Source organism: Streptomyces sp. NPDC102514 (assembly GCF_055584525.1).
Map to the genome: position 1 here is coordinate 1 of NZ_JBVJLW010000010.1, position 57,671 is coordinate 57,671.

Below are 57,671 nucleotides of genomic sequence, written 5' to 3' on the forward strand. Positions count from 1 at the left end.
CCACCCTCACCGGCCTCCACGTCTACGCAACCGCGCACGGCATCGCTCTCACGACAGAGACAAAACCACCGTGTTGATTCTTTACGAGCCCTAAGGGGCGCGGGGAACTGCGCGACAAGCCCCCACCGGCCGTCAGGTCACAACGGACCTCAGCCACCCGCACCCGCCCCTACGGGGTCACCGCCACCCGCCAACACCTCCGGCCGCAGCACCGCCGCCAGGCGGTCCGCCGGGAGCAGGCCCTTTTCCAGGACCAGCTCCGCCACCCCCCGCCCCGTGGCGAGAGCCTCCCGCGCGATCTCGGTCGCCGCCGAGTACCCGATGTACGGATTGAGCGCGGTCACCAGCCCGATCGAGTTCTCGACCGCCGCCCGCAACACCTCCGTGTTCGCGGTGATCCCCACGACACACCGCTCGGCGAGCGTCAGACAGGCCGCCCGCAGATGCGTGATGCTCTCGGACAGCGAGTGCAGAATGATCGGCTCGAACGCGTTCAGCTGAAGCTGACCCGCCTCCGCCGCCATCGTGATGGTGACGTCGTTGCCGATCACCTCGAAGGCGACCTGGTTGACCACCTCGGGAATCACCGGATTCACCTTGCCGGGCATGATGCTCGAACCGGCCTGCACGGGCGGCAGGTTGATCTCGTTGAGCCCGGCCCGCGGCCCCGACGACAGCAGCCGCAGGTCGTTGCAGACCTTGGACAGTTTCACCGCGATCCGCTTCAGCACCCCGGACATCTGGACGAACGCCCCGCAGTCCTGGGTCGCCTCGACCAGATTCGCCGCGGTCACCAGCGGCAGCCCGGTGATGTCGGCGAGGTGCCGGCGCGCCGCCTCCGCGTAGCCGGGAGGCGCGTTGAGCCCGGTGCCGATCGCCGTCGCGCCCAGATTGATCTCGTGGACCAGTTCGACGGCCTCCGCGAGCCGGCTGCGGTCCTCGTCCAGCATCACCGCGTACGCGGAGAACTCCTGCCCGAGGGTCATCGGTACGGCGTCCTGCAGCTGCGTACGCCCCATCTTCAGCACATCGCGGAACTCGACGGCCTTGCCCGCGAAGGCGTCCTCCAGGACGGACATCGCGTCGAGGAGCCCCCGCACCGCGAACACCGTGGCGACCTTGACGGCCGTCGGGTAGACGTCGTTGGTCGACTGCCCGAGGTTGACGTGCTCGTTCGGGTGCAGGAACGCGTACTCGCCCTTGGCGTGGCCGAGCAGTTCGAGCGCGCGGTTGGCGACGACCTCGTTGGCGTTCATGTTCGTCGAGGTGCCGGCCCCGCCCTGGATGACGTCGACGACGAACTGGTCGTGCAGCTTCCCCTGCCGGATCTCCCGGCAGGCCCCGACGATCGCCGCCGCCTTCGCGGGCTCCAGCAGGCCGAGTTCCTCGTTGGCGAGGGCGGCGGCCTCCTTGACCGCGGCGAGCGCCTCGATCAGGTGCGGGTACGCGGAGATCGGCATGCCCGTGATGGGGAAGTTCTCCCTGGCGCGCAAGGAGTGGACTCCCCAGTACGCCTCGGCGGGTACGTCACGGTCGCCGAGCAGGTCGTGCTCACTGCGGACGTTCATGTCGGTGCGGTTCTTCTTTCCGGGAGTTTTTCCGTGAGTTCTGCCGGGAGTCGCGAGGTGCGGCGAGGGGGTCAGGCGGGCCGACTCGACAGCGCCGCCGACGGCGGCGGCTCCGTCAGCTGGTCGAGCGCGCGGGTCGGCCGGATGTGGCCCACCACAGCGCCGCCCCCGAGGAGCGGCGCACCGGCGAACTCGGTGAGTACGGCCGGGTCGACGCCGGCCCGGGCGAGGGCCGCCGCGGTGACGGGTACGCGTGCGCGGTCGGCGCCGTCGGCGATCTTCACGGCGACGGCCCGGCCGTCCGGCAGCGCCGCGACCTGCACGCCCTCGAAGCCGTCCTTGGAGAGCAGCCCCGGTACGGCACGCATCAGCGCGGCGACGTCCCGGCCGGAGCCGGACGCCATCTCGGCGTGCTCGCGCATCGCGTCGGCCACCCGCGCCTCGGGCGTACCGGGCGGGGCGGTCGTGATCCGGGCGGCGGCGCGGGCGAGGCCGTGCAGCGAGACGGCGAACAGCGGTGCGCCGCAGCCGTCGACGGTGACCTGGGCGACGGACTGCCCGGTCAGGTCCTCGACGATCTCCTCGATCGCCTGCTGGAGGGGGTGCGACGGGTCGAGGTAGTCGTCGAGCGACCAGCCGTTGAGCCGTGCCGTGTAGAGCATCGCGGCGTGCTTGCCCGAGCAGTTCTGGGCGAGCCTCGACGGGAGCCGTCCGTCGCGGATCCAGTCCTCCCGGACGACCGGGTCGAAGGGCAGGTCGGGGACGTTGCGCAGGTCGTCCTCGGTGAGTCCGGCGAGTTCCAGGATGCGCCGGGTGCCGGCGAGGTGGCGTTCCTCGCCGGAGTGGCTGGCCGCGGCCAGCGAGAGCAGGTCGCCGTCGAGCGGCAGCCCGGCCCGTACCATCGCCACCGCCTGGACGGGCTTGAGCGCCGAGCGCGGGTAGAAGGCCGCCTCGATGTCGCCGATCTGCAGGTCCACGGTCCCGTCGGCGGCCAGCACGACCACCGAGCCGTAGTGGATGCCCTCGATGACACCGCCGCGTACGAGATGGGCGACGGGCGCGTGCAGCGGTTCCCTGACGGAGGGTGCCGCGCCGAGCGAACTCCCGCACCCGGCAAGGGAGTCGGTGCTCATGCGTCCACCTGGCCGTTCCGCACGGCGGCGACCCGGGCGCGTACCCCGTACCAGCCCGCCACGAGCGCCGCCACGATCAGCGGGAGGCACAGGACCGTCGTGCGGCCCGCTCCCCCGTCGGCGTACATGAGGACCAGGACGGAGGCGAGGAAGAAGAGGGTGACGAGTTCGGTCCAGGGCGAGCCCGGGAGCCGGTAGCCGGGGCGGTCGACCTCGCCCTCCTGGGACTTCCGCCAGAACTGCAGATGACAGATCATGATCATGCCCCAGGTGGCGAGGATGCCGAGCGCGGCGAAGTTGAGCACGATCTCGAAGGCGTCGGCGGGGACGACGAAGTTGAGCCCGACGCCGAGCACGCAGATACCGCTGGTCAGCAGGATTCCGCCGTACGGGACCTGGCTGCGGCTCATCACCGAGGTGAACCTGGGCGCCGAGCCGGCCATCGACATGGAGCGCAGGATGCGGCCGGTCGAGTAGAGCCCGGAGTTGAGGCTGGACATGGCGGCGGTCATCACGACCAGGTTCATCACGCCGCCCGCGGCCGGGATGCCGATGTTGGAGAGCACGGTCACGAACGGGCTCTCCCCGGCGGTGTACTTGTTCCAGGGCAGCAGCATGGACAGCAGGAGCACCGAGCCCACGTAGAAGAGTCCGACGCGCCACATGATCGAGTTGATGGCCTTCGGGAGGATCTTCTCGGGGTTCTCCGTCTCGCCCGCCGCGACGCCGACCAGTTCGACGGAGGCGTACGCGAAGACGACACCCTGGATGATCAGCAGCATCGGCAGCAGACCGCTCGGGAAGAGGCCGCCGTTGTCGCTGATGAGGGAGGGGCCGGGGGTGGCTCCGTCGACGGGGTGCTGGGTGACCAGGACGAAGATCCCGATCAGCATGAAGGCGACGAGCGCGCCGACCTTGACGATGGCGAACCAGAACTCCATCTCGCCGAAGATCTTCACCGAGATGAGGTTCACGGTGAGCACGACGGCGAGCGCGATCAGGGCGATCACCCACTGCGGGATGTCGGAGAACATGCCCCAGTAGTGGGTGTAGGTGGCGACCGCGGTGATGTCGGCGACTCCGGTGGTCGCCCAGTTCAGGAAGTACATCCAGCCCGCGGTGTACGCGCCCTTCTCGCCCAGGAACTCCCGGGCGTACGACACGAAGGCGCCGGAGGACGGCCGGTACAGGACGAGTTCGCCGAGGGCGCGGACGACGAGGAAGGCGAAGACTCCGCAGACGGCGTACGCGATGAAGAGGGACGGGCCCGCCTCCGCGAGCCGGCCGCCGGCGCCGAGGAAGAGGCCGGTGCCGATGGCCCCGCCGATGGCGATCATGTTGACGTGCCGGGACTTCAGGGACTTGCTGTACCCCGCGTCACCGGCGTCGACATGAGTGCTCGCCCTCCTCTTCGTCTCCGCCGGCTGCGTCTGTTCTTCGTGCTCTTCGAGGGACTGCTCGCTCACGCCTTGGTTCCGCCTTCTGTGGGGGTGCCCGCGGGGTCGGTGCGCTCGGGGCGCACGATCGCGGTGAGGGTCGTCTCGACGCGGTCGAGGTGGTGCGCCATGGCGTCGGTCGCGTCGGCCGCGTTGCCGTCGACGAGGGCCTCGACGATGGCGCGGTGCTCCCGGTTGGACTGCTCGCGACGGCCGCCGAGCTTGTTGAGGAAGGCGGACTGGCGGGCCAGTGCGTCGCGGATCTCCTCGATGACGCGGCGGAAGACCGGGTTCTGGGCGGCCTGCGCCACGGCGAGGTGGAAGAGCGTGTCCATGGCGACCCACGCGGTGGTGTCCCGCTCGCGCTCCATCCGTTCGAGCAGATGGGCCAGGTGGTCGAGGTCCTCGGGGGTCCGGCGCACTGCCGCGTATCCGGCCACCGGGATCTCGACGTGCCGGCGGACCTCCATCAGGTCACTGGCCGTGTAGTCGCCGAAGGTGGGGTCCTCGACGGGGCCTGTGGACACGACGAACGTGCCCTTGCCGGTCCGTGACACGGTCAGGCCCATGGTCTGCAGGGCACGCAGGGCCTCCCGGAGCACGGGCCTGCTGACCTCCAGCCGCCGGCACAGCTCCGCCTCGGAGGGCAGCTTGTCCCCCACGGCGTACTCACCGCCCTCGATGGCACCACGAAGATGCCCGAGTACGGCTTCCATGGCGCTGACGCGCCGCGGCACGGAGCCGCCAGCTGTCTGGCTGTCTGACAGGTTCACGGGGGTGATCCTGCGGGGCACGGCGGGTGACTGTCAAGGTCGGTCACCCGGCGGCCCACCGGCGGCCCGGTCACCCTGCCCGGTGGCTACGCCCAGACGGCCTGGGCCAGCGCGACCCCTGCGGAAGCCGCCGCGAGTCCTGCGGCCACGCTCGCGATCGCGTTGACGGCGGCTCGGGAGCGGGCGCCGGTCTCGGCCAGCCGCAGTGTTTCGTACGAGAACGTCGAGTACGTGGTGAGTGCCCCGCACAGGCCCGTGCCGAGGAGCAGCTGCAGGTGGGAGGAGGCCGCTCCGGCCGTGGCCGCGCCGGTCAGGGCGCCCAGGACCAGGCAGCCGACGACGTTCACGGTGAAGGTGCCCCAGGGGAAGCCCGAGTCGTGCCGGGACTGCACCGCGCGGTCGGTGAGGTAGCGCAGGGGTGCGCCGACCATGCCTCCGACGATCACCAGGACCCAGTTCACGAGGGGACCTGCCCCGCGCTCCACCGGGCCGCCACCCGGCGCGTCAGCGCCACGGCGGCCCACACGGCCGCGAGGGCCGCGAAGAGGGTGGCCGCGAGGTAGGCGAAAGCGGTCAGGGGGTGGCCCTCGCCGATCAGTCTCCGGATGTCCACGGCGTAGGTCGAGAAGGTCGTGAAGCCGCCCAGCACGCCGGTGCCGAAGAAGGGGCGCACCAGCCGGTGGGGCGCCCACACCTCGGTGACCAGGACCATGAAGACGCCGATCACGAAGCAGCCGACGACGTTGACCCAGAACGTGGTCCACGGGAAGCCGCCCGTCCGCGCGGGCCAGAGCAGTGCGGCCCCGTAGCGCGCGGACGCGCCGGCCGCGCCGCCCACCGCGACCACCGCCACGGCCGGCCCCTGTCCCCGCCACACCGGCGCGCGCCGGGCCGGCGCGGCGGGTTCCGCCGGTTCGTCCACGGTCTCCGGACGGGGGCTGGTCATGCGCGGTGTCTCCTGATCTCGGGCAGGAGATCAGGCTAACCGCCGGTGCCGGTCAGGTGGCGGCCGACGCCTCCTTGTCGATGGCTTCGAAGCGGGCCGCCATCGCCGCCTGGAGTGCCTGGGCCGCCGACAGGGGGCGGACCATGACGGTGAGGTCGTCGATCCGGCCGTCCTCGCCGAAGTGGAGGATGTCGCAGCCCTGGAGGGCGCGGTCCCCCACGCGCGCCTCGAAGACGAGGACGAGGTCACGGCCGCCGGGGTCGGCGATCTCGCGGACGTAGTGGAAGTCCTCGAACACCTCGATGACGGCGCCCAGGATCGCGGAGGTGATCGCCTTCCCGGCGTACGGCTTGAAGACCACCGGGCTGGTGAACACGACGTCCTCGGAGAGCAGGTCGACGGCGGCCGCGTGGTCGCCGTCCTCGACCGCCTTGCGGAAGGGGTGCGTCATCATCCACCTCTCATCTCTCTTGCTCACTGATACTCAACATGTTGATTAGGTGTGTCGGACAGTACTCTTCGGGCGCGTCGGTCCGCAATGGGTCGCCAGGGATCCGCGACGGCTCCACGGGGTACGCGGGCGGTCCGGCGAGGTAGGAAGGAACCACCGAACCGGAGGTGCTGTCGTGTACTACCCGCTGACCGTCCGTGACTTCCTCGACCGCGCGGCCCATGTCTACCCGGACCGCGTCGCCGTCGTCGACGAACCGGTACAGCCGGGGCCAGGCCTCGGCGAGCTGACCTACCGGGAGCTGGCGAGGCTCGCCCGCGCGCAGGCGGCCAGACTGGACCGGCTGGACGTGCCGGTCGGCGGCCGGGTCGCGGTGATCTCACAGAACTCGGCGCGCATGCTGACCTCGTTCTTCGGCGTCTCCGGCTGGGGGCGGGTCCTCGTACCGGTGAACTTCCGGCTCACCCCGTCGGAGATCGACTACATCGTCCGGCACTCCGGCGCCTCGGTCGTCTACGCGGACCCCTCCTGCGCGGAGGTCCTCGACTCCCTCGACGTCAAGCACAAGTTCGTCCTGGGCGACGACGACGATCTCTTCCTCACCGGCACCGAACCGCGGGACTGGGCGGAGCCGGACGAGGGCGCGACGGCCAGCGTCAACTACACGTCCGGAACGACCGCCCGCCCCAAGGGAGTTCAGCTCACCCATCGCAATCTGTGGCTGAACGCGACCGTGTTCGGCCTGCACACCACGATCAGCGACCGTGACGTCTATCTGCACACGCTCCCGATGTTCCACGCCAACGGCTGGGGCATGCCGTACGGCGTCACGGGCGTCGGCGGACGGCACATCGTGATCCGGCAGATCGACGGGGCCGAGATCCTGCGCCGCGTCGAGCGGCACGGCGTCACCCTGATGTGCGCGGCGCCCGCCGTCCTGAACGCCGTGCTCGACGCCGCCGCCGGCTGGGAGGGCGCGATCCCGGGCCGCGACCGGGTCCGTATCGTCTGCGCGGGCGCGCCGCCGCCGACCCGCACGATCGAGCGCGTGACGGTCGAACTGGGCTGGGAGTTCATCCAGATCTACGGGCTCACCGAGACCTCGCCCCTCGTCACGGTCAACCGCGGCCGCGAGGAGTGGGACGACCTCGACCCCACCGAGCGGGCCCGCAGGCTCGGGCGGGCGGGCGCGCCCGCACTCGGCGTACGCGTGGACGTCGACGTGGACGGGGAGGTGCTGACCGCGTCCAACCACAACCTCGACGGCTACTGGGAGCAGCCCGAGGAGACGGCGAAGGCGCAGGAGGGCGGCTGGTTCCACACCGGGGACGGCGGATACCTCGACGACGAGGGGTACCTGGTCATCTCCGACCGCAAGAAGGACGTCATCATCTCCGGCGGCGAGAACGTCTCGTCGATCGAGGTGGAGGACGTGATCACCTCGCATCCCGCGGTGCGCGAGGTGGCGGTGATCGGCATCCCGGACGCCAAGTGGGGCGAGCTGGTGACCGCGCTCGTGGTGACCGACGGATCCGGTGTCACCGCCGAGGAGTTGATCGCCCACTGCCGTGAGCGGCTCGCCGGTTTCAAGACGCCCAAGCGGGTCGACTTCGTGGAGTCGCTGCCGCGCACGGCGACGGGGAAGCTCCAGAAGTTCAAGCTGCGGGAGCCGTTCTGGCGGGAGTGACGGGGCCCTCCGGGGAGGGCGGGCCGGTCCGGGAGGTGGGGTGAAAACGGGTAACCGTTTCCACCCCACCCCCGTTGCGCTTCCAGGCTCTCGCCCGGTTACGTTCGGGCGGTCACCGGTGGCTGAACCACGCCATCGCCGGCAGGGCCTTGTCGTCGTAGCCGAACAGGGCCTGGTTCTCCCAGCCGTTGCCGGACGAGGGGTCCGTCGGGTCCCAGCCGTTGCCGGTCACCGCGGTCCAGGTGGACTCCCAGTAGAAGATGCCGAGACCGCGGCCGTTCGGGACGGCCTCCACGATGCTCGCGACATCCTTCATCCACTGGGTCTGGCCCGCCGTCGAGGCGGCGTAGCCGGGGACGAGTTCGCTCGCGAGGTCGATGATGTTCTCGGTCGCGTCCTCGCTGTCCAGCCGGAAGGGATAGGCGGTCTCGGCGAGGTACACCGGCTTGCCGTAGCGGGACGCCGCGTCGTCCAGGGTCGTCTGGAAGTCGGCGAGCGTGCCGTGCCAGTAGCCGTAGTAGGACAGGCCGATGACGTCGAACTTCACACCGTTGGAGACGGCGCTGTCGAACCACCAGCGGGTGCCCGCCAGGTCGCCGCCCTTGGCGAGGTGGATCGCCACGGTCGTACCGGAGTTGACCGCCTTGACCGCGTCGTAGCCCGAGTTGAGCAGCCCGGCGAGCTGCGCCCAGTTCGAGGTGGAGCCCTCGTTCCAGAGCATGCCGCCGTTGATCTCGTTGCCGACCTGCACCATGTCGGCCGTGGTGCCCTGTGCCTTCAAGGCGTTCAGAACGTCGTACGTGTGGTTGTAGACGTCCGTCTTCAGCTGGCTGTAGGAGTGGCTGGACCAGGCCGCGGGCTTGGACTGGGCGCCCGGGTCGGCCCAGGTGTCCGAGTAGTGGAAGTCGACGAGGAGCTTCATGCCCTGCGCCTTGACGCGCTTGGCGACGGCGAGGACGTGCGCCTTGTCGTTGTAGCCGTCGGCGGGGTTCACCCACACCTTGAGCCGGGCGTAGTTCTGCCCGGCGGACTTGAGGATGGCGAGGGCGTCACCGGTGGTGCCGGAACTGTTCTTGTAGACACCGCCCTTGGCTTCGCTCTTGGCGAGTGACGACACGTCAGAGCCCTTGATGGACAGAGCTGTTGATCCGGACGTGAAGGTCAGGTCGTCGACATTGATCCAGTTGCCGGCCTTGGCGTCGGAGTTGACGCTGATCGTGCACTGGTTGTTCGTCACGGCTATGGAGGTGACGATCCGGAGCCAGCCGCTGGACGACACGGGGATGTCGGTGCGCTGCTCCGCGCTGCCGCAGTTCTTGAGCGCGAGGTACGCGGAGTTCTGGCCGCCGCCCGAACGCACCCAGGCGGTGAGCGTGTAGGTGCCGTTGGTGAGGCCGGAGAGGTACTGGTACGTCTCCACCTTGTACGCGGAGGCCGAGTAGTGCGTGAGCCGGTAGCTGCCGGTGTGGCCGCCCGCCTCGGTGTAGGAGGCCGCGGTCTGGCCTCCGGCCGAGTAGGCCGTCCAGCCGGTGGGGGTGGCGGTGCCGGTGCCGTTCGATTCGAAGCCGGGGTTGGTGAGGGTGGTGGCCGCGGAGGCGCTCTGCGCGGGTAGCAGGGTCAGGGCGAGGCCTGCTGCCAGGGGCAGGAGCAGGGCCTTGAGTGTGCGTCTGGGATGGAACATCGTCGTCGTTGTCCCTTCGACGTGATGTGGATGTGATCCCCGTGCGGTGACGGGGGGTTTGCCTCGCCCCCGCCGCCCCTACCCGTTCCCGTCCACGGCTCGGGGGCGCTGCCCCCGAACCCCCGCTCCTCAAACGCCGGAGAGGCTAACCACCAGCCCGTCCGGCGTTTGAGGACGAGCGCGCAGCGCGATACGGGAACGAGGGGCGCAGCCCCATGCAGTGACGGGAAGGGTAAGGGCGGCGGGGGCGAAATCTGCGGGTCGGATCAGTCGTCGAGCCGCACGACCCGTACGGCCCCCGCCGGCACCGCGAGCCGCCCAGCAGCCCGCTCCCCGGTCAGCAACTCAGTCCCGTGCGCATCGAGCGGCACCTTGACCTCCACACCGGTGTGGTTGACCACGAAGAGGAAAGCCCCCGACTCCCCCACCCGCCGCACCACTTCGACGTCACGCGGCAGATCACCGCGCGGAGCGATCCGCGCGTCATCCGCGGCCCACCCGATCAACGCGTCCAGCCCGGCGGCGCCGAGCCGCGTGGACACGTACCACGCGGACCCCGCCCCGAGCCGGTGCCGGGTGACCGCGGGATGCCCGGCGGCGAGCCCGTCGGCGTACGTCCACACGGTCTCGGCACCGCGCGGCACGACGAACTCGCTCCACACGTCACCGGCGAGTCCGGAGCCGTCGGGACCGGTGAGGCGCACCCGGTCGCCCGCGAGGAGCGGCGAGAACTCCTCGACGGTCAGGCCGAGTACGTCCCGCAGCGGGCCGGGGTACGCGCCGTCGTGCACGGCGTCTTGCTCGTCGACGATGCCGGAGAAGTACGAGACGACGAGCGTGCCGCCGTTCTCGACGTACTCCTTGAGGTTGAGTCCGGCGGCCTCGGTCATCAGGTAGAGCGCCGGGACCACGACCAGCGGATAGGCCGACAGGTCGGCCTCCGGGTGGGCGAAGTCGACGGTGAGGTGCCGGTCGTAGAGGGCTTCGTAGAAGGAGTCGGCGCGCTCGCGCGGGTCGTGGTCCTCGCTCGGCCGCCAGGCGAGGTTCTGCGCCCACCAGGAGTGCCAGTCCCACAGGACGGCCGCGTCGGCGACCGTGCGGCTGCCGCGTACGGTGCTCAACGAGTCGACGGCCGCGCCGAGTTCGACGACCTCGCGCCACACGCGCGAGTCGGTGCCCGCGTGCGGCAGCATCGAGGAGTGGAACTTCTCCGCACCCCGTCGTGACTGCCGCCACTGGAAGAACATCGCGCCCTCGGAGCCCCGGGCCACATGGGCGAGCGAGTTGCGGGCCATCTGGCCGGGCGCCTTCGCGGGGTTGCGGGTCTGCCAGTTGACGCCCGACGTGGAGTGTTCGAGGAGCAGCCAGGGGGCGCCGCCCGCCACGGAACGGGTCAGGTCGGCGGCCATCGCGAGGTTCACGTGCGTACGGCGGCCGTCGGTGATCAGGTAGTGGTCGTTGCTGACGAGGTCGACCTCGCGGCCCCAGGCCCAGTAGTCGACGGAGTCGCACTGGCTGAGGGCGGTCATGAAGTTCGTGGTGACCGGGATGCCGGGTGCCAGGCGGTGCAGGATGTCCCGCTCGGCGACGAAGTTCTCGCGCATGGTGGCGTCGGCGAACCGCTTGTAGTCGAGCGCCTGGCCCGGGTTGCCCACGGTCGGGGCCAGCCGGGGCGGGTTGATCTGGTCGAGGTCGGCGTACCGCTGGCCCCAGAAGGCCGTGCCCCAGGCCTCGTTGACCGCGTCGATCGCGTTCGCCGTGCCGTCCGGGCCGGCCGTGCCGTAGGTCTCCGTGAGCCAGCGGCGGAAGTGCGCGGCGCAGTTCTCGCAGTAGCAGGCCGAGACCGGGACCCCGTACTCGTTGTGGACGTGCCACAGGGCGAGTGCGGGATGTGCGGCGTACCGCTCCGCCAGCCGCTCGGTGATGTTCGCGGCGGCGGCTCGGTAGTGCGGGTTGCTGTGGCAGATGGCGCCGCGCGAGCCGAACTCGTAACGGGTCCCGTCGGCGGCCACCGGCAGCGCCTCGGGGTGCTCCCGGTAGAACCAGGCGGGCGGCGCGACGGTCGGGGTACCGAGGTCGACGCGTATCCCGTTCTCGTGCAGCAGGTCCAGTACCCGGTCGAGCCAGCCGAAGTCGTAGGTGCCCGGCGAGGGTTCGAGCAGCGCCCAGGAGAAGATCCCGACGCTGACCATCGTGACGCCGGCCTCGCGCATCAGCCGGGCGTCCTCCGGCCAGACGGACTCCGGCCACTGCTCGGGGTTGTAGTCCCCACCGAAGGCGAGCCGGTCAAGGCCCTTGGGGGTGGTCTCCGGCATGGAATGTCTCCCGGTCAATCGATCATTTGGGAACGTGCACACACTGTTCCAGCGGCGCGGGCCCAACATAACCGCACAGCAACAACCATTGACAAGTGTCCGGGATGTTTCTCTACTGTGAACGCTCACAGAAGCATGGCAGGCCTCCGCAGCAGGCGGAGACCACGGTCAGGGAGATACATCCATGCCACACACGAAGCTGCGCCGCCTCGTGACCATCTCGGTCGCCGTCTCGCTCGGCGCCACCGCACTCGCCGCCTGCGGGTCCTCGGACGACAACGACAGCGAGGCCGATTCGGGGCCCGTCTCGCTGACGTACTGGTCCTGGACGCCGGGCATGGACAAGGTCGCCGACCTGTGGAACGAGGGCCAGGGCAAGAAGGACCAGATCAAGGTCACGGTCAAGAAGCAGGCGTCCGGCGACACACTGGTCACCAAGATCCTCACCGCGCACAAGGCCAAGAAGGCCCCGGACCTGGTCCAGGCCGAGTACCAGGCGCTGCCGACGCTGGTCAGCAACGACGCGCTCGCCGACATAGCCGGTGACGTGGACGGGGTGAAGGACAAGTTCGCCGAGGGCGTCTGGCAGCAGACCACCCTGGGCTCGGACGCGGTGTACGCGATCCCGCAGGACTCCGGGCCGATGATGTTCTACTACCGCGAGGACCTGTTCAAGAAGTACGGCCTCCAGGTCCCCAAGACCTGGGAGGAGTTCGCCGAGACCGCCCGCGCGCTGAAGAAGAAGGCGCCGGAGACGGACCTGACCACGTTCTCCGCCAACGACTCCGGGCTGTTCGCCGGTCTCGCGCAGCAGGCCGGCGCCAAGTGGTGGACCACCGAGGGCGACAAGTGGAAGGTCGGCATCGACGACGCGGCCTCGCAGAAGGTCGCCGACTTCTGGGGCGGTCTCGTCAAGGAGGGCGCGATCGACAACCAGCCGATGTACACGCCCGCCTGGAACAAGGCGCTGAACACCGGCAAGCAGATCGCCTGGGTCAGCGCGGTCTGGGCGCCGGGCACCCTCACCACCGCCGCGCCCGACACCAAGGGCAAGTGGGCGATGGCCCCGCTGCCGCAGTGGTCCGCCGCCGAGAACGTCACGGGCAGCTGGGGCGGTTCGTCCACGGCCGTCACCACGGACTCCGCGCACAAGTCGGCCGCCGCGAAGTTCGCCACCTGGCTGAACACCGATCCCGAGGCGCTGACCGCGCTCGCGAAGGAGGGCGGCATCTACCCGGCCGCCACCACCGCGCAGACCAGTGGCGCCTTCACCGAGCCGCCGGCGTACTTCTCGAACCAGCCGGACTTCTACACCCAGGCCTCCGCCATCGCGAAGACCACCGCGCCCTCCGCCTGGGGCCCGAACGTGAACGTCGCCTACACCACGTTCAAGGACGCCTTCGGCGCGGCCGCCAAGAACAAGTCGGACTTCGGCGCGGCCCTGACGAAGATGCAGGACGACACCGTCGCCGACCTCGACAAGCAGGGCTTCGAGGTCGCGGAGTGACCAGCGCACACCGGAAGTCGTACGGGGTCAAGGGGGCCCCGTATGCCCTCCCGTCTCCCACCACCACCCTCAAACGAGCGCGAAGCGCCCCCTATCTTTTCCTCCTCCCCGCGACGATCCTGTTCGCCCTGTTCTTCGCGCTGCCCATCGGCTACGCGGTCTGGCTCAGTCTGCACAAGGTCCAGGTCAAGGGCCTGGGTCTCGGTTCGGGGGCCCGGAAGGAAGTCTGGGCGGGCCTGGAGAACTACACCGACTCCCTCACCGACTCCGAACTGCTCGCCGGAGCGCTGCGCGTCCTCGGGTACGGCGCCATCGTCGTCCCGGTCATGCTCGGGCTCGCGCTGCTCTTCGCGCTGATGCTCGACGCCGACCGGGTCCGTCTCGCCCCGGTCACCCGCCTCGCGATCTTCCTGCCGTACGCCATTCCCGGCGTCGTCGCCGCGATGCTCTGGGGCTTCCTCTACCTGCCGGACGTCAGCCCCTTCTACTTCGTCCTCGACCGGCTGGGCCTGCCGCAGCCGGATCTGCTGGACGGCGGGCCGCTGTACATCGCGCTGTCCAACATCGCGGTGTGGGGCGGCACCGGCTTCAACATGATCGTCATCTACACCGCGCTCCAGGCCATCCCCACCGAGGTGTACGAGGCGGCCAAGCTGGACGGCGCCACCCCGCTGCAGACCGCACTCCGGATCAAGATCCCGATGGTGGTGCCCTCGCTGGTGCTCACCTTCTTCTTCTCGATCATCGCGACGCTCCAGGTGTTCAGCGAGCCGACCACGCTCAAACCGCTCACCAACTCCGTGTCCACGACCTGGAGTCCGCTGATGAAGGTGTACCAGGACGCCTTCGGCAAGGGTGACATCTACTCCGCCGCGGCGACCGCGGTGATCATCGCGTTCGTCACGCTGGTCCTGTCCTTCGGCTTCCTGCGGGCCGCGAACTCCCGTAACAAGCAGGAGGCAGCACGATGAGTTCTCTTGCCGTCCGCAAGGCGGCCCCGGCCGCCGGGACGACGCCCGGCACCGCTCAGGGGCCGCCGCTGCGCCGCCGCATCGCCTTCGTCCCGACGGTGACCCTGCTGATCGGCGCGCTCTACTGCCTGCTGCCGGTGGCCTGGGTGGTGATCGCGGCGACCAAGTCGGGCAGCGAGCTGTTCTCGACGTTCACGTTCCTGCCGGGCACGGGCTTCACCCAGAACATCTCCGACCTCAACGCCTACCGCGACGGCGTGTACTGGAAGTGGATGGGCAACTCCGCCCTCTACGCGGGCCTCGGCGCCCTCCTGTCGACGGCCGTGTCGGCGTTCAGCGGCTACGCGCTGGCCATCTACCGCTTCCGCGGGCGCGAGACCGTCTTCAACATCCTGCTGGCCGGCGTGCTGATGCCGCCGGTGATCCTCGCGATCCCGCAGTACCTCCTCATGGCGAAGGCCGACCTCACGGATTCCTACGCGTCCGTGCTGCTGCCGCTGATCCTGTCCCCGTACGGCGTCTATCTCGCGCGGATCTACTCCGCCGCGGCCGTGCCCGCCGACGTCGTCGAGGCGGGACGGATGGACGGGGCGAGCGAGCTGCGGATCTTCACCCGGATCGCGCTGCCGATGATGGTGCCCGGCCTGGTGACGGTCTTCCTGTTCCAGTTCGTGGCGGTGTGGAACAACTTCCTGCTGCCGTACATCATGCTCAGCGACGACGAGAAGTTCCCGATCACCCTCGGTCTGTTCACGCTCCTCGAACAGGGCTCCAACACCCCGGCCCTCTACACGCTGGTGATCACCGGCGCGCTGCTCGCGGTGATCCCGCTCGTCGCGCTCTTCCTGGTCATCCAGCGGTTCTGGAGTCTCGATCTGCTGTCGGGAGCCGTAAAGTCGTGACCATGAGCCAATCGGGGGGCCGGCGCCGACCGCCGACGATTCACGACGTCGCGCGCGAGGCCGGAGTGTCCCGGGGGACGGTGTCACGCGTCCTGAACGGCGGGCACTATGTCAGCCCCGCCGCGCAGGAAGCGGTCAACGCCGCCATCCGCAGGACGGGTTACGTCGTGAACCGGCACGCCCGCTCGCTGATCACCGGACGCTCGGACTCGATCGGCTTCCTGCTCACCGAACCGCAGGAGAGGTTCTTCGAGGACCCCAACTTCAATGTCCTGCTGCGCGGTTGCACGCAGGCACTGGCGGCGCACGACATCCCGTTGCTGCTGATGCTGGCGGGCACCGAGGACGAGCGGCGCCGCATCACGCGGTACATCACCGCGGGCCATGTCGACGGGGTGCTGCTGGTCTCCAGCCACTCCGGCGACCCGGTGGCCGAGCAGCTGCGCGACGCCGGTGTACCGCTCGTCATGTGCGGCAAGCCCATCGGCGTCGGCTCCAAGATCAGTTACGTGGCCGCGGACGACCGGGACGGCGCCCGCGACATGGTGCGCCATCTGGTGTCGCTCGGCCGGCGCCGGGTGGGCATGGTGACAGGACCGCTGGACACCCCCGGCGGTGTCGAGCGCCTGGCGGGCTATCGCGAGGTGCTCACGGAGTCGGGCATCGACCTGGACGAACGCCTCGTCACGTCCGGCGACTACAGCCGGGCCAGCGGCGAGGCGGGCGCCGAACTCCTCCTGGAGCGGTCGCCGGACATGGACGCGGTCTTCGTGGCCTCCGACCTCATGGCACAGGGCGTGCTGACCGCGCTGCACCGGGCGGGCCGGAGCGTCCCCGGTGATGTGGCGGTGGGCGGGTTCGACGACTCCTCCGCGGCCGTCGCGGCGAGCCCCGAACTCACCACGATCCGCCAGCCCTACGACCGAATCAGCTCCGAGATGGTCCGGGTGCTGCTCGCCCAGATCGGCGGAGAGGATCCGGCGGCGGTGATCCTGCCGACGGAACTGGTCAAACGCCAGTCCACCTGAGGCGGAGGCTCACCGGTCACCGGCGGACAGCAGTGTCCGTACGCCCTCGGCGGTCAGCATCACGCTGTCCGGTGACCCGGCGTCGATGGTCAGGGAGGGGTTCCTCGCGGGCCAGTACGCCGGAAGCGTGCCGAGCGGGACGAGACAGTAGTGGCGGACGCCCGGCAGGGCGTGGGCCATGCGGGCTTCCGAGGTGAAGACCCGCACGGTCCGCCCCGTGACGGGCAGGATCAGCGTCGTCGGGTCCCCGCCGTCGTCCGGGCCGTAGGACGGGATCAGTACGTCGCTGCCGGCGAGCGTCGCCCGCGCGCGCCGGTCCCCTCCGTCGTGGGCCAGCACGCTCAGGGCCCGGAGGATCACCACGGCGGTGTCTTCGTCGGTCGCGTCGATCATGGTCATGGTGCCGCGTCCCGTCTTCCCCGCGCGGCCCCGGAGACCTGATTGCCCGGAGATGATCCATCCGCGCGGAATGCACCTCATATACCCACTCGTCCCGCCCTCATGCGACACGCAAACAGATGCCCTGTACACTGAGTGACTGCGAAGGGGAGTAGTCCCGCGAACCGGTCGTCGACACACTGGAACCCTCGGGTTCCCGGTGGCCGGGCCCATGTGACACACGGGTGGACGAGACCTTCGGCCAGGCATTGCCGTGCCCGCGACCCCGCGGGCACCCGACATGCCGGGCCGATCGGTTCTCCCGTCGCCCCGACCGAGGGCGCTTCGCGAAGATCCGGGGGCCCGGTCCCTACAGAAAGCCACCGGAATGCATCTCGACCCTCTGGCGATCCTCACCGCCTTCGGGCTGATCTTCCTCGCCGAGCTGCCGGACAAGACGATGTTCGCGTCTCTCGCCATGGGCACCCGTATGCGGCCCCTCTACGTGTGGTTCGGCACGTCCACCGCGTTCATCGTGCACGTCGCCATCGCGGTCGGCGCCGGAAGCCTCATCGGCCTGCTGCCCGACTGGACCGTCAAGTCCGTCTCGGCCGCCCTCTTCGCGTTCGGCGCCTTCATGCTGCTGCGCGGCGGCGACGACGAGGACGAGGAGGACGCCGGCGGCCGTACCGTCACCGGCTTCTGGCCCGTCTACACGACCGCCTTCATGGCCGTCTTCATCAGCGAGTGGGGCGATCTGACGCAGATCACGACCGCCAACCTCGCCGCCACGAACGGGGTCGCGTCCGTGGCCGTCGGTTCGGCGGCGGCCCTCATGTCGGTCTCCGCGCTGGCGCTGCTGGCCGGCCGCTTCATCGCCAAGCGCGTACCGCTGAAGACCGTGCAGCGGGTCGGCGGGATCTGCATGCTCGGCCTCGCCGTCTGGTCGGTGGTGGAGATCTTCGCGGGCTGACGGGCCGGGGGCCGCTCCGCCCCTGACTGGTCAGGATCGGAGAAGCGGCCCGGCACCACCCGGTCGTAGCGTGATGGCACCGGCGAGAAACCGCCGGGAGACCGGCGGACGAACGACCGCCGGTGCGATCACGACCGCGGAGGAGCCCGTCATGTCCGAAGGCCTCAAGACCATCAACTACCCCGTCAAGGACCTCGCCCGGGCCAAGGCCCTGTTCGGCGCGCTCCTCGGAGTGGAGCCGTACGTGGACGAGGCGTACTACGTGGGCTTCCGGGTGCCGGGGCAGCCCGAGGTGGGGCTCGACCCGCACGGGCACGCCAAGGGTCTGACCGGGCCCGTCCCCTACTGGTACGTCGACGACATCAAGGCGGGCCTCGCCGGTCTCGTCGGCGCCGGTGCCGAGGTGGTCCAGGACGTCCAGGACGTCGGCGGCGGCATGCTGATCGCCTCCGTGAAGGACGCGGACGGCAACGCCGTCGGTCTGGTCCAGGAGGCGTCCTGATCCTGCGGCCGGACAGCCTGATCCTGGAGCCGGACAACTGTATGCAACTGCACTAGTTGCATGCTCAACAAGCGGCCTCTTCTCTGTTACCGTGCGGACATGGCAGCAGAGAAGGCCGCTTCCCGGCTGGAGGACCAGTGGCGGGACATCCTGTCGGTGCACGCGCGCACCATGTGCGAGATCGACCGCGAACTCCATCCGCACGGACTGGGCGCCAGTGACTTCGAGGTGCTCGACATCCTCGTGTCCGGCGCCTCGGCCCCCGACGCGCCGGCGAAGGCAGGCCGGGCCCCCGCCGAGCAGTGCCGTGTGCAGAACATCGCCGACCGGATCCATCTGAGCCAGAGCGCCCTCTCCCGGCTGATCGGACGGCTGGAGAAAGAGGGCCTGGTGGAGCGGAGCATCTGCCAGGAGGACCGGCGCGGTGTCTGGGTGGCCCTCACCCAAAAGGGCCGTGACCTGCACGCTCAGGTCCTCCCCCTCCAACGCGCCGCCCTGGCGCGCATGTTGACCGACGCCTGAAGATCCTTACACCGGGCGCGACGCATCCCGTACCGTCACATATGTCGCCGTGCGCAGAACGGCACGGGCTGTGTCGGGGGGATCACCGTGGTCGAGGACGAAGAACGGCAGGCCGGGGTCAGCAGCTACGAGACGCGCTGCGTGGAGGAGTCGCACGACGTCATCGCGGAGCACTACTACGACCTCCGCCTCGAAGTACCGGGCCGGGCCGAGGACTTCCTCACCCGGCTCAGCGTGGCCGAACTCGGCGCGCTGACCGTCGGCGACGTCAGCTTCGGTACGGAGGTGACGATCGACTTCGCACAGCCGCGGGTCTACCACGTGACCGTGCCGCTCACCGGCCGCTTCCGCTGCAGACAGGGGTACGGGGCTCCGGCGTACACCGCTCCCGGGCGCGCGGTGTTCCTCCAGCCGGAACGCGGGATCCGGGTGGACGACTGGTCGGCCGACTGCCGTGCCCTCACGGTGAAGATCGACACGGCCGCCCTGCACGAGCGGCTGGAGGCCCTGCTCGGCGGGCCCGTTCGGCGTCCCCCGGACTTCGAGACGTACATCGACGTCGACCGGGGGGCCGGGCGCAGCTGGGCGGACCTCGCGCTGTGGTGCCTGCTGGAGAAGAACACCTCGAACGGGCTGCTGGGCCGGCCCCTGATCCGGTCCCGGATCGAACAGACCCTGCTGGAGGGACTGTTACTCGCGTGCGGCCACTCCTACCGTGGCGCGCTGGACGCGCCCGTGCCGGCGGCGCGGCCCGCGACGGTCCGGCGGGTCATGGAGGCGATCGACGAGCGGCCGGACGAGCACTACGACGCGGCGCGGCTGGCCTCCCTGTCCCAGATCGGGGTGCGCGCCCTCCAGGAGGCCTTTCGCAAACATGTGGGGATGTCCCCCACCGCCTATGTCACCGAGGTCCGGCTGCGGCGGGCGCACGAGCAGCTGCTCGCGGCCGATCCCGCGACGATCACGGTCACGGAGGTGGCGTACCGGTGGGGGTTCGCGCATCTCGGGCGCTTCGCCCAGCGCTACCGGACCCGGTTCGGCACCTCGCCCGCGCAGACACTGCGCTCGGGCTGAGGGGCGCCACCGCGCATACCGGACAAGCGCCGCGCTTTGCGGAGCGATTCCGGCACGGGTGTCGGCCTACCGTTGATCACGGCGCCCGTGCGTCAGGGATGAACGGTGTCGGCGCCGTTCATCCCTCACGGTTTCGGACCAGGGGCGGGGGAGCGGGAGCACGCCCGCGCCCCAGGGCCCGGCCGCTCCCCTCCGACATGTGGCCGGGCCCGATCCCCCGTCCCGCACCGCCCTGCTCAGGCGCGGGGCGCCAGCAGGGTGCGTACACCCTGGGAGTCGAGGGTCAGGCCGTGCGGCGTGCTGGCGTCGATGCTCAGCGAGAGGTCGCTGGAGGGCCACTGCGCGGCGAGCGTCCCCAGGGGGACGAGGCGGTAGCGCGACACGGACGGCAGCAGCTCGGCCATCGTCACCTCCGAGGTGAACACCGGGACCAGCGGGTCGGAGCCCGGCTGTTCCAGGACGGGCAGGGCCACGACCGTGGGGTCGGCCACCGTCTCGTCCTGGGCGTCGTCGGGCACCGGGACCAGCACGTCACTACCGGCCAGTGTGTCCAGCGCTGCGCCGTCCCCGGCGTTCTCGGCCAGGACGCTCAGCGCGCGCTGGGCCTCAACCGTGGCGCTGTCGTTCGAGGAAATCTCCATGGCACATCCAGACGTAGTGGCGAAAACAGGCCGCCCGTGTCGTCTCCGACTCGGGCGCGGCTGGTCGCGTACCCGTCCTGCGGGGTGCCATGCCCACTCCACACACCCGTCACGCAACGGTCACGGGATGAGCGGAATGTCGTGCGAGGGCAGTCCCAGCCGGTCGCGGCCGACGCGCCGGGCCAGTGGCTCGGCCATGCTCGCCCCGATGTGCGACCAGTACGTGGCGGCGTCCCGGAAGTAGCGCTGCATCCGCGCCCCGTCCCGCGCGTGGCGGGAGCCGGCCGTGCGGAAGAGGATGTTCTGCAGGGCGTCCCAGGCCGTGCGTCCCGCGTTCAGGAAGACGAACGCGAGCCGGTTGTCGTCGGCGACGGTGAAGGGTGCCTCGCCCGAGACGTTGCGGCGGCAGGCCTCCATGTAGTCCTCGGCGTTGCGCTGGAGGGCGGCCTGCGCGGTGTGGATCATGCCGAGCGCCTCGCCGAGGTGGCGCTGGTAGTCGTGGAGTTCCGCGCGGGTACGGTCCGGTTCCAGGGTCAGCGGCCTCTCGGCGAGGATCCGGGCGTATTCGTCGGCGGCGGCGTATCCGATGCCGGTCATGATGGCCGCCAGCTCCCCGTGGTAGACGCTGGGCGCGCGTCCCGCGTACAGGGCGTTGCCGTGCAGCTTCGAGCCGGGGGTGCCGCCCGCCACGGGCAGGTCGAGCAGGCTCACCTCCCGGGTGAGGTGTTCGGGGATGGTGGCCTGGTCCATGCGGACGCTGTTGGAGCCGCTGCCGCGCAGGCCGAGGACGCCGTGCCAGTCGTCCACGAGGGTCCACACCGGGCGCGGGGCGACGAACAGGACCATCGGTCCGGGCGGGTCGCCTGGCTTCTCGGGGGCGCGCAGGGTCTGGCCGAGGTAGTGGGTGGAGTACGGGGAGCCCGAGGAGTAGGGCCAGGTGCCGTCCAGGACGATCCCGCCGTCGCCGTCCGGCCGGGCGACTCCGACGGGCGCGACGGTGGACGCGGCACGGAACTCGCCGTCGGTGCCGAAGACCTCGTCCTGGGCCCGCTCGTCGAACTGCGCGGCGAACTGCAGGACATGGGCGGCGGTCAGGGACAGCGCCCAGCCGGTGGAGGGGCAGCCGCGGGTGATCTCGGTGACCACACGGAGGAAGGTCGGCAGCCCGAACTCGTAGCCGCCGTAGCGGCGCGGCTGGAGGGTCCGGTAGAAGCCGGCCCGCAGGAAGTCCTCGTGCGTCTCCTGCGGGTAGCGCGTCAACTCCTCCGTCCGCGCCTGGCGTTCGAGCAGTACGGGCCGCAGCGCGGTGGCCCGGTCGATGAGTTCGCGTTCGGTCAGTCCGGGTTCGGGAGGGGCGATCACGGTGCCTCCTGACAGGTGGGGCGGTCCGTACGTCACGCGTCACCCGTGATTGAACACGCGACCGATGCCTGCTGTACCCATCGGATACCGCCAAGTGGACCGCCCCACCAACTCGTGTGCCCGCGCGCCTACTTCAGGTACGGGCCGTCGGCGCCGATCTTCCCGGGGCCGTTCAGCACGTACACGCGGAGGTTGCCCTTGCCGGGTGCGCCGACGCTCAGCGTGCCGCTGGAGACGGTCTTCACGTCCCCGGTGACGGCGTCCTTGTAGGTGCCGTTCGGGATGCCCGTGTACGTGGCGCCGCCCGTGACCGTGACCAGGGCGAAGCTGTCCGTCGAGCCGCTGGTGTACCGGCGTTTGAAGGCCATCGGGCCGCTGATCCCCTCGGTGGAGTACTGGCCCGTCTGGAGGGCGGGGACGGCCCGGCGGATCTGGTTGAGCCGCTGGAGGTGCTTGACCAGGGGCTGCGCGAGGGTGTTCGCGACCTCCCCGCTCGCGGAGCCGACCGTGCCGAAGTCGGAGGCCGTGACGCTGCCCGCGAGATGGTCGCCGTAGTACGCGCGACCGGTCGTCGCCAGCGGGCAGGTCGGACCGCAGTCGATCTTCTTGCCCTTCTGGAACTCGATCTCCGAGCCGTAGTACAGGGTCGGGATGCCGCGGAAGGTCCACATCAGCGCCATGTTCTCGGCCCACGCGTCGGTGCCGCCGGTGTAGCGCTCACTGCTCTTGTTGGGCCCGTAGTCGTGGCTGTCGACATAGACGACGTTGTACGTGGCGTCGTTGACGCTGTCGTCGGAGTCCTTGCCGTTGCCGTAGGCGTTCTGCGCGTCACCGAAATTCATGTGCATCCGCATGTCGATGATGTTCATGCCGGAGAACCGACTGCGGTCGGGGGTGTGGTAGCTGTTCCCGTTCAGGAAGGCGTTGGTGGAGGTCGGCTGGTTCGCCGTGCCCTGGTCGTTCTCGTAGGTGAACTGTTCCAGGGCCGCCGCCTCGTCGTCCGCGCTGTACTCCTTGCGCTCCTTCCAGGTGTAGAACTGCGCCGAGTGGTTGACCGAGCCGCGGTTCCACTTGTCGTTGACGAAGGCCGCGACCTCGCCGAAGACGAAGAAGTTCTGCGCGGCCTCGGCGCCGAACTTCTGGGTGACGCGCTCCTGGATGGCGGGCAGGAAGCGGCGGTTCCAGGTGACGCGGGGTACGTGCACGGCCGTGTCCACGCGGAAGCCGTCGACACCCATGTCGATGTACTTGTCGTACGCGCCGATCAGGTAGTTCTGGACGGTGGTGTTCTCGGTGTCGAAGTCCGCCAGATCCTCGTGCAGCCAGCAGGAGCGGGCGTCCTCGCCCTCCCAGTTGCCGATCCAGCACTGGTGGTAGAGCGCCTTGGGGAACATGCCCGACGTGGGGCTGGGCCACTGGCAGTTGTAGAGGGTGTAGCCCTCGGCGCTCTTGCCTCCGGTGGGCTTGCCCCAGTTGAGGCAGGTGTTGCCGGACGGCTCGGCGGTCGACCACAGGTCGCCGTTGTAGTACGCCTTGCCGGACTTGGGTTCGACGGTGAGGCCGTCGTACTCGAAGCCCTCGTTCCTCTCGTCGTAGTACCAGCTCCACTGGGAGTCGCGGACGCCGTACACGGTCGGGGTGAACAGGCCCTTGGCGCCCCAGCGGGAGCTGTGGTTGTAGACGACGTCCTGGTAGATCTTCATGCCCTTGGCGTGCGCCGCGTTGATCAGGTCCTGGTAGGAGGCGCCGGCCGACTCCAGACGCGGGTCCACCTTGTAGAAGTCGTAGCCGTGATAGCCGTGGTAGTCGTAGTCCGAGCGGTTGAGGACCACCGGGGTGACCCAGACGGCCGAGAAGCCGAGCGCCTTGATGTAGTCGAGCTTTTCGACCAGTCCCTTGAAGTCGCCCCGGAACATGGGGTCGTTGTTGGCCGCGTTGCCGGACTTGGTGTGCTGGCTGCCGCCGCGGTTGTTGGAGCTGTCGCCGTCGTGGAAGCGGGCGGTGAGGACGAAGTAGATGGGGTCCTTGCGGGGGTCGGTGCCCAGTGGGGTGCCGGAGGCCGGGTCGGGGGCCTTCTCGCCGGTCGTCGCGGTGGCCGCGGCGGAGGCGGGCGAGGTGTTCCCGGCCGCGTCGACCGCCTTCACGGTGTAGGTGTAGCTCGTCCTCGCCTCAAGTCCCGTGTCGGAGAACACCGTTGAGCCGACGTCGGTGACGGCCGTGCCCTTGGTGCCGCCGGTGCGGGTCACCTGGTACTTGGTCACTCCGATGTTGTCGGTCGCCGCGTCCCAGCTCAGGACGACGGAGGTGTTCGTGGCGTTGGCGGCGACCTCGGTGGGCGCGGTCGGGGCCTCGGTGTCCGGCTCGACGGCGGCGCACGGATCCACCGCGTCCTTGGTGACCGTACGGTCCCTGACGGTCGAGGTGCCGGTGGTGAGCGCGTAGTCGGCGCTGTTGTTGTTGTCCCAGACGCCGTTGCCGTTGTTGAAGGCTGCCTTCAGCGAGGTCGCCGTGCCGAGGTCGAGGGTCTTCTTCCACCAGCCCGTGCAGGCGGCCTCCATGCCGACGCCGGGCGAGGTCGTCCAGGTGCCGCCGGTCGGCGCGTAGTGGATGTTGGCCGTCGTCCAGCCGGTGGTGGCGGTCGAGTAGTAGACCGTGGCCCTGTTGCCCTCGGCCGGTTCGGTACCGGCGCACGGGTCGCTGTGGGCGATCACCCCGTCCTTGACGGTGATGTTCCCGGTGCCGAGCGCGTAGTTGGCGCCGCCGTTGTTGTCCCAGGTGCCGGCGCCGTCGTTGAAGGTGGCCGCGAGTCCGGCCGCCGAGCCGAGGTCGACGGTCTTCTTCACCCAGTCCGTGCAGGCCGCCTCCATCGTCGTGCCCGGCACGGTGGTCCAGGTGCCGCCGTCCGGCGCGTAGTGCAGATAGGTGGAGGACCAGTTCTTGGTCTTCGTGTAGTAGAAGACGGTCGCCGTGTTCGCGTCGGCGGCGACCGTCTCCATCGGGGCGGGGCCCGTCTCCGGTGGCCCCGCGAGCGCGCCGAGCAGTCCGGTCGCCACCAGCGCCGCGAGGAGCGGGCGCCTCGACCGGAAGAGGGGTGTACGTCCCATGAGCGTCTCCAATGCGGGCCGTGGGGCGCCGAGTTGCTCTGCAAGAAGAACCGGCAAGTTCCAGAAAGTCCTTGCAGCGCGGAAGCTACAGGTACATGACAGCCACGTAAAGGGATCGCGCAGCGCGTGGACCGCGGGGTGAAAACGGACCAGTAGTGGTGACCGGCGCCCACGCGCCGGAGACGGCGCGCGCCTAGCGTGGACGCATGCCGATGCAACCCTGGTTTCCCGCTGCCAAGCTGGGCATCTTCATCCACTACGGCGTCTACGCCGTCGGTGGCGCCGCCGAGTCCTGGTCCTTCTACACGGGCGAGATGACGCACGAGCAGTACATGAAACAGCTCGACGGCTTCAGCGCCTCGCACTACGACCCCGACGCCTGGGCCGAGTTGTTCGCCCGCGTCGGCGCCCGGTACGCGGTCCTCACCACCCGGCACCACGACGGCGTCGCCCTCTGGGACACCGGCCACCGCAATCTCGACGTGGTCCGGGACACCCCGGCGGGCCGCGACCTCGTCACCGGGTTCGTCGAGGCACTGCGCGCCCGGGATCTCAAGGTCGGCCTCTACTACTCGCACTCCGACTGGAACCACCCGGACTACGCGACCGAGCGGCACCCGGGCCCGTACGTCGTGCCGCTGAACGCGTACTCGCAGGCCGAGCCCGGTCAGGAGGACCCGGCGGCCTGGGCCCGCTATCTCGCGTACCGCGACGGACAGGTCCGCGAACTCGTCGAACGCTTCCGGCCCGACATCCTCTGGTTCGACGGCGAATGGGAGCGCACCGAGGAGCAGTGGCGGATGGACGAACTCGCCGACCAGATCCTCGCGGGCAACCCGGACACCATCCTCAACGGCCGGATGCTCGGCCACGGCGACTACTCCACGCCGGAACAGGGCACGCCGCTCCAGGCCCCGGACGGCCCGTGGGAGCTGTGCCTCACGATCAACGGCTCATGGAGCCACCGGCCGCAGGACCGCGACTTCAAGTCGGTGCGCCAGCTGGTGCGGTACTTCACCGAGACCATCGGCATGGGCGGCAATCTGCTGCTGGCCGCGGCACCGCGCGAGGACGGCACGATCCCCGAGGAACAGATCGAACGCATGGAGGGCCTCGGCGCGTGGATCGGGCGGCACACGGACGCCGTGTACGGCACGGTCGCCGGGCTGCCCGCCGGGCACCACTACGGCCCCAGCACCCTGTCCGCGGACCGGCGCACGCTCTACCTGGTGTGCTTCGACGCCCCGCGCGACTCCGTATCGGTCCGGGGGCTGCGGAACCGGGTCCGGCGCGTCACGGTCCTCGGCACGGGCACCGAACTGGGCCATCACGTCACCCGCGGACTCAACACCGTACCGGGGGTGACGTGGATCGACGCGCCCGCTGCGGCCGATCTGGACGAGGAGGCGACCGTGCTGGCCGTGGAGCTGGAGGGGGAACTGGACCTGTACACGGGGGTGGGCCGGCTCTGACCGGCTTGCGGCTGTGGTGTGTGCCGGTGTCGATGCCGGGGCTCAGTGATCCGTGGTGAGTACCTCGGCCACGGTGACGACCCGGATCAGCGGCCGGTACAGGTCCATGATCTGCAGGGTCTTGGCGTGCGAGGCGTCGTCCGCGCCCGCGCAGGCGTCGGCCACCACCCGAACCTCGACGCCCGCGTCGGCCGCCGCGAGCGCGGTGGACAGCACGCAGCAGTCCGTGCTGACTCCGGCCAGCACGAGCCGGCGCCCCGGGCCCACCCGCGCGGCCAGCTCCGGGGTCCACTTGCCGAAGGTGTGGGCGTCCACGAAGTGCCGTGCGTACGGGGCGAGTTCGTCGACCAGCTCCCACAGCCGGTCGTGCGGGGGCCGCAGCGCGAAGGGCCACTGCTCGTAGTACGCGCGCCAGGCACCGGCCGGTTCGGCGGGTGCGAGGAAGCGGGTGAAGGTGGCCCGCTCGACGAAGGCGGGCAGCAGACGGCGTACGCCCTCGGCGGCCTCGCCGAAGCGGGGCGTGGCCCACGGACTGTCCGGCTCGGCGAAGACGCGCTGCATGTCGATGACGGCGAGGTGGGCGGCGGCCCCGTCGCCCCTCGCACTCCCACTCCGGCGCCCGTTCCCGCTCATGCGTTCAGCGTCTTCCCGTCCACCGGTCCGCTCGGGGCCTGCGCCTCCTGCGTACGCACCCTCGCCCGGCCGAGTGCGAGGGTGCCGAGGAAGCCGAGGGCGAGCGCGGCGAGTACGCCCAGGTTCGCGTACGCCCAGGTGCCGTCCTTGCCGCCGAGGCCGAGGGGCCCGAGCAGATAGCCCTGCCACTCCAGCCAGTCGGCGGCCGAGTTGGTGACCAGGCCCCAGCCGAGCGCGGTGGCGGCGAGGGTGAGCAGCAGCGGGAGCGGTTCGACGTCTCCGTAGCGGCCCTTCACGCGGAACAGGTCGGCCTCGTCGTAGTCGCGGCGGCGCAGCGCCAGGTCGGCGAGCATCACTCCGCACCAGGCCGCGACCGGCACGCCGAGTGTGGTGAGGAAGCCGATGAACTGGCCCAGGAAGTCGTCGGCGACGAAGACGATGTAGACGGAGCCCGCGATCATCAGGACGCCGTCCAGCAGGGCCGCCAGATAGCGCGGTACGCGCAGGCCCGCGGCGAGCAGGGCCAGGCCGGACGAGTAGATGTCGAGGACCGCGCCGCCGACCAGGCCGAGTACGGCCACCACGGCGAAGGGGATCAGGAACCAGGTGGGCAGGATCGTGGTGAGCGCGCCGATCGGGTCGCCCGCGATGGCCGTGCTGAGTGTCGTGGACGATCCGGCGAGCAGCAGGCCGAAGACGAGCAGGAGCAGCGGTGCCACCGAAGCGCCGAAGGTCGTCCAGCCGACCACGCCCCGGCCGGAGGAGTTTCGCGGCAGATAGCGCGAGTAGTCGGCGGCGGCGTTGACCCAGCCGAGTCCGAAGCCGGTCATCATGAAGACCAGGGCGCCGATGAATTCCTGGGCGGAACCGGCCGGTACGGCGCTGACGGCCGACCAGTGGATGTGGTCGGCGACGAGCCCGATGTAGACGACGGTCAGGACCCCGGTGACGACGGTGATGACCGTCTGGAGCCGCATGATCAGGTCGAAGCCCATCACCCCGCCGACCACGACGAGCGCGCCGACGACGATCAGGGCCACCACTTCGGTCCCGGTGCCGCCGCCCCAGCCGAGGCGGTCGAGCACGGTCGAGGTGGCCATCGTCGCCAGCGCCGTGAGGACGGTCTCCCAGCCGACGGTGAGCATCCAGGACACGACGGCGGGGAGCCGGTTGCCTCGCACGCCGTAGGCGGCCCGGCTGAGCACCATGGTCGGCGCCGAACCGCGCTTGCCCGCGACCGCGACAAGTCCGCAGAGCAGGAACGAGAAGACGATCCCGATCACCCCGGCGGCCAGGGCCTGCCAGAACGAGATCCCGAACCCGAGCACGAAGGATCCGTAGCTCAGTCCGAGAATGGAGACATTCGCCCCGAACCAGGGCCAGAAGAGCGTACGGGGCGTGCCCTTCCGCTCGCCGTCCCCGATCACATCGAGCCCGTGTGCTTCGACCTGCAACGCCATCACCGACCTGCCCATCAGGAGTCCGGATACAGCAAACCCCACGCCCCCGAAAGGGGCGCGGGGAACTGCGCGACCAGCCACGACGCGCCCGCAGGTGACGAACGAGCCACCCGCGGGGGACGCTACGGCTGAGGCTCAGGCCAGCGTCGCCAGCGCCGCGTTCAGCGTGGCGGACGGCCGCATGACGGCCTCGGCCTTGACCGGGTCGGGCTGGTAGTACCCACCGATCTCGGCAGGCGAACCCTGCACCGCGTTCAGCTCGGAGACGATCGTCTCCTCCTGCGCGGTGAGCGTCTCGGCGAGCGGTGCGATCACCTTGGCGAGCTCGGCGTCGTCGGTCTGCCCGGCCAGCTCCTGCGCCCAGTACAGCGCGAGGAAGAAGTGGCTGCCGCGGTTGTCGATGCCACCGAGGCGACGGCTCGGCGACTTGTCGTTCTCAAGGAACGTGGCCGTCGCGCGGTCGAGCGTGTCGGCGAGGACCTGGGCGCGCGCGTTGTCCGTGGTCTGCGCGAGGTGCTCGAAGCTGGAGGCCAGCGCGAGGAACTCGCCCAGGCTGTCCCAGCGCAGGTAGTCCTCCTTGACCAGCTGCTGCACGTGCTTGGGCGCGGAGCCGCCGGCGCCCGTCTCGAAGAGGCCGCCGCCGTTCATCAGGGGGACGATCGAGAGCATCTTGGCGCTGGTGCCCAGCTCCAGGATCGGGAACAGGTCGGTCAGGTAGTCGCGCAGGACGTTGCCGGTGACCGAGATGGTGTTCTCGCCGCGGCGGATGCGCTCCACGGAGAGCTTGGTCGCCTCGACGGGCGAAAGGACACGGATGTCCAGGCCCTCGGTGTCGTGCTCCGGCAGGTAGGCGTTGACCTTCTCGATGAGCTTCGCGTCGTGCGCGCGGCTCTCGTCCAGCCAGAAAACGGTCGGGTCGCCGGTGGCGCGGGCGCGGGTGACGGCGAGCTTGACCCAGTCCCGGATCGGGGCGTCCTTGGTCTGGCAGGCGCGGAAGATGTCGCCGGCGGAGACCGTCTGCTGCAGGACGACGTTTCCGGCCTGGTCGACGAGGCGGACCGTGCCGGTGGTCGCGATCTCGAAGGTCTTGTCGTGGCTGCCGTACTCCTCGGCCTTCTGCGCCATCAGACCGACGTTCGGGACGGTGCCCATCGTCGAGGGGTCGAAGGCGCCGTTGGCGCGGCAGTCGTCGAGGACGACCTGGTAGACACCGGCGTAGCTGGAGTCCGGGAGGACCGCCAGGGTGTCGGCCTCGCCGCCGTCCGGGCCCCACATGTGGCCGGAGGTGCGGATCATCGCCGGCATGGAGGCGTCGACGATGACGTCGGAGGGCACGTGCAGGTTGCTGATGCCCTTGTCGGAGTCGACCATGGCCAGCTCGGGGCCCTCGGCGAGCTCGGCGTCGAAGGACGCCTTGATCTCGGCGCCCTCGGGCAGGGACTCAAGGCCCTTGTAGATGCCGCCGAGACCGTCGTTGGGGGTCAGACCCGCGGTGGCGAGCGCCTTGCCGTACTGCGCGAACGTCTTCGGGAAGAAGGCGCGCACCACGTGGCCGAAGATGATCGGGTCGGAGACCTTCATCATGGTGGCCTTGAGGTGCACGGAGAACAGCACGCCGTCGGCCTTGGCCTTGGCGATCTGCGCGGTGAGGAACTCGCGCAGCGCGGCGACGTGCAGGACGGAGGCGTCGACGACCTCGCCCGCGAGGACGGGTACGGACTCACGCAGGACGGTGGTGGAGCCGTCGTCGCCGGTCAGCTCGATGCGCAGGGAGCCGGCCTCGGAGATCACCACGGACTTCTCGGTGGACCGGAAGTCGTCGACACCCATGGTCGCGACGTTGGTCTTCGAGTCTGCGGTCCAGGCGCCCATGCGGTGCGGGTGGGCCTTGGCGTAGTTCTTGACCGACGCGGGGGCGCGGCGGTCGGAGTTGCCCTCGCGCAGCACCGGGTTCACGGCGCTGCCCTTGACCTTGTCGTAGCGGGCGCGGATGTCGCGCTCCTCGTCGGTCTTCGGGTCGTCCGGGTAGTTCGGCAGCGCGTAGCCCTGCGACTGCAGCTCGGCGACCGCGGCCTTCAGCTGCGGGATCGAGGCCGAGATGTTCGGCAGCTTGATGATGTTGGCACCGGGCGTCTTGGCCAGCTCGCCCAGCTCGGCGAGGGCGTCGGCGATGCGCTGGCCCTCCTCCAGGAACTCGGGGAAGAGGGCGATGATCCGCCCGGCCAGCGAGATGTCACGGGTTTCCACAGTGACACCGGCCTGCGACGCGTACGCCTGGACCACCGGCAAGAACGAATACGTCGCCAGGGCCGGGGCCTCGTCAGTGTGCGTATAGATGATGGTCGAGTCAGTCACCGGGTGCTCCGCTCCACGTCTGCAAAGTCTGCAACATTGCTCGACATCAAGATATCTCGTGATGGCGCCGGACCGGACAGGAGGCTGCACAAGTCCGCCACGGCCCGGCCGGGAGCGGCTTCGACCCGGTCGCGGGTGGGCAGCCCGCGCCTTCGACGCCCTTCGATGCACGGCATGGTGGGAGCACGCACTTCATCGGCCAGAACTATGTTGTCCCACCACATGTGCGCCTGACCTGCGCCTTCCTACGGTGTGCCGATACGTACCCGTCCCCACCGAACACCCGGAAGTGGTGCACATGGCCTCCGCAGCAACCGCTCCCCCACCACCAGCCTCGACACCACCCAGCAGCCTCAAGCGCATCGTCGCCGCGAGCCTGATCGGCACCACCATCGAGTGGTACGACTTCTTCCTCTACGGATCGGCCGCCGCGCTCGTCTTCAACAAGCTGTTCTTCCCGGGCTCCGACCCGCTCGTCGGGACCCTGCTGTCGTTCCTGACGTACGCGGTGGGGTTCGCCGCCCGGCCGCTCGGGGCGCTGGTCTTCGGGCACTACGGCGACCGGCTCGGCCGTAAGAAACTCCTGGTCCTGAGTTTGCTGCTGATGGGCGGGGCGACCTTCGCGATCGGGCTGCTGCCCACGCACGCGACCATCGGTACGGCGGCCCCGGTGCTGCTGACCGTGCTGCGCCTGGTGCAGGGCTTCGCGCTGGGCGGGGAGTGGGGCGGCGCCGTACTGCTGGTGTCGGAGCACGGGGACGCGCGGCGGCGCGGTTTCTGGGCCTCGTGGCCGCAGACCGGGGCGCCCGCCGGACAGCTGCTGGCGACGGGGGTGCTGTCGTTGCTGACCGCCCTGCTCTCGGACGCCCAGTTCACGGCCTGGGGCTGGCGCATCCCCTTCCTGCTGTCGGGCGTGCTCGTCATGGTCGGTCTGTGGATACGTCTGTCCGTCGACGAATCGCCCGTCTTCAAGGCGGCCCTGGCCCAGGCCGAGGCCCGCAAGTCGATCCAGGACGGGGCCGCGGAGAAACTGCCGCTGGTCTCCGTGCTGCGGTACCACTGGCGGGACGTCCTCATCGCGATGGGCGCGCGCATGGCGGAGAACATCAGCTACTACGTGATCACCGCGTTCATCCTCGTGTACGCCACCACGTCGACCGGGCTGTCCAAGCAGACCGCGCTGAACGCGGTGCTCATCGCGTCCGCCGTGCACTTCGCGGCGATCCCGGCGTGGGGCGCCCTGTCCGACCGGGTCGGCCGCCGGCCGGTGTATCTGCTGGGCGCGGCCGGTATCGGGCTGTGGATGTTCCCGTTCTTCGCGCTCATCGACACGGGGAGCTTCAGGAACCTGATCCTCGCCGTGACCGTGGGTCTGGTCCTGCACGGCGCCATGTACGCCCCGCAGGCCGCGTTCTTCTCCGAGATGTTCGCGACCCGCATGCGGTACTCCGGGGCCTCGATCGGCGCGCAGTTCTCGTCGGTCGCCGCGGGCGCGCCCGCACCGCTCATCGCGACCGCGCTGCTGGCGGACTACGACAGCTCGACGCCGATCGCCCTGTACGTGATCGGGGCGGCCGTGCTGACCCTGATCGCCGTGGGAGTGGCGAAGGAGACCCGCCACCGCGACCTCGCGGACGTCGACGGGGATGCGACGGCGGTGGCCGCGGCAGGAACCGGTCCGTCCGGGACCGCCGAGCCGGGCGCGGAGGGCGTGGAAGCCGCGAAGGAGTCCCACCCCGCGGACGCCCGTACCGTCTGAGCGGCGGTTGAGCAGCGGTCTAGCACCGACCGGGCAGCGGCCGGCACCGACCGGCATCGTCCGGGCCGTCGTGCGGCGACCGGCCCCCGCGCGTCCGTGCGTGCGGGGGTCAGTGCTGTCCGGGAGGCGCCGAGGACGACAGCCGGTGCAGCCGCAAAGCCAGCTGGATCTCCAGCGCGCGGGCCGGACTCTGCCACTCGGGTCCGAGCAGCCGGCCCACCCGCTCCAGGCGCTGCGCGACCGTGTTGACGTGGACGTGCAGCTCGTCCTTCGTACGTGCCGGGCTCATCCCGCAGGCGAAGTACGCGTCGAGGGTGCGCAGAAGATCCGTGCCGCGCTTCTCGTCGTACGTGACGACCTGGCCGATGGTGCGCTCGACGAAGCCGGGGATGTCCCTGCTCCCGGCCAGCAGCAGCCCCAGGAACCCGAAGTCCTCGGCGGCGGCGCCGTCCCCCGGGCGGCCGAGGAGCCGCAGCGCGTCGAGGCACCGCTGTCCCTCGGCATAGGCCTCGGCCACGGTCTCCGGGCGCACGGCGAGATCCCGGACGGGTGCGGAGGCCCCGACGGTGACCGCCTCGTGAACGGCCGTGCCCAGGTCTCTCGCCGTGCGGCGGGCCAGCTCCGTCGCCGTGTCGCCGGGGCCGAGGGGCAGCAGCAGGACGGTGCCTCCGTCGCGGGCCGCGGCGAGTCCGAGCCGGGTGGCGGCGAGGTGGGACGCCGCGGACCACAGTCTGCGCCGGGCCGCCGCCTCCTGGTCGGCGTCCGCCACCGGGCTGTCCAGCCGGGCGGCGAGCACCACGTGGACGGAGTCGAGGTCGGCGTCGAACCGGGCCGCGCGCTCGCGCAGCAGCCGGGGGTCGCGGTCGCGGGCGTCGAGCAGGTCGTCCAGCAGCTCGCCGCGGACGCGCTGTTCGGCCTCGGCGGCCGAGCGCCGGGCGAGCAGCAGGAGCGAGGTGACCATGGCGGCGCGCTCCAGGGTGCGCTGGTCGACCGGGTCGAGTCCCGGCTGGCCGTCCAGCACCAGCGCGCCGAGCAGTTCTCCGCCGGCGGCGACGGCCGCGACCCAGTCGTCCCCGTGGCGGACGGCGTGGCCTTCGGCGCGTGACACCTCGACGGCGTCGCCGGGTGCCGCTCCCGCGTCGGCGAAGCGCACGGTGCCGTCGAGGACCTGGGAGACCGCGGCGGACACGTCGTGGACCCCGCCGCCCCGCAGAACGAGCTCGGCGAGCCGGTCATGGACGTCCGAGGCCCGCTCGATGACCCCGCTGCGGTCCCCGATGATCTCGTTGGCCCGCTCCAGGTCCGCCAGCGTCTGACGGGTCTCGGTGAGCAGGTTCGCGGCGTCGATGGCCACCGCCGCCAGGGCCGCGAAGGAGCCGAGCAGCGCGATCTCCTGCCGCTCGAAGACCCGCGCACGGCGGTCGGCGGCGAAGAGCACACCGATGACGTGCGGGCCGAGCGCGAGGGGCACGCCGAGGATCGCCACCAGCCCCTCGTCCCGTACCCCCGCGTCGATCGTCAGGGTGTGCCGGAAGCGGTCGTCCCGGAAGTAGTCGTCCGTGACGTAGGGCCGGGCCGTCTGGGCGACGAGCCCGCCCAGCCCCTCCCCCATGCCCAGGCGCAGCTGCTGGAAGCGCGCCGCGACCGAGCCCTCGGTGACCCGCATGTACGTGTCGCCCCGCGCCGGGTCGTTCAGGCTGAGGTACGCGACGTCCGTGCTCAGCAGGGAGCGGGCGCGCTGCACGATCGCCTGGAGCACGGCGTCGAGGTCGCGCAGTCCCGCCAGGTCGTGGGCCGTCTCGAAGAGCGCGGACAGCTCGGCCTCGCGTCTGCGGCGCCCCTCCATCTCCGAGCGCACGCGCAGGGCGAGCACCTTGGCGTCCTCAAGGGCGGCGATCCGGTCGGCGGCCATGCCGTCCGCACGGGCGAGCAGCACCGGCTGCTCGTACGCGTCGGCGGACGCGCCCCTGGCCAGGAGTTTCAGGTACGGCGTCTCCGCGCTCGCCTCGGAGCGCCCGGCCGACTTCGATTGATCACGGAACATGTCCACCAGGATTACCCGTCGCACCGACAGCCTGACCAGCCCTGTGGATAACTCGCGCTCAGTGCGCGGTCCAGCCGCCGTCGAGCACCAGCGAGGTGCCGGTGACGAAGGACGCGGCCGGGCCGCAGAGGTACGCCACGGCCTCGGCGACCTCCTCGGGTTCGATGAGGCGTTTGACGGCGCTGTCCTTCAGCAGGATCTCGGTCAGCACCCGCTCCCGCGGTATCCCGTGGGCGGCCGACTGGTCGGTGAGCTGTTTCTCGACCAGGGGTGTGCGCACATAGGCGGGGTTCACACAGTTCGAGGTGACTCCGTGGGGGGCGCCTTCGAGCGCCGCCGTCTTGGAGAGGCCCTCCAAGCCGTGTTTTGCCGCCACATAGGCCGACTTGAAGGCGGAGGCGCGGAGCCCATGGACAGAGGACACATTGACGATGCGGCCCCACCCCTGCCCGTACATGTGCGGCAGCGCCCCGCGGATGAGCCGGAACGGTGCCTCCAGCATCACGGTCAGCACGGTGTGGAAGGTGTCGGGCGGGAAGTCCTCGATGGGGCGCACCAGTTGAAGTCCGGCGTTGTTGACGAGGATGTCGGTGCCCGCCGCGGCGGATTCCGCCGCGTCCAGGTCGGTGAGGTCGAGGAGGTGCGGTTCGACGGTTCCCGCGAGGCCCCGGGCCTGTTCGGCGAGTGTCTCCAGTCCCTCGGCCCTGCGGTCGACCGCCCGCACTTTCGCACCGGCCGCGGCGAGCCGCAGCGCGCACGCCCGGCCGATCCCGCCTGCGGCGCCGGTGACGAGGGCGGTACGGCCGCCCAGGTCGGAGGAGGGGGCCTGGGGGCCTGCGAGGACGCTGCGCGCGGTCATGCTCCGACCCTAGGGAGCCCCTCCGGCTCGCCCCATGTGGTCACCACCCACACTTCACCCTCAGGTCGTGGTGTCGAACCACGTGGGCTCGTCGGACAGCGCCTGCTTGATCCGGACCAGCCCGTGCTCGTTCAGTTCCGGCAGCGCGTCCACGGCGAACCAGGCGACCTCCAGCGACTCGTCGTCGTTGACGCGGGCCTCGCCTCCGACGGCCCGGCACCGGATGGTGATGTCCATGAACTGGCAGATGTCGCCGTTCGGGTACGTGATCGGCTTCAGTGCCTGGACGAGAACGACGCGTTCGGCCACGCACCGGACGCCCGTCTCCTCGTAGACCTCGCGGACGGCACAGGCGGCGGGCTGCTCCCCCGGCTCCGACATTCCGGCGATGACGGCCCATTTACCGGTGTCGACGCGGCGCCCGAGCAGGACTCTGTCCTCGTCGTCGAAGACGACGGCGGTGACTCCGGGAAGCCACAGCAACTGCTGTCCGGCGCTGGCCCGGATCGTACGGATGAAGTCAGGAGTAGCCATGGACCGACCCTAACGGGCCGGTCGCGTCACCCTGCCGCGTTCCGGCGTCCACGCGCGGCCGACGTGACCGCCCAGCCGAGTCCGCCCGCGGCGATCAGGACCAGCACCATCTCGGGCGCGATGCCGAAGCGGGTGGCGGGGGTCTCGGAGGACCGCAGCGGCACCTTCTGCACGAGGGAGTCGGCCACGAACATGCCGGTGCGCTGGGTGATCCTCCCGTCCGGCATGATCATGGCGCTGACGCCGCTGGTCACCGGGACGGTGACGGTCCGGCTGTGCTCGACGGCCCGGACGCGGGACATGGCGAGCTGCTGGTACGTCATCTCGCTGCGGTCGAACGTGGCGTTGTTGCTCGGTACGGAGATGATCTGGGCGCCGTGGGTGACGGTGTCGCGCACGGCCCAGTCGAAGGCGGCCTCGTAACAGGTCGCGAGGCCGACCTGGGTGCCCGCCATGGTGAACACGCCGGGCTTGTCGCCCCGGCTGAAGTCCTGGCGGACCATCGACGTCCAGTTCTCGTTGACGGCGCCGAGGAGCGAGCGCATCGGGAGGTACTCGCCGAACGGCTGGACCTGTCGCTTGTCGTAGGTGGCGCCGGGACCCTTCACCGGGTCCCACAGGATCTGCTCGTTGTAGAGCTTGCCGCTCTTCTCCACGACACCGCCGACCGAGATGGGCGCGCCGATGGCCCTGGCCGCCTTGTCGATCACGGCGTAGGCGTCGGGGTTGCGGAAGGGGTCGATGTCGGAGGAATTCTCCGGCCACAGCACGAAGTCGGGCTGGGCCACCTTGCCCGCCTTGACCCGCGCGGCCAGCCGCTCGGTCTCGCGTGCGTGGTGGTCGAGGACGGCGCGGCGCTGGGAGTTGAAGTCGAGTCCCGCGCGCGGGACGTTGCCCTGGATGACGGCGACGGTCGCGGTGCCGTCCTCGGCGCTGTCACTGACCAGGGAGCGTGCGGCGAAGGCGCCCGCCACGGGGACGACGAGAGCGAGCAGGGCCACCGCGGCGGCCCCCCGGCGTACGACCCGCGTACGCCGTGCTTCGAGGCCCACGCGGACGGTCTCGTACAGGCCGAAGCCGCACAGGACGACCGCGAACCCGAGCACGGGGGTGCCGCCCACCGCCGCGAGCGGCAGGAAGACGCCGTCGGCCTGGCCGAAGGCGATCTTGCCCCAGGGGAAGCCGCCGAACGGCACACGCGCGCGTGCCGCCTCACCGGCGATCCACAGGGCAGCCGCCCACAAGGGCCGGCCGGGCAGCTTCGACACGGCCGCGATGCCGGCGCCGACGAGCGCGACGTACACCGCCTCGATGACGACGAGCGCCAGCCACGGTCCGGGGCCGACCTCGACGCCGGTCCAGACGAGCAGCGGCAGCAGGAAGCCGAGGCCGAAGAGGTAGCCGAGGCCGAGGGCCGCCTTCCAGGTGCGGCCGTGCAGGCACCAGGCGAGGATCGCGAAGGCCGGCAGGGCCAGCCACCACAGGGTGCGCGGCGGGAAACTGACGTACAGCAGCACTCCGGAAAGTGCCGCGGCGGCGGCCGGAAGCAGCCGTCGCGCCAGGCGAACCATGCGCGAAACGGGCCGGTTCTGCGGGTCGAGCTGTTCCGGCTCGTCTACGGGGGTCGCTGTGGCGGTCACGCGGGGAGTCTACGGCGCGTGACCACGGCGCCGACAGCGCGGCCCCCGGCGCCCGGCCGGGCGCCCGCCGGGTGCGCACGGAGTACGCACGAGGCACTGACCGGGCGTTTACCCCTCACTTGCCGCATCGTTTCTGCGCAACTCGTCCACAAACCGGCGCATCACCCGTTACGGTGTGCCGGAGCCTTCGACGTACGGGCCGTTTCCGGCCGGGCGGTCGGGGCCCGTCACAGGTCGGGGGGCGTCGGGGTGGGGTCCACGGGGATGGCTTCGGCGACCGGTCCGGCGTCGGCGCACGACAGACGCAGCGCTTCGGACGCGACGGGTGTCGTCGTGCTCGGAGCGTGCGCCGCCTGGTCCCTGATCACCGCCGCGGTGCACGGCGGGCGGCCCGAGGGGGTGCTGCTCGCGGTGCTCGCCGTGGCCGCCGGCTACGCGGTGGGGCGGATCTGCGGCGAACTGCTGCCGGTCGCCGTGCCCGGCGCGGGCGCGTTCGCCGGACTCGGGCTCGCCGTGGCCGCCCCGCACATCAATCCGGGCAGCCAGGCGACCTCACCTCTCGGCCAGACCGGCGCGACCGCCGCGCTGCTCACCCTCTCCGCGGGGGCCGCGTGCTGTGCGGCCTGGGCGGCCCGCCCGTCGGGACTGCGGCTCGCCCTGCGGCTGCTGGCCGCCGGTATCGCGGTCACCGCGGCCGTCCTGGGGTCGACGTCGGGCTTCGTCACCTGTCTGGGAGTGCTGCTCTGCTCGCTCGCCGCCGACCGTATGCGCCGCCGTGCCGTGGGGCTCGGCGGTCTCGCGCTCGCCGTGGCCCTGGTGACCGGCGCGACCTGGGCGGCGGCCGAGGACGTACTGCCGGACGGTCTGACCTCGTCCCTGGAGGGGCAGCTCACACAGCACCGCGTACTGCTGTGGCACGACGCGCTCGACCTGGCGGCCGGGGAACCGGGACTGGGCATCGGCCCCGGACGCTTCGCGGAGCTGAGTCCGACCGTCACGGAGACGCTGCCGGTCGACGGCAAACCCCACTCGGCGCCGTTCCAGCAGGCCGCCGAACAGGGGGTCCTGGGCGTGGTGCTGCTCGCCGCGGTGTTCGGCTGGGTCCTGTATGCCCTGTGGAGGTCACCGCGCGCCACCCCGGTCGTCCTCACCGCGGGCGCCGCCCTGGCGGCGCTGGCCGTGATCGCCGCGGTGGGCAACGCCCTGAGTTTCACGACGGTCACGGCGGGCGCGGGCCTGCTCGCGGGCCTGGCCACGGCGCGCCCCGCGCCGACCGTCCCTGCGGGGTAGGCGACGCACCCGCCCGAAAGAGCGCTTCCGGAGGGGACGGTTCTGACGGCGTCAGTGGTACGGCGGTGTCAGTGGGTGCGGCCCATGGCGGCGATCCTCAGCCGGTCGCGGATGACCCGTACGGCCGCCTCCGCGTTGTCCACCGTGATGGTGAACGTATGCCCGTCGCCCAGGAGGAGCACCAGCCCCTCCCCCCGTCGGACGACCACGGCGGTGCCCTGGTCGGGCCGCCAGCGGTAGCCCCAGCCGCCCCACTGGCGCGGGGTGACCCGGGGCGCGAAGTCGGCTCCGGTGATGTGCGACAGCGGGATGCGGCGGCGCGGCACACCCATGTGGCCGCAGCGCACTTCGAGGCACTCCTTGTCGACCTTCACCGCCACATGCACGAACGCCAGCGTCCCGAAGAGGACGAGGAGCCCCGCCGCGATACAGCCGACCACGGACATGGCGAGGGCGGCGATGCCCGACGTCCACGTCGAATCGACGGCCAGCTGGATACCCAGCGCCAGGCAGGCGGCGCCGATGCTCGCGAGCAGCCACTGCATACGGTTGGACGCGCGACCGTGCCAGACCTCGGTATGCGGGGCGTCGGCAGCGCCCTGTTCGCCGTGGGGGTGGTCCGTCATGCCCATGAGCGTACTCACGTTCCGCAGAGAGGGCACCTGATCGCGGACAGTGACTGTCGCGCGTGGAGGCGAAGCCTCCGCCGGGCGGGCGCCGCCGCGCGCTCGGGCCGCCGCGCGGGTCGATGGCGGGCCCGGTGGCGGGTCAGCGCGCGGGGCTGACCGCCTGGAGCAGCCGGCCCTCGTCGTACGTCAGCGCGGTGGCGGGCAGTACGCCCTCCCGGCCGCCGAGCAGCACCGTGAGCGTGCCCTGGTCGGGTGCCTGCGGGGCCGCCGCCTCGCCGGTGCGGCGCAGTGCCTGGGCGGCCACGGCGCCGGCCGAGCCGTGCAGGACGAGCGGTGCCGTGCCGGGCCGCTGGACGGCCGCGCGGATCCGCTCGGCGACCAGTTCGTAATGGGTGCAGCCCAGGACGACGGTCGTCACATCGTCGGGCGTACGCGCCGCGGCCGCCGCGATCGCGGCGTCGATGGCCGGCTGGTCGGCGTGCTCGACGGCGTCCGCGAGGCCGGGGCAGGGCACCTCGGTGACGCTCGCCCCGTCGGCGAACTCGCGGATGAGACCCCGCTGGTAGGGGCTGCCGGTGGTGGCGGGCGTGGCCCAGATGGCGAAGGGTCCGCCGCCCGCTGCGGCCGGCTTGATCGCGGGGACCGTGCCGATGACGGGAATCCCCGGCTCCAGGCGGGCCCGCAGGGCGGGCAGGGCGTGCACGGACGCGGTGTTGCAGGCGACGATCAGGGCGTCGGGCCGGTGCGCGGCGGCGGCCTCCGCGACGGCGAGGGCGCGCGCGGTCACGTCCTCGGGCGTCCGGGGCCCCCACGGCATGCTGCCGGGGTCCGAGGAGAGAACGAGCTCCGCGTCGGGGCGCAGTCGACGTACCGCGGCGGCCGCCGCGAGCAGTCCGATTCCGGAGTCCATGAGCGCGATCTTCACCCGGTCACCATAGTCGATACGGCTCAACGGGCCGCAGCGGTGGGGCAGACTGCGGCGGGTGAGCGCCCTCATGTGGACCGCTGTCGGATCGCTGGCCGCCTGGCTGTGGCTGCTGCTCGGCCAGGGCTTCTTCTGGCGTACGGACCTGCGGCTGCCGCCGCGCGGGGAGCCGGACGACTGGCCGTCCGTGTGTGTCGTCGTACCGGCGCGCGACGAGGCCGCCGTCCTGTCCGAGAGTCTGCCCTCGCTCCTCGCGCAGGAGTATCCGGGGCGGGCCGAGATCTTCCTCGTCGACGACGGCAGTTCGGACGGCACCGGGGACCTGGCCCGTGAACTGGGGCGGCGGCACGGCGGGCTGCCGCTGACCGTCGGCTCGCCCGGGGAGCCGCCCGCCGGCTGGACCGGCAAGCTCTGGGCCGTACGGCACGGCATCGGCCTGGCACGCGCGCGTGGGCCCGAATATCTGCTGCTCACGGACGCGGACATCGCCCATGCGCCGGACAGTCTGCGGGAGTTGGTGGCCTCGGCCGTGACCGGGGACTTCGATCTCGTCTCCCAGATGGCCCGGCTGCGCGTGGAGAGCGTCTGGGAGCGGCTCGTGGTGCCCGCGTTCGTGTACTTCTTCGCGCAGCTGTATCCGTTCCGGTGGATCGCCCGGAAGGGCTCGCGGACCGCTGCCGCCGCGGGCGGCTGTGTCCTGCTGCGGGCCGGCGCCGCCGAGCGGGCCCGCATCCCGGACGCCGTCCGGCAGGCCGTCATCGACGACGTGGCGATGGCGAGGGCCGTGAAGGGCTCCGGAGGCCACATCTGGCTCGGGCTCGCCGAGCGCGTGGACAGCGTGCGTCCCTATCCGCGGCTGCACGATCTGTGGCGGATGGTCTCGCGCAGCGCGTACGCCCAGCTGCGGCACAGCCCGCTGCTGCTCGCCGGCACCGTGGCGGGTCTCGCCGTGGTGTATCTGGTGCCGCCGGTGGCGCTCGTCGTGGGTCTCGTGACCGGCGCCCACCCGGCGGCGGTGGCCGGCGGACTGGCGTGGCTGCTGATGACGGCGACGTATCTGCCGATGCTGCGGTACTACCGGCAGCCTCTCGCGCTCGCCCCTCTGCTGCCGTTCACGGCCCTGATGTACCTCTTCATGACGGTGGATTCCGCGGTGCAGCACTACAGGGGGCGCGGCGCGGCCTGGAAGGGCCGCACCTACGCCCGTCCCGATGCGGCACCCGACGCGGCGCCCGAGCAGCGGTGAGCGCTTTTGCGGGACAGGGGCGCGGCCGGTCGGTTCACTTCCTGCCCGGGGTCCAGTTCATGCCCCAGCCGTAGGCGTAGTCCACGGTGCGCTGCGGGCTGACGCCCCGGTCGGGGACGAGGAAGCGCGCCTCGCGCTGGACCACGAGGTCGGTGCCGGTGTTCGTGATGAGGGCGAGCGCGCACACCGTGGAGGGCACGGTGCACTCGCCGAGCGAGAAGTCGACGGGTGCGCCGTGCAGCGGCTGGAGGGTCACCGAGGCGTCCAGGTCGGCGAAGGAACGCGCGCCTTCGTAGATGGTCACGAAGATGAGGATGCGGCGGAAGTCCCGGATGTGGTCGAGGTTGACGCTGATGTTCTCGCCGCTGGACGACGCGCCGGTCCGGTCGTCGCCGTCGAGGTGGATGAACGGGGGCTGGTGCAGCGCTCCGAACGCGTTGCCCAGCGCCTGGACGACGCCCTTGCTCCCGTCGGAGAGTTCGTAGAGGGCGCAGAGGTCGAGGTCGAGGTCCGCGTGCATGGCGATCGCCCGGCCCAGCTTGGCCTGCCATCCCGAGAACTGCTTGCGCACCGTCCAGTTGAGGTTCACGCGCATCACACCCGAGGTGCCGCCCTGCTTGGTCAGCGAGACGGACGGGGCGTCCTTGGTGAGCGTGACCTTGGTCAGGCGTACGGGGGCCGCGGGAGGGGCGGGGGGTGCCGGAGGGGCGGGCGGCGGGGTCGTCGGCCGGGGGGCCGTGACGGGCGGGGCGACGGGGGCCTGAGGCGGAGTGGCCCTGACCGGCGGGGCGACGGGAGCGGGCGGCGCCGGCTGCTGCGGCTCGTCGACGGTGATCCCGAAGTCGGTGGCCAGCCCCATGAGTCCGCTGTCGTAGCCCTGGCCGACGGCCCGGAACTTCCAGGCGCCCTGTCTGCGGTAGAACTCGCCGAGCACGAAGGCGGTCTCGACACTCGCGCCCTCGCTGTCGAAGCGCGCGACCTCGGTACCCTGCTGTGCGTCGAGGACCCGGATGTAGAGCCCGGGGACCTGGCCGAACGTGCCGCCGTCGGAGGAGGCGGCGAGGACCACCGTCTCGATTCCGGGCTCCACGCGCGCGAGGTCGACGAACAGCGTGTCGTTCACCTGGCCGCCGGCGTTGCGCTTGCCCTCGTGGCGCACCGCGCCGGAGGAGTGCGCCGGCTGGTTGTAGAACACGAAGTCCTGGTCCGAGCGGACCTTCCCGGACGCCAGCAGCAGGGCCGAGGCGTCCGCGTCGGGCACCCCGGGACCCGTCCGCCAGCCCAGCTCGACGCGCAGCCCCGTCGTCGGCACCGGAACGTTCGATCCTTTAGGCATTGACATGTCCGCCCCCATCGGGTCTCTCCGCGACGACCGCGACTCGGTACGTTCGCCCGTTCTGCGCCAACCTAATCCCCCGAGCCGCGAACGCCCATGACCGGGCCCGGAAGATCGGCGGCCGACCCGTCGGTAACCCCTCCGGAACTCGGCCTTTACACGATCCTGGCAGTCTCCGCTGCCCTTTTTCACCAAGTTCGCTCACATTGGGGGTCCCGCGTCACTGCCGACACGGAAAACAACCCTCTTATCGGTCTCCCCAACCGGCAGATCGTGGGCTTAACTTATGTCCCATGACCTCCCCCCGCTCCACCTATGGCGGCGGTTACTACTCCGCCTCCTTCCCGGACACCCCGATCTACGACTCCCTCGTGGCCGAGCGGGGTACCCCGCAGATCGCCCCGATCCGGGTTCCCGCGGCGTACGACACGGGCGGCAACCTGCCCGCGCTCCCGTCGGCGCTGCCCGCTCTGCCCGCCGCGCCTTCCCCACAGGCGCCCCAGTACGGCTACCCCCAGGCCCAGCAACCGGCTCCGCTGCAGCAGGCCGCGGCTCCCTACATCCCGCAGCAGGGCGGCGCGCCGCGCGGCTACCCGGGCCCCCAGGCTCCGCAGCAGCCGCAGCGCCCGATGAACGGCGGCGGCACGGGCTACGAGGCGATGCGTCCGGCAGCGCCGCGTCCCGCCCCCGCTGCCCCGCGCCCCGCCCCGGCGCCGTACCAGGACCCGTACAACAACCAGCAGTACCGCGGCTACTGAGGGTGATGCGGCGGAGGTTGTCCGAGCCCTCCGGCAGGATGACCTCATGGCGAAGCCGGTACTGCACTCGATCCACGTCTACCCGCTGAAGGCGGCTGCGGGGTACGCCCCGCACGAGGTCGTCGTGGAGCCATGGGGTCCGGCGGGGGACCGGCGCTGGGTGCTGACCGACGACAGGAACAGGATCATCACCCAACGCGCGTGGCCGCGGATGGCGTTGGTCCGTGTCGAAGCGCTGGCCGGCGGCGCGATCCTGGTGTCCGCGCCCGGCCATGAGCCGCTGACCGTCCCCGTGCCCGGACCGGGCGGCACCACGACGGTGGAGATCTGGAACGACAAGGTGGAGGGGGTCCCCGCCGGGGTCGCGGCGGACGCCTGGTTCAGCGGCTTCCTCGGTATCGGCGTGCGGCTCGTGCATCTCGACGACCCGGCCACCCGCAGACCCGTCGACCCGCTGTTCGCGCGGCCGGGCGAGACGGTCAGTTTCGCGGACGGCTATCCCCTGCTCGTCACGACGCTCGCCTCGCTCGACGCCCTGAACACCCTGATCGCGCAGGGCGACCGGCCCGAAGAGGGCCCGCTCCCCATGAACCGCTTCCGGCCGAACATCGTGGTCGGGGGCACCGCCGCCTGGGCCGAGGACGGCTGGTCCCGGATCGCCGTCGGCGAGGTCGTCCTCCGCGTCGCCAAGATGTGCGGACGCTGTGTCGTGACCACCACCGACCAGACGACGGCCGAGCGCGGCAGGGAGCCGCTGCGCACCCTCGCCAGGCACCGCCGTTTCGGCGACAAGCTGGTCTTCGGGCAGAATCTCGTACCGGAGTCCCCCGGTTCGGTCCGGGTGGGCGACCCGGTGCGGATCCTCGAATAGGCCTTCGTCCGGGGAACACCCGCGCCGGGCGCAGCCGTTGAGTCCGTGTGAGAAGTTCATGAGAGGCCGGCAGGAGAGGTGATGTGCCTCTCTCTTGTCCGGCCGCGCGCGTGAACGGCTCCGAGGGGGGTTATCACGGACGCGGAGGGGGGTGCGGAGCGGTGCGGGCAATCCGGGGAATCTGGCGCTGGCGGCACAACCCGCTTCGGCGTACGACAGATCTGTTCGAGGCGTGGCTGGCGTTGGGGGCACTTCTGCTGATCCTCGTCGCCGCGCCCCTGGTCGGTGTGCTGGTCGGCGGGATCGCCGGGGACGCCCTCCAGCTAGCCGTGCGGGAGCAGCGGGAGAATCACCATCCGGTGGTCGCGACCGTGATCAGGAGTTCAGACCGCACTCCGCTGGATCCCGACCCCGAGACGGCCTCGGGACGTGACTCCCACAGCCGGGTGCTGGCCCGCTGGACCGCTCCGGACGGCACCGCGCGCCGGGGCACGGCCATGGCGGACCTCAAGACCCCCGAGCGCGGCGACCACTTCACGGTGTGGACGGACGGACAGGGCCGAATAGTGGGCCGACCACTGGACACCGCGACCGCCGCGACTCACGCCGTCCTCGCCGGCTTCGGCACGGCCGCCGCCTGCGCGGGCCTCGTCGAGGGCACCCGGCGTCTGCTGGTCTGGCGCATGGTGCGGCGCAGGTACGACCGCTGGGACCAGGCGTGGTCCCAGGCGGGGCCGGACTGGGGCAGGACGGGCACGGGCAGCTGACCACCTCCGCACTTCCGGTCAACCGCGCGGCCCCGCGCACGCTACGGTGGACCGGCCGAGGTGTTCGGCACCGTCATGAGAGGCTGTTTCCCGTTCCCCGTGAGCCGAGTTGACGGCCAGGCGCTGGGAACACGGCTTCTCAGGACCCGCGTACGACAAGGTGGGGGCACAGCAGCGCCATGGCACAGGGCACGGTCCAGGTGACGCACACCGGCACGTCGCGGTGGCGGCGCCGCACAGGTGAGTACGCATCGCTCGCCGCCGCCCTGGAGGCCGCGGCCGACGGTGACGTGCTCACCATCGCCGCCGGGACCTACCGGGAGAACCTCGTCATAGAGCGGGCGGTGACGCTGCGCGGCCCCGAGGGCTCGGCCGGTTCCGTGCGCATCGCGCCCGTCGACGGCGTGCCGCTGACCGTACGTGCCTCCGCCGTGGTCCAGGACCTGCTCGTGGAGGGCCAGGACTCGGCCGCGCCCGCGCTGCTCGTCGAGGAGGGCACGCCGGAGCTCATGGACATCCGGATCGTCACCCGGTCCGCGGCCGGTATCGAGGTGCGCGGCGGCGCGCGCCCGACGGTGCGGCGCTGCACGGTGGACAACCCGGCGGGCGTCGGCATCTCCGTGCTCGACGGCGGGGGCGGGGTCTTCGAGGAGTGCGAGGTCGTGGCCGCCGGCCAGTCGGGCGTCTCGGTGCGCGGCGGTGCCCATCCGCGGCTGGAGCGCTGCCGGGTGCACCACACGGCGGGCGCGGGCCTGTCGGTGACCGGCGAGCAGTCCGCCCTCGAAGCGGTGGGCTGCGAGGTGTACGAGGTCAGGGGCAGCGGCGTACAGATCTCCGCGCGGGCCACGGCGCATCTCACGGACTGCGATGTGCACCGCACGACCTCGGACGGTGTCACGCTCGACACGGACGCCGTGCTGACGCTCGCCGACTGCCGTATCCACGACATCCCGGAGAACGCGGTCGACCTGCGCTCCCGCTCGGTCCTCACCATGACGCGGTCCACCGTGCGCCAGTTCGGGCGCAACGGCCTGTCGGTCTGGGATCCGGGCACGCGCGTGGACGCCAACCAGTGCGAGATCCACGACAGTACGGGCGACTATCCCGCGGTGTGGGTCAGTGACGGCGCGACCGTCGTCCTCGAATCGTGCCGGGTGCACGACGTGCCGGACGCCCTGTTCGTGCTCGACCGCGGCTCGCGCGCGGACGTCGTCGACAGTGACATCACCCAGGTCCGCAACACGGCCGTGTCGGTGAGCGACGGCGCCACCGCTCAGCTCGACGACTGCCGCATCCGGGACGCGGCGACGGGCGCCTGGTTCCGTGACCACGGCAGCGGCGGGACGCTCTCCGCCTGCACGATCGACGGCACACAGACGGGCGTGATCGTCACCAAGGGCGCCGATCCCACGATCGAGCGGTGCACGGTCACCTCGCCCGCGGAGGCGGGTTTCTACGTGTCGGCCGGCGGTCGCGGCAGCTTCCACGGCTGCCGGGTGACGGGCAGCGGCGGGTACGGCTTCCACGTGATAGACGGCTGCCGCGCCACCCTCAAGAAGTGCCGTACGGAGCGCTGCGCACGCGGTGGTTACGAGTTCGCGGACGCCGGAGGCGACCAGGCGGCCGGCACCGGGCCGCTGGTCGAGGACTGCACGAGTGACGAGAGCGCCCACGCGCGGACCCCGGCCCCGGAACCCGCCGTACAGACCGCGGGGCAGTCCTCGGGCCTGCTGGGAGTCATCCCGGGCCAGCGTGTCACCGAGCAGGAGCCGCTGATCGCCGCCACGGAGCCCGAGCAGCCCGCGCGCACCTCGGAGGCCGTGCTCGGCGAACTGGACCTGCTGGTGGGCCTCGACAGCGTCAAGCGCGAGGTGCGGGCGCTCACCGACATGATCGAGGTGGGCCGCCGGCGCCAGCAGGCGGGCCTCAAGGCCGCCTCCGCCCGCCGCCATCTCGTCTTCACCGGCTCCCCCGGCACCGGCAAGACGACGGTCGCCCGCCTGTACGGCGAGATCCTCGCCTCTCTCGGTGTCCTGGAGAAGGGGCATCTCGTCGAGGTGTCCCGCGTCGACCTGGTCGGTGAGCACATCGGTTCCACGGCGATCCGCACGCAGGAGGCGTTCGACAAGGCGCGCGGCGGTGTCCTGTTCATCGACGAGGCGTACGCGCTGTCGCCGGAGGACTCGGGACGCGACTTCGGGCGCGAGGCGATCGACACCCTGGTGAAGCTCATGGAGGACCACCGGGAGGCCGTGGTCGTGATCGTCGCGGGCTACACGGCCGAGATGGAGCGCTTCCTTTCGGTCAACCCCGGTGTGGCGTCCCGTTTCTCACGGACCATCACCTTCAACGACTACGGCTCCGAGGAACTGCTGCGGATCGTGGAGCAGCAGGCGGACGAGCACGAGTACCGGCTGGCGCCGGGCGCTGACAAGGCGCTGCTCACGTACTTCTCGGCGATCCCGAAGGGGCCCGCGTTCGGCAACGGCCGTACCGCGCGGCAGACCTTCGAGGCGATGGTGGAGCGGCACGCGGGGCGGGTCGCCCAGCTCGCCGAGACGAGCACGGACGACCTCACCCTGCTGTACGCGGAGGACCTGCCGGAACTCCCCTGAGCCCCGGCCGTGCCTCCTCCTGGTCTCGGCCGCCGGTCCTAGACCGGCGTCGGTTCCGCCCGGGGGCCGCCCTGCGGTTCCTCGGGCTCCGTGCCCGGTCGCGGGGCCGGGACGTCCGGCCTGAGGCGTGCCAGGAGTTTCTCCCGCTCCTCGGCGAAGACGGGGTCCGCCTGGTAGTCCGAGTGTCCGAGGATCGGCGCGGGCAGCGGGTGCTTCTCCGACCGGCAGTACGCGAGCGGGTCCTCCAGTGCCTCACGGTCGACCTCGGGACCGCAGTCGCCCGGCAGCCGCATGGGGCCGCCGATGGGGTCGGTGACCCGGTACAGATTGCGCCAGCAGTCGACGTCCCGGTGCAGTCCGCTGAGCTCCTCGGGCCCGAAGTGCGCCGGGAACCAGCGCCCGTAGAGCCGCTCCAAAGGTGAACCGTAGGTCAGCAGCGCGACCCGCTTGCGCACCGACGGTTCGAGCTGCCAGGCCGCGGCGGCCGCGAGGACACTGCCCTGGGAGTGGCCGGAGAGGACGAGACGGCCGCCGGTGGCGCGGGTCCAGCCGGCGATGCGCCAGGTCAGGTCGGGGACGGCGCGCTCGGCGTAGCAAGGGGGCGCGAAGGGGTGCGCCGCACGCGGCCAGAACGTACCGACGTCCCACAGGATGCCGATGGTCCGGCGGGCGGTCTGGTCCTTGTAGGCGCGGCGGCCCCAGGTGACGAACAGTATGAAGCCGACACCGATCAGCCAGGAGCCCAGTGCCTGCGCGGTCTCGGCCGCGCCCTGTACGACGGGGTAGGTGCCGCTCGCCGCCTCGCCCGGGGCGTCTTCGGTGGTCAGGGCGCCCGCGACGGCCAGACCGCCCAGGACCAGCGTCACGACGGAGGTGATGCCGATGATCCGGGGGGCCCGGTCGGTGAGGGAGGCCATCGCCCGGATGCTCGCGATGCGGCGGGTGGTGGCCTCGTCCTTGGGCTCGTCCTCGTAGGCGAGTTCGACCGCGGCCGTCTCGGTGCGGCGCAGCACGACCGTGCGCCGGGCCAGCCAGCCGACGAGGACCAGCAGGACCAGCAGCAGGGGCGGGATGACGGACGCCTGCCAGGTCAGCAGCACGGGCGGTCCCGCGATCGTGTGGCCGGTGCCGTCCAGCCAGTCGGCGACGCGCTGGGAGACTCCGCCGGACATCACCCCGCCCAGCGCGCAGGCCAGCATCGCGACGGCGGGCCCCGCCAGGCCCCGCATCGCGGTGCGGGGATCGGGCCGGCCCCGGTGGAGGACGTGGGCCACGACCCCGAGGACGATCACGAGCAGGCACTCGACCAGCGCGATGGTGCCGAAGGCGGCGCCGCCCCCGGACAGCCGGTGGTCCGAACTCCACCCGGGGCGCGACCAGCCCGCGTAGACGAACGTGAGGACGAGCAGGGCGAGCGAGCCGAGGGGCAGCCGGCGCACCAGGGCCGCGTCGAGCCGCCGGTCGAGCCGGTGCTCGCTGCGGCCCCGGCTGCAGACGACCCACAGCACGAAGACCGCCCCCAGCACGAACGCCCCGTTCAGCAGCCACCCCAGCACGTTCAGAACGGCAGGGCCGCCGGCCTCGCGGTCGTGGCGGGCCGCGGCGACGCCGACCGCCGCGGCGATGGTCAGCAGCCCCGCGGCGGTGTGGGCGACCCGCAGCCGGGCGACCAGCCGGCGTCCGTACCAGAAGCCGGGGCGGCCGAGCCCGGCCCTGCTGCCCTCCTCCTCCGGTTCGCTCTCGCGCGGCCTCGGCTGCTGGGACTCGTACGCGCTCCAGGTGCGGTGCGAGAGGTACCAGAGGAGACCCGTGAGGGCGGCGGGCACCAGGGAGGCGAGGGCGAGACGGCGGCCGGGCTGGCTCCACCAGCCGCCGTCGGAGACCGCCGGGGACAGGAAGCCGAGCCAGGAGTGTTCCCGGGCGCAGTCGGGCGTCCCCGCGCACTGCCAGGCGGCCAGGTCGAGGGCGACCTCGCAGGCCGCGGCGACCAGCAGCACCGTGAGGGTCAGACCGGCCAGCCGCACCAGCAGGCCGTAGAGGCGGACCGCGGGCGTGCGGTTGTCGCTCACCGTGGGCCGCATCCAGTGGGCGAGGTTGACCACCATGAACGGCAGGAGCAGCAGCCACAGCGCCCGGGAGCCGTTGCCCGAGGTGAGGTTGCACCAGACGTACGCCTCGGGAATCGGTTTGCCCTGGTGCTCCGCGGGCCGGCGCGTCGCGTTCGTCTCGGCCTCGACGTCGTCGGCGCGGCGGAAGACCGCGGCCGTGTCGTCGCCGGTGATCCGGACCGTGCGCGGATCGTTCAGCATTTCCTGGGGCGTCGTGCCGCCGACGCCGTGGACCAGGAGTTCGAGCGCGGTGTCGGACGCCTGCTGCGGCCCGGAACCGTTCGCCTCGTTCGTCGGGGCGTACCCCTGTAGACGCTCCACTGTTGTGTCCCCCGTGATGCCCGTACGACATGTGTCATGTCCAGATACAAGGATCTCCTCTGCTGACGCTCCGCGCACCACTCGTCACGGAATCTCCCCGATCCGTGTGACAGCGCCGGACAGGAGGTGGCAGCGTGACGTGTGCGTGCCGCCACAGGCAGTGGCGCGACCTGCGGCTGCCCGTGCGAGGATGGGGCGTCCCGCGGGTCCACAGGTGAGGGGAACGTCCTTGTCGCAGGGGGTACGGGGCCATGTCGAGCGGGTCGAGGCGAAGGGAACCGGAGCGGACGTGAGCGAGAATCAGAACCTGCTCGCGGAGCAGCGGCGCGCTCTGATCCTGGACGAGGTCCGGCGGCGCGGTGGCGTCCGCGTGAACGAACTGACCAGGAAACTCGGCGTGTCCGACATGACGGTCCGTCGCGACCTGGACGCGCTCGCCCGGCAGGGCGTGGTGGAGAAGGTGCACGGCGGCGCCGTCCCGGTGGTCGAGGCGAGTACGCACGAGCCGGGCTTCGAGGCCAAGTCGGGGCTGGAGCTGACGGCCAAGGAGGACATCGCGCGGGCGGCGGCCTCGCTGGTGGCCCCGGGCACGGCGATCGCGCTGTCCGGCGGCACGACGACGTACGCGCTCGCCCATCAGCTTCTCGACGTGCCGGACCTGACGGTGGTGACCAACTCGGTGCGGGTGGCCGACGTCTTCCACTCGGCGCAGCGCACGTCGGGGCAGCGGCAGGGTGCGGCGACGGTCGTCCTGACGGGCGGGGTGCGCACGCCGTCGGACTCGCTGGTGGGTCCCGTGGCGGACCAGGCGATCGAGGCCCTCCACTTCGACGTGCTCTTCCTCGGGGTGCACGGCATATCGGTGGAGGCGGGTCTGTCCACGCCGAACCTCGCGGAGGCCGAGACGAACCGGCGCCTCGTGCAGTCGGCGCGGCGTGTCGTCGTGGTCGCGGACCACACCAAGTGGGGGACGGTGGGGCTGAGTTCGTTCGCCGCGCTGGAACAGATCGACACACTGGTGACGGACGACGGGCTGCCCGCCGAGGCGCGCACGGAGATCTCCGAGCATCTGCGGCGCCTGGTGGTGGCGGGCGAACCGGAGGCCGAGGACGAGGACGCGCCGGACGCCTGAGTCTCCGCCGGGGCGTCCAGACACGTCCAGGGGCGTCCATGGGCGTCCATGGGCGGTACAGACATCCGACGTGCCGCCGGTTATGGTGACCCTCCCCCGCCAACTGCCGTGGCGCGGGGCCCCGTTCAGGACTCGCTCCCGACTTCGTTCCCGCGAGGAGGTCGTACGCATGGTTCGTCGACTGCGCCCCGTGGAGCGCGACTTCACCGAGACCGCTCCCGTGCGACTGGTGTTCGCGCGAGCGGTGGCCTCGTCCCCCGAGGCGGTCTACCGCGCGCTGGCCGAGGACGTCGAAGGCTGGCCGGAGTGGTTCTCCGCCGTCTCGTCGGCACACCCGTCCGACGACGGCTCCGGACGGCGCATCCGCCTCAGGGGCGGCACGCGCTTCGAGGAGACGATCCTCGCGGCCGAGCCGCACGAGGTGTACGCGTACCGCGTCGACGTGACGAACGCGCCCGGCGTGCGCGCCCTCGTCGAGGAGTGGCGGCTCACGCCGGACGGCGCCTCCGGTACGCGGGTTCAGTGGACCGTGGCCGCCGACGGCACGGCGGCGTTCCGCCTGATGACGAAGATGAGCCGGGCCGGTCTCGGCCGGGCGTTCCGCGACGCGGTGCGCAGGCTGGACCGGCGGATCGGCTCGCCGCACGCGCGCTGACGGCCACCGCCCCGGAGCCGTACCACCCCAGAGCCCCCCGGAGCCGCGCCACCCGGGAACGGGTCGTTCAGGCGGGCCAGATCCCCGTGGCCAGCAGTGCGTCGATCGTGGCCGCGTAGGGCGCGATGTCCAGGCCCTGACCGGCCAGCCAGTCGTCCGAGTAGTACTTGTCCAGATAGCGGTCCCCGGGGTCGCACAGCAGCGTGACCACGCTCCCGGTCCGGCCCGCCGCCGCCATCTCCGCCACGATCTTCAGCGAACTCCACAGGCCCGTGCCGGTCGAACCGCCCGCCTTGCGTCCGATGGCCTGTTCCAGCGCCCGCACGGCCGCCACGCTCGCCGCGTCCGGCACCTTCATCATCCGGTCGACGGCCCCGGGCACGAAGCTCGGTTCCATCCGCGGCCGGCCGATGCCCTCGATCCGCGAACCGCAGTCGGTGGTGACCTCCGAATCACCCGTGGTCCAGCCCTCGAAGAAACAGGAGTTCTCCGGATCGGCCACACAGATACGGGTGTTGAACTGCATGTAGTGCACATAGCGCGCGATGGTCGCCGAGGTGCCGCCGGTCCCGGCGGTGGCCACGATCCACGCGGGCTCGGGGTAGCGCTCCAACTCCAGCTGGCGGTAGATCGATTCGGCGATGTTGTTGTTGCCGCGCCAGTCCGTGGCCCGCTCCGCGTACGTGAACTGGTCCATGAAGTGCCCGCCGGTCTGCGCCGCGAGGGCCGCCGACTCCGCGTACATCGTGCGCGGGTCGTCGACGAAGTGGCACCGGCCGCCGTGGAACTCGATCAGACGGCACTTCTCCGGGCTCGTGGTGCGGGGCATCACGGCGATGAACGGCACCCCGATCAGCTTGGCGAAGTACGCCTCCGAGACGGCCGTGGAGCCGCTCGACGCCTCGATGACGGGGCGGCCGTGCCGGATCCAGCCGTTGCACAGCCCGTACAGGAAGAGCGAGCGGGCCAGCCGGTGCTTGAGACTGCCGGTGGGGTGGGTGGACTCGTCCTTGAGATACAGGTCGATGCCCCAGCGCTCCGGCAGCGGGAAGCGCAGGAGATGGGTGTCGGCCGATCTGTTCGCGTCGGCCTGGACCTTCCGCACGGCTTCTTTGAGCCAGTTCCGGTACTCCGCGTCGCTGTGATCGACATCGAGCGTGGCCGTGGGCTCATGGGGGCGGGCCTGCTGCGGGGTGGTCACGGCGGGGCTCCTTCGGGTGGCTGCCGACGTCGGATCGCACGGTCGGACGCCTCGATCATAGGCACCTTGCGCACGCTTCTCACCTGCATAAACACTCCTTTGAGAACCCCAAAGGGACTCCTGTGGCGAGCGGCCGCCAAGGGGATGGGGGGCGCATTCACGCGAGTGCGCCACAGGGCATGTGCCACGCAGTGATGCGCACTGGTGCTCGACGTCCTGCGCGGGCAGACTGCACGCACAGGACGCCGGTCCCGGCGGGACGCACAATGGAACGGGACCCGCGCCGTACGCACGACGAGTTCGCCCCGTCCGCACGACGGGCGCGACCTGTACGCACGACGGGCGCACCCCGGACGTACGACGGGCGCGACCGGCGGTTCGCGACGGGGTACGACCCGTATGGCACGACGTGCACGACAGCAGGCACGACGGGGCACGACCGAAGCGCACAAGGGGGCGGGGCACATGGCGGAGCCGGAGTTCACAGCCACAGGCGTGCGGATCGGGAAGCGGCTGCGTTCGCTCACCCGGGCCGGGCAGGTGCGGATCAGCGACGGCAGGCTGGAGTTGCTCACCAGCTACGGCAGTGAGATCGACAGCGCGCCCGTGCAGGCGGTCCGTGCGTCCAAGCCCTGGTTCGCCCAGGCGGACCGGGCCCTGGCGGACGTCAACGGCACCCGCTATCTGCTCACCCTCGGCGACCACGATCCGGCCCCCGGAGAGCCCGGTCCGCCGGCGGCCCGTCGGTTCATCGAGGCCGTGCGCAATGCGGCGGGGCGCGTGCGCTGAGCGCCGTGCAGGGGGCCGTTCGTCCGGCCGCCGAGATCACCGCGAGTTGCGGGAGCGCGCCTCCTGAGCCACTCTGTTGTCACGTCACTCTGGGTTTACCGGCGATAACGCTGCGAACCAGCCCGCCGGCCACCGACAGCAGGCGGTCGGCGCGCGCAGGCAGCCCGCTGGATCCGCACTCGTCTTCTTCCGGACCTCAATTCGGGGAGTCGCAGCCGTGATCAGCCAGCCAAGCAAACATTGCACGGTCGAGCTCAACGCTCTGCCGTCGCGGATCGGCCAGGTCCGCAGAATCGTATCTGCGCAGTTGCGCTACTGGCGTCTGGATCCCTTGATAGACCGGGCCGCGCTCGGCGTGACCGAGCTGCTGACCAATGTCCATCTGCATGCCCGGCCCGACAAGTTGTGCACCGTCGAGATCGAGCTGATGCTCGACCGGCTCACCGTCTCCGTGCACGACCGCGACCCGCGCCTTCCCGAGGTGCGGGACGCCACCTCCCTCGCGACCTGCGGTCGTGGCCTTTCGATGGTCGCCGCGGTGAGTGAGAGCTGGGGTGTGCGGCCGGACGGTGAGTCGGGGAAGGTCGTGTGGTTCACCCTCACGGCTCCGTCTCCTGCGGCCACGTTGCCCGTGCGGCCGCCGTACTCCGCTGTCGCGGGGGCGGGTGGGGTCGGGGTCGGGTTCGTGGAGGTGGAGCATGCCGGGGAGGGGCTGGCGCCGGTTTCCGGGGGTGGACACGCTCCCGCCCGGTCGGCCGTTGCCGGCTGACCGGGCGGTGACAGTTGCTTCGCGGTGGAGGTCGAGGGTGGGGGGTGGTTGCGGTGTGGATTTCGCCCCCGCCGCCCCTACCCGTTCCCGTCACGCACTCAGGGGCTCCGCCCCCGAACCCCCGGTCCTCAAACGCCGGACGGGCTGAAGGGCGGGGGTAGGGGCGCAGCCCCACCCCCAGGGGCGCGGGGAACTGCGCGACCGGCCCCCACCGGGCCCGCAGCCGAAGCCCCTCCTCACCCCCCGCCCTCCGGCGTTCACTCCGCCGCGATCGCCCTCAGCACGTCCAGACGTGCTGCCCGTCGTGCCGGGCGCAAGCCCGCGAGCGCGCCCGCCGCGACGCCCACCCCCGCGACCACGCACAGCTGAACCGGCGGCACCGCGAACGCGAAGTCGCTGCCCGACGACCCGTCGGACGCCTTGACCAGCACCCAGCCGAGGAAGCCGCCGAGCGCCAGTCCGCCCGCCGTGCCGAACTCGGCCACCAGGACCGACTCCCAGCGGACCATGGCACGCAGCTGCGAGCGGGTCTGCCCGACGGCCCGCAACAGGCCGAGTTCGCGGGTGCGTTCGTGGACCGCGAGGGTCAGCGTGTTGGCGATGCCGAGCAGCGCGATGAGCACGGCGAGCGCGAGCAGCGCGTAGACCAGGGTCAGCATCATGTCGATGGCCCCGGCCGAGGACCGCGCGTACTCGTCACGGGTCTGCACCTCGGGGTTGCCGTACGCCGTCGCGACCTTCTCGACCGCCGCCTTCCCCTCGGCCGCGTCCACACCGTCCCTGAAGCTCACGGCGACGAGTGTGTCGGCGTCCTGGGTGCGGTGCGGGGCCCAGGCCTCGCGGGTGATGACGTACTCGCCGGCCAGCTCGGAGCGGCCGTAGACCGCGCGGACGGTGAAGGTCTTCTCCTGGCCGTCGGTGAAGGCGAGCCGGGTGGTGTCGCCGGCCTTGAGGTCCTGCTTGTCGGCTTCCTCTTCCGTGACGGCGATGCCGTCGGCGCCGAGGTCGCGCATCGAGCCCCGTATGTCGCCGAGGTCGAAGGTGCGCTCCAGCGCGACGGGGTCCGTGACCGTCAACGCCCGCCCCTTGCCGTCGACTTCGGCCACCCCTCGGCCCAGCCCGACGGCCGTGTCGACCTCGGGCCGTTCGCCGATCGCGGCGGCGAGTGCGGGGCTCAGTCCGCTGCCGCCCGCGCCGAACGACGGGGTGCTCACGACGACGTCCCCGGCGAAGGACCGCGACACCGTCCGGTCCATGGTCGCCTTCAGTGAGGCACCGAAGACGGTGAACAGTGACACCACGGCGACACCGATCATCAGGGCACTCGCGGTGGCTGCGGTGCGCCTGGGGCTGCGCAGGGCGTTGCGCGCGGCCAGGGCGCCGGTGACACCGCGCAGCCGGTCGAGGGGAGCCCCCAGGACGCGTACCGCGGACGTCGCGGCGACCGGGCCGAGGACCACGAAGGCGGCGAGTGCCAGCACCGCACCCGCTCCGGCGAGCCACAGGGACGGGCTGACGACGACGCCGGTCAGGGTGACGGCGACGGCCGACGCGGCGAGTCCGGCGCCCACGACGGCACGGGTCCGGGACGCGCCGGACCGGTCGACGGACGTCTCGCGCAGGGCGGCCAGTGGTGCGGTGCGCCCGGCACGTACGGCGGGCAGCAGCGCGGAGCCGAGGCAGACCACGACGCCGACCGCGAGCGGCAGAACCATGGACAGGGCGCTGATCACCAAGTCGCCCTCGGGGAAGGGGAATCCGATGGCCGGGAACAGCGCCTGCAGGCCTGCCGCGATACCGATGCCACCCGCGAGACCGGCTGCGGACGCGACCACGGCGATCACGCTCGCCTCGACGAGCGTCGACGCGGTGACCTGGCGGCGGGAGGCGCCGAGGGCACGCAACAGGGCGTTCTCGCGGGTGCGTTGGGCTACCACGATCGCGAAGGTGTTGTGGATGGAGAAGGTCGCGACCAGCAGCGCCACACCGGAGAACACCAGCAGGAACGTGGTGAAGAGCGTCAGGAACTGGCCGGAGACCATGTCGGTGTTCTCCTCGGCCAGCTCCTGACCGGTGATCGCCTCAACACCCTTGGGCAGTACGGGAGTCAGGGCGTCGACGAGTTCGCGCTGACCGATGCCGGGTCCGGCCCGTACGAGGACGCTCGCGGCGTCGCCGGGCTTCGCGGTCAGGTATTTCTCGGCGTCGGAGCGCGTCATGCCGGTGAAGGTCACCTGCGCCATGCCGTCCTCGCCGCCGAAGGTCGCGAGGCCCACGATCGTCACCTCGACGGGATCGGGCGTCCGCAGGGTCGTCGTGTCGCCGATGCGCAGGTCGCCCTTCTCGGCCGCGCCCCGGTTGACGACGACCTCGCCGGACCTCGCCGGGGCGCGGCCCTCGGCCAGCCGGTAGGCGTTGAGTTCGGGGTCGTCGATCCAGTTGCCCGCGAGGGTGGGCGGGCCCTGGCCGCCGACGGGTTTGCCGTTCGCGCCGACGAGCTGGCCCGCGCCCTGGATGTCGGGTGCGGCCGCCGCGACGCCCGGGGTCTT

General features: G+C 71.2%; 47 protein-coding genes (1 of these 47 running past the window's edge). 21 read left to right on the forward strand and 26 right to left on the reverse strand.

Annotated features, from left to right (window positions below; all coding sequences use genetic code 11):
- Positions 1-149 precede the first annotated feature (149 nt).
- From aspA to ACZ60E_RS24875, 7 genes are all read right to left on the reverse strand, one after another.
- Positions 150-1,568 (reverse strand): aspartate ammonia-lyase, encoded by a 1,419-nt coding sequence (aspA, locus tag ACZ60E_RS24845; protein ID WP_453793097.1) that lies wholly within the window; start codon positions 1,566-1,568, stop codon positions 150-152.
- A 71-nt stretch (positions 1,569-1,639) separates the two neighbouring features.
- Positions 1,640-2,701, reverse strand: coding sequence for an asparaginase (locus ACZ60E_RS24850; RefSeq protein WP_469443171.1), 1,062 nt, complete (start codon positions 2,699-2,701; stop codon positions 1,640-1,642).
- A complete protein-coding gene (locus tag ACZ60E_RS24855; protein WP_469443173.1) occupies positions 2,698-4,167 on the reverse strand; it encodes an amino acid permease in 1,470 nt (489 codons plus the stop codon). The genes ACZ60E_RS24850 and ACZ60E_RS24855 overlap by 4 nt, the downstream gene beginning before the upstream one ends.
- On the reverse strand, positions 4,164-4,853 hold the full coding sequence (locus ACZ60E_RS24860) for a FadR/GntR family transcriptional regulator (RefSeq protein ID WP_469443536.1): 690 nt from the start codon (positions 4,851-4,853) through the stop codon (positions 4,164-4,166). The genes ACZ60E_RS24855 and ACZ60E_RS24860 overlap by 4 nt, the downstream gene beginning before the upstream one ends.
- A 143-nt stretch (positions 4,854-4,996) precedes the next feature.
- Positions 4,997-5,371: a fluoride efflux transporter CrcB gene (crcB, locus tag ACZ60E_RS24865; protein ID WP_453793095.1), complete on the reverse strand. Its 375-nt coding sequence runs from the start codon at positions 5,369-5,371 to the stop codon at positions 4,997-4,999.
- Positions 5,368-5,856 carry a fluoride efflux transporter CrcB gene (gene crcB, locus ACZ60E_RS24870; RefSeq protein WP_469443176.1) on the reverse strand — a complete coding sequence of 163 codons (489 nt, stop codon included), beginning with the start codon at positions 5,854-5,856 and terminating at the stop codon, positions 5,368-5,370. The genes crcB (ACZ60E_RS24865) and crcB (ACZ60E_RS24870) overlap by 4 nt, the downstream gene beginning before the upstream one ends.
- A gap of 52 nt (positions 5,857-5,908) precedes the next feature.
- A complete protein-coding gene (locus ACZ60E_RS24875) occupies positions 5,909-6,310 on the reverse strand; it encodes a nuclear transport factor 2 family protein (RefSeq protein ID WP_469443178.1) in 402 nt (133 codons plus the stop codon).
- Between the two features lie 172 nt (positions 6,311-6,482).
- On the opposite strand from ACZ60E_RS24875, the gene ACZ60E_RS24880 reads away from it, so the two are divergent.
- The gene (locus ACZ60E_RS24880) at positions 6,483-7,994 is read left to right on the forward strand and encodes an AMP-binding protein (RefSeq protein WP_469443180.1); all 1,512 of its coding nucleotides are present in this window, start codon (positions 6,483-6,485) and stop codon (positions 7,992-7,994) included.
- 112 nt (positions 7,995-8,106) lie between these two features.
- Here ACZ60E_RS24880 and ACZ60E_RS24885 read toward each other — a convergent pair whose 3' ends face one another.
- Positions 8,107-9,675 (reverse strand): glycoside hydrolase family 53 protein, encoded by a 1,569-nt coding sequence (locus ACZ60E_RS24885; RefSeq protein ID WP_469443182.1) that lies wholly within the window; start codon positions 9,673-9,675, stop codon positions 8,107-8,109.
- A 266-nt stretch (positions 9,676-9,941) separates the two neighbouring features.
- Complete coding sequence (locus ACZ60E_RS24890) at positions 9,942-11,990, reverse strand: beta-galactosidase (RefSeq protein WP_469443183.1); 2,049 nt, start codon at positions 11,988-11,990, stop codon at positions 9,942-9,944.
- Between the two features lie 184 nt (positions 11,991-12,174).
- On the opposite strand from ACZ60E_RS24890, the gene ACZ60E_RS24895 reads away from it, so the two are divergent.
- From ACZ60E_RS24895 to ACZ60E_RS24910, 4 genes are read left to right on the forward strand one after another with little or no spacing between them, the layout of a single operon-like run.
- Positions 12,175-13,497 carry an extracellular solute-binding protein gene (locus tag ACZ60E_RS24895; protein WP_384798843.1) on the forward strand — a complete coding sequence of 441 codons (1,323 nt, stop codon included), beginning with the start codon at positions 12,175-12,177 and terminating at the stop codon, positions 13,495-13,497.
- Positions 13,494-14,468: a carbohydrate ABC transporter permease gene (locus ACZ60E_RS24900; protein WP_384798846.1), complete on the forward strand. Its 975-nt coding sequence runs from the start codon at positions 13,494-13,496 to the stop codon at positions 14,466-14,468. The genes ACZ60E_RS24895 and ACZ60E_RS24900 overlap by 4 nt, the downstream gene beginning before the upstream one ends.
- Entirely contained in the window at positions 14,465-15,370 is a 906-nt protein-coding gene (locus tag ACZ60E_RS24905) for a carbohydrate ABC transporter permease (protein ID WP_210890649.1), read from the forward strand. Before ACZ60E_RS24900 ends, ACZ60E_RS24905 begins: the two co-directional genes overlap by 4 nt.
- Entirely contained in the window at positions 15,367-16,398 is a 1,032-nt protein-coding gene (locus ACZ60E_RS24910; protein ID WP_384798850.1) for a LacI family DNA-binding transcriptional regulator, read from the forward strand. The genes ACZ60E_RS24905 and ACZ60E_RS24910 overlap by 4 nt, the downstream gene beginning before the upstream one ends.
- Positions 16,399-16,407: 9 nt before the next feature.
- Here ACZ60E_RS24910 and ACZ60E_RS24915 read toward each other — a convergent pair whose 3' ends face one another.
- Positions 16,408-16,797 (reverse strand): SseB family protein, encoded by a 390-nt coding sequence (locus ACZ60E_RS24915; protein ID WP_469443186.1) that lies wholly within the window; start codon positions 16,795-16,797, stop codon positions 16,408-16,410.
- A 367-nt stretch (positions 16,798-17,164) separates the two neighbouring features.
- Between ACZ60E_RS24915 and ACZ60E_RS24920 the strand changes: the two genes are divergently transcribed.
- The 4 genes from ACZ60E_RS24920 (at position 17,165) to ACZ60E_RS24935 (ending at position 19,847) form a co-directional block, all read left to right on the forward strand.
- On the forward strand, positions 17,165-17,749 hold the full coding sequence (locus ACZ60E_RS24920; RefSeq protein ID WP_384798856.1) for a TMEM165/GDT1 family protein: 585 nt from the start codon (positions 17,165-17,167) through the stop codon (positions 17,747-17,749).
- A gap of 151 nt (positions 17,750-17,900) precedes the next feature.
- Positions 17,901-18,251 (forward strand): VOC family protein, encoded by a 351-nt coding sequence (locus tag ACZ60E_RS24925; RefSeq protein ID WP_385836365.1) that lies wholly within the window; start codon positions 17,901-17,903, stop codon positions 18,249-18,251.
- A 99-nt stretch (positions 18,252-18,350) separates the two neighbouring features.
- On the forward strand, positions 18,351-18,773 hold the full coding sequence (locus ACZ60E_RS24930; RefSeq protein WP_469443189.1) for a MarR family winged helix-turn-helix transcriptional regulator: 423 nt from the start codon (positions 18,351-18,353) through the stop codon (positions 18,771-18,773).
- A gap of 87 nt (positions 18,774-18,860) precedes the next feature.
- The gene (locus ACZ60E_RS24935) at positions 18,861-19,847 is read left to right on the forward strand and encodes an AraC family transcriptional regulator (protein ID WP_469443191.1); all 987 of its coding nucleotides are present in this window, start codon (positions 18,861-18,863) and stop codon (positions 19,845-19,847) included.
- Positions 19,848-20,083: 236 nt separating this feature from the next.
- On the opposite strand, the gene ACZ60E_RS24940 is transcribed toward ACZ60E_RS24935, so the two are convergent.
- From ACZ60E_RS24940 to ACZ60E_RS24950, 3 genes are all read right to left on the reverse strand, one after another.
- Positions 20,084-20,488, reverse strand: coding sequence for an SseB family protein (locus ACZ60E_RS24940; RefSeq protein WP_384798868.1), 405 nt, complete (start codon positions 20,486-20,488; stop codon positions 20,084-20,086).
- A gap of 120 nt (positions 20,489-20,608) precedes the next feature.
- Positions 20,609-21,850 (reverse strand): acyl-CoA dehydrogenase family protein, encoded by a 1,242-nt coding sequence (locus tag ACZ60E_RS24945; protein ID WP_469443192.1) that lies wholly within the window; start codon positions 21,848-21,850, stop codon positions 20,609-20,611.
- Positions 21,851-21,978: 128 nt separating this feature from the next.
- A complete protein-coding gene (locus ACZ60E_RS24950; RefSeq protein WP_469443194.1) occupies positions 21,979-24,954 on the reverse strand; it encodes a carbohydrate binding domain-containing protein in 2,976 nt (991 codons plus the stop codon).
- Between the two features lie 206 nt (positions 24,955-25,160).
- Between ACZ60E_RS24950 and ACZ60E_RS24955 the strand changes: the two genes are divergently transcribed.
- Entirely contained in the window at positions 25,161-26,426 is a 1,266-nt protein-coding gene (locus ACZ60E_RS24955) for an alpha-L-fucosidase (RefSeq protein ID WP_469443196.1), read from the forward strand.
- A 42-nt stretch (positions 26,427-26,468) separates the two neighbouring features.
- On the opposite strand, the gene ACZ60E_RS24960 is transcribed toward ACZ60E_RS24955, so the two are convergent.
- The 3 genes from ACZ60E_RS24960 to ACZ60E_RS24970 all read right to left on the reverse strand — a co-directional run bounded on the left by ACZ60E_RS24960 (position 26,469) and on the right by ACZ60E_RS24970 (position 30,874).
- The gene (locus ACZ60E_RS24960; protein ID WP_469443197.1) at positions 26,469-27,059 is read right to left on the reverse strand and encodes a cysteine hydrolase family protein; all 591 of its coding nucleotides are present in this window, start codon (positions 27,057-27,059) and stop codon (positions 26,469-26,471) included.
- Positions 27,056-28,534 (reverse strand): purine-cytosine permease family protein, encoded by a 1,479-nt coding sequence (locus ACZ60E_RS24965; RefSeq protein WP_384798883.1) that lies wholly within the window; start codon positions 28,532-28,534, stop codon positions 27,056-27,058. The genes ACZ60E_RS24960 and ACZ60E_RS24965 overlap by 4 nt, the downstream gene beginning before the upstream one ends.
- Before the next feature lie 120 nt (positions 28,535-28,654).
- Positions 28,655-30,874, reverse strand: coding sequence for an NADP-dependent isocitrate dehydrogenase (locus ACZ60E_RS24970; protein ID WP_469443199.1), 2,220 nt, complete (start codon positions 30,872-30,874; stop codon positions 28,655-28,657).
- A gap of 298 nt (positions 30,875-31,172) precedes the next feature.
- On the opposite strand from ACZ60E_RS24970, the gene ACZ60E_RS24975 reads away from it, so the two are divergent.
- Positions 31,173-32,633 carry an MFS transporter gene (locus tag ACZ60E_RS24975; RefSeq protein WP_469443201.1) on the forward strand — a complete coding sequence of 487 codons (1,461 nt, stop codon included), beginning with the start codon at positions 31,173-31,175 and terminating at the stop codon, positions 32,631-32,633.
- Between the two features lie 109 nt (positions 32,634-32,742).
- On the opposite strand, the gene ACZ60E_RS24980 is transcribed toward ACZ60E_RS24975, so the two are convergent.
- From ACZ60E_RS24980 to lnt, 4 genes are read right to left on the reverse strand one after another with little or no spacing between them, the layout of a single operon-like run.
- A complete protein-coding gene (locus ACZ60E_RS24980; protein WP_469443203.1) occupies positions 32,743-34,677 on the reverse strand; it encodes a helix-turn-helix domain-containing protein in 1,935 nt (644 codons plus the stop codon).
- Positions 34,678-34,735: 58 nt separating this feature from the next.
- Positions 34,736-35,536, reverse strand: a complete 801-nt coding sequence (locus ACZ60E_RS24985; protein WP_384798894.1) for a 3-hydroxybutyrate dehydrogenase — start codon at positions 35,534-35,536, stop codon at positions 34,736-34,738.
- Between the two features lie 60 nt (positions 35,537-35,596).
- Entirely contained in the window at positions 35,597-36,070 is a 474-nt protein-coding gene (locus tag ACZ60E_RS24990) for an NUDIX hydrolase (RefSeq protein WP_384798897.1), read from the reverse strand.
- Between the two features lie 26 nt (positions 36,071-36,096).
- Positions 36,097-37,710, reverse strand: a complete 1,614-nt coding sequence (gene lnt / locus ACZ60E_RS24995; RefSeq protein WP_469443206.1) for an apolipoprotein N-acyltransferase — start codon at positions 37,708-37,710, stop codon at positions 36,097-36,099.
- Positions 37,711-37,974: 264 nt separating this feature from the next.
- Here lnt and ACZ60E_RS25000 point away from each other — a divergent pair, with 264 nt between their 5' ends.
- Positions 37,975-39,000, forward strand: coding sequence for an O-antigen ligase family protein (locus ACZ60E_RS25000; RefSeq protein WP_469443209.1), 1,026 nt, complete (start codon positions 37,975-37,977; stop codon positions 38,998-39,000).
- A gap of 68 nt (positions 39,001-39,068) precedes the next feature.
- Here ACZ60E_RS25000 and ACZ60E_RS25005 read toward each other — a convergent pair whose 3' ends face one another.
- On the reverse strand, positions 39,069-39,626 hold the full coding sequence (locus tag ACZ60E_RS25005) for a hypothetical protein (protein ID WP_384798906.1): 558 nt from the start codon (positions 39,624-39,626) through the stop codon (positions 39,069-39,071).
- Between the two features lie 142 nt (positions 39,627-39,768).
- Positions 39,769-40,554 carry a glutamate racemase gene (locus ACZ60E_RS25010; protein WP_383935999.1) on the reverse strand — a complete coding sequence of 262 codons (786 nt, stop codon included), beginning with the start codon at positions 40,552-40,554 and terminating at the stop codon, positions 39,769-39,771.
- A gap of 70 nt (positions 40,555-40,624) precedes the next feature.
- Here ACZ60E_RS25010 and ACZ60E_RS25015 point away from each other — a divergent pair, with 70 nt between their 5' ends.
- The gene (locus ACZ60E_RS25015; RefSeq protein ID WP_469443537.1) at positions 40,625-41,800 is read left to right on the forward strand and encodes a glycosyltransferase; all 1,176 of its coding nucleotides are present in this window, start codon (positions 40,625-40,627) and stop codon (positions 41,798-41,800) included.
- Between the two features lie 34 nt (positions 41,801-41,834).
- On the opposite strand, the gene ACZ60E_RS25020 is transcribed toward ACZ60E_RS25015, so the two are convergent.
- The gene (locus ACZ60E_RS25020; protein ID WP_384798912.1) at positions 41,835-43,154 is read right to left on the reverse strand and encodes a TerD family protein; all 1,320 of its coding nucleotides are present in this window, start codon (positions 43,152-43,154) and stop codon (positions 41,835-41,837) included.
- Positions 43,155-43,429: 275 nt separating this feature from the next.
- Here ACZ60E_RS25020 and ACZ60E_RS25025 point away from each other — a divergent pair, with 275 nt between their 5' ends.
- The 4 genes from ACZ60E_RS25025 (at position 43,430) to ACZ60E_RS25040 (ending at position 48,147) form a co-directional block, all read left to right on the forward strand.
- Positions 43,430-43,894 carry a DUF6643 family protein gene (locus ACZ60E_RS25025; RefSeq protein WP_384798915.1) on the forward strand — a complete coding sequence of 155 codons (465 nt, stop codon included), beginning with the start codon at positions 43,430-43,432 and terminating at the stop codon, positions 43,892-43,894.
- Between the two features lie 46 nt (positions 43,895-43,940).
- Positions 43,941-44,765 carry an MOSC domain-containing protein gene (locus ACZ60E_RS25030; protein ID WP_469443212.1) on the forward strand — a complete coding sequence of 275 codons (825 nt, stop codon included), beginning with the start codon at positions 43,941-43,943 and terminating at the stop codon, positions 44,763-44,765.
- 161 nt (positions 44,766-44,926) lie between these two features.
- Positions 44,927-45,532, forward strand: coding sequence for an Rv1733c family protein (locus ACZ60E_RS25035; RefSeq protein WP_469443214.1), 606 nt, complete (start codon positions 44,927-44,929; stop codon positions 45,530-45,532).
- Positions 45,533-45,711: 179 nt separating this feature from the next.
- On the forward strand, positions 45,712-48,147 hold the full coding sequence (locus tag ACZ60E_RS25040) for a right-handed parallel beta-helix repeat-containing protein (RefSeq protein ID WP_384798924.1): 2,436 nt from the start codon (positions 45,712-45,714) through the stop codon (positions 48,145-48,147).
- A gap of 38 nt (positions 48,148-48,185) precedes the next feature.
- On the opposite strand, the gene ACZ60E_RS25045 is transcribed toward ACZ60E_RS25040, so the two are convergent.
- Positions 48,186-50,576: a hypothetical protein gene (locus ACZ60E_RS25045; RefSeq protein ID WP_469443216.1), complete on the reverse strand. Its 2,391-nt coding sequence runs from the start codon at positions 50,574-50,576 to the stop codon at positions 48,186-48,188.
- Positions 50,577-50,865: 289 nt separating this feature from the next.
- Between ACZ60E_RS25045 and ACZ60E_RS25050 the strand changes: the two genes are divergently transcribed.
- Positions 50,866-51,708: a DeoR/GlpR family DNA-binding transcription regulator gene (locus ACZ60E_RS25050; RefSeq protein ID WP_384798929.1), complete on the forward strand. Its 843-nt coding sequence runs from the start codon at positions 50,866-50,868 to the stop codon at positions 51,706-51,708.
- 169 nt (positions 51,709-51,877) lie between these two features.
- The gene (locus tag ACZ60E_RS25055; protein ID WP_469443217.1) at positions 51,878-52,363 is read left to right on the forward strand and encodes an SRPBCC family protein; all 486 of its coding nucleotides are present in this window, start codon (positions 51,878-51,880) and stop codon (positions 52,361-52,363) included.
- 67 nt (positions 52,364-52,430) lie between these two features.
- On the opposite strand, the gene cds1 is transcribed toward ACZ60E_RS25055, so the two are convergent.
- A complete protein-coding gene (cds1, locus tag ACZ60E_RS25060) occupies positions 52,431-53,564 on the reverse strand; it encodes an L-cysteine desulfhydrase Cds1 (RefSeq protein WP_384798935.1) in 1,134 nt (377 codons plus the stop codon).
- A gap of 465 nt (positions 53,565-54,029) precedes the next feature.
- On the opposite strand from cds1, the gene ACZ60E_RS25065 reads away from it, so the two are divergent.
- Both ACZ60E_RS25065 and ACZ60E_RS25070 read left to right on the forward strand, forming a co-directional pair.
- A complete protein-coding gene (locus ACZ60E_RS25065) occupies positions 54,030-54,353 on the forward strand; it encodes a hypothetical protein (RefSeq protein ID WP_107019186.1) in 324 nt (107 codons plus the stop codon).
- Positions 54,354-54,570: 217 nt separating this feature from the next.
- Positions 54,571-55,122, forward strand: a complete 552-nt coding sequence (locus ACZ60E_RS25070) for an ATP-binding protein (protein ID WP_469443219.1) — start codon at positions 54,571-54,573, stop codon at positions 55,120-55,122.
- Between the two features lie 257 nt (positions 55,123-55,379).
- Here ACZ60E_RS25070 and ACZ60E_RS25075 read toward each other — a convergent pair whose 3' ends face one another.
- A protein-coding gene (locus ACZ60E_RS25075; protein ID WP_469443221.1) for an ABC transporter permease crosses the window boundary here: on the reverse strand, positions 55,380-57,671 show its 3' portion. The gene runs 270 nt beyond the window's last position; only the last 2,292 of its 2,562 coding nucleotides appear in the window; the start codon falls outside the window, past its right edge; the stop codon is at positions 55,380-55,382.

Bases quoted from the DNA above. Each gene is read 5' to 3' on its own strand.
- ACZ60E_RS24875 (WP_469443178.1), bottom strand. From the start codon at position 6,310: ATGATGACGCACCCCTTCCGCAAGGCGGTCGAGGACGGCGACCACGCG.
- crcB (WP_469443176.1), bottom strand. From the start codon at position 5,856: ATGACCAGCCCCCGTCCGGAGACCGTGGACGAACCGGCGGAACCCGCC.
- ACZ60E_RS24975 (WP_469443201.1), top strand. From the start codon at position 31,173: ATGGCCTCCGCAGCAACCGCTCCCCCACCACCAGCCTCGACACCACCC.
- ACZ60E_RS24985 (WP_384798894.1), bottom strand. From the start codon at position 35,536: ATGACCGCGCGCAGCGTCCTCGCAGGCCCCCAGGCCCCCTCCTCCGAC.
- ACZ60E_RS24850 (WP_469443171.1), bottom strand. From the start codon at position 2,701: ATGAGCACCGACTCCCTTGCCGGGTGCGGGAGTTCGCTCGGCGCGGCA.
- ACZ60E_RS24915 (WP_469443186.1), bottom strand. From the start codon at position 16,797: ATGACCATGATCGACGCGACCGACGAAGACACCGCCGTGGTGATCCTC.
- ACZ60E_RS25055 (WP_469443217.1), top strand. From the start codon at position 51,878: ATGGTTCGTCGACTGCGCCCCGTGGAGCGCGACTTCACCGAGACCGCT.
- ACZ60E_RS24890 (WP_469443183.1), bottom strand. From the start codon at position 11,990: ATGCCGGAGACCACCCCCAAGGGCCTTGACCGGCTCGCCTTCGGTGGG.
- ACZ60E_RS24965 (WP_384798883.1), bottom strand. From the start codon at position 28,534: ATGGGCAGGTCGGTGATGGCGTTGCAGGTCGAAGCACACGGGCTCGAT.
- ACZ60E_RS24960 (WP_469443197.1), bottom strand. From the start codon at position 27,059: ATGAGCGGGAACGGGCGCCGGAGTGGGAGTGCGAGGGGCGACGGGGCC.
- ACZ60E_RS24955 (WP_469443196.1), top strand. From the start codon at position 25,161: ATGCCGATGCAACCCTGGTTTCCCGCTGCCAAGCTGGGCATCTTCATC.
- ACZ60E_RS25015 (WP_469443537.1), top strand. From the start codon at position 40,625: ATGTGGACCGCTGTCGGATCGCTGGCCGCCTGGCTGTGGCTGCTGCTC.
- ACZ60E_RS24895 (WP_384798843.1), top strand. From the start codon at position 12,175: ATGCCACACACGAAGCTGCGCCGCCTCGTGACCATCTCGGTCGCCGTC.
- ACZ60E_RS25065 (WP_107019186.1), top strand. From the start codon at position 54,030: ATGGCGGAGCCGGAGTTCACAGCCACAGGCGTGCGGATCGGGAAGCGG.
- ACZ60E_RS24990 (WP_384798897.1), bottom strand. From the start codon at position 36,070: ATGGCTACTCCTGACTTCATCCGTACGATCCGGGCCAGCGCCGGACAG.
- ACZ60E_RS24980 (WP_469443203.1), bottom strand. From the start codon at position 34,677: ATGTTCCGTGATCAATCGAAGTCGGCCGGGCGCTCCGAGGCGAGCGCG.
- aspA (WP_453793097.1), bottom strand. From the start codon at position 1,568: ATGAACGTCCGCAGTGAGCACGACCTGCTCGGCGACCGTGACGTACCC.
- ACZ60E_RS24950 (WP_469443194.1), bottom strand. From the start codon at position 24,954: ATGGGACGTACACCCCTCTTCCGGTCGAGGCGCCCGCTCCTCGCGGCG.
- ACZ60E_RS24885 (WP_469443182.1), bottom strand. From the start codon at position 9,675: ATGTTCCATCCCAGACGCACACTCAAGGCCCTGCTCCTGCCCCTGGCA.
- ACZ60E_RS25020 (WP_384798912.1), bottom strand. From the start codon at position 43,154: ATGGGGGCGGACATGTCAATGCCTAAAGGATCGAACGTTCCGGTGCCG.
- ACZ60E_RS25005 (WP_384798906.1), bottom strand. From the start codon at position 39,626: ATGACGGACCACCCCCACGGCGAACAGGGCGCTGCCGACGCCCCGCAT.
- ACZ60E_RS25040 (WP_384798924.1), top strand. From the start codon at position 45,712: ATGGCACAGGGCACGGTCCAGGTGACGCACACCGGCACGTCGCGGTGG.
- ACZ60E_RS25025 (WP_384798915.1), top strand. From the start codon at position 43,430: ATGACCTCCCCCCGCTCCACCTATGGCGGCGGTTACTACTCCGCCTCC.
- ACZ60E_RS24930 (WP_469443189.1), top strand. From the start codon at position 18,351: ATGGCAGCAGAGAAGGCCGCTTCCCGGCTGGAGGACCAGTGGCGGGAC.
- ACZ60E_RS24925 (WP_385836365.1), top strand. From the start codon at position 17,901: ATGTCCGAAGGCCTCAAGACCATCAACTACCCCGTCAAGGACCTCGCC.
- ACZ60E_RS24940 (WP_384798868.1), bottom strand. From the start codon at position 20,488: ATGGAGATTTCCTCGAACGACAGCGCCACGGTTGAGGCCCAGCGCGCG.
- ACZ60E_RS25000 (WP_469443209.1), top strand. From the start codon at position 37,975: ATGGCTTCGGCGACCGGTCCGGCGTCGGCGCACGACAGACGCAGCGCT.
- ACZ60E_RS24905 (WP_210890649.1), top strand. From the start codon at position 14,465: ATGAGTTCTCTTGCCGTCCGCAAGGCGGCCCCGGCCGCCGGGACGACG.
- ACZ60E_RS24860 (WP_469443536.1), bottom strand. From the start codon at position 4,853: ATGGAAGCCGTACTCGGGCATCTTCGTGGTGCCATCGAGGGCGGTGAG.
- ACZ60E_RS25030 (WP_469443212.1), top strand. From the start codon at position 43,941: ATGGCGAAGCCGGTACTGCACTCGATCCACGTCTACCCGCTGAAGGCG.
- ACZ60E_RS24920 (WP_384798856.1), top strand. From the start codon at position 17,165: ATGCATCTCGACCCTCTGGCGATCCTCACCGCCTTCGGGCTGATCTTC.